The sequence below is a fragment of the Alphaproteobacteria bacterium genome (assembly GCA_002869105.1).
GTDB lineage: Bacteria > Pseudomonadota > Alphaproteobacteria > UBA7879 > UBA7879 > UBA7879.
Map to the genome: position 1 here is coordinate 171,888 of PKTP01000010.1, position 52,823 is coordinate 224,710.

53 protein-coding genes (1 of these 53 only partly in view) are annotated in these 52,823 nt (G+C 40.3%); 26 read left to right on the plus strand and 27 right to left on the minus strand.

Features of this window, described 5'->3' with window-relative positions:
• The 5 genes in view from C0582_05705 to C0582_05725 are tightly spaced (at most 47 nt apart) and all read left to right on the plus strand, a layout consistent with a single transcriptional unit that may run on beyond the window.
• Positions 1–780, plus strand: partial view of a hypothetical protein gene (locus C0582_05705; protein ID PLX29371.1) — the end only. Its footprint begins 822 nt before the window's first position; only the last 780 of its 1,602 coding nucleotides appear in the window; its start codon lies beyond the left edge, outside the window; the stop codon is at positions 778–780.
• A complete protein-coding gene (locus tag C0582_05710) occupies positions 777–1,328 on the plus strand; it encodes a hypothetical protein (GenBank protein ID PLX29372.1) in 552 nt (183 codons plus the stop codon). Before C0582_05705 ends, C0582_05710 begins: the two co-directional genes overlap by 4 nt.
• Positions 1,325–2,047 (plus strand): hypothetical protein, encoded by a 723-nt coding sequence (locus C0582_05715; protein PLX29373.1) that lies wholly within the window; start codon positions 1,325–1,327, stop codon positions 2,045–2,047. The genes C0582_05710 and C0582_05715 overlap by 4 nt, the downstream gene beginning before the upstream one ends.
• Positions 2,019–2,252: a hypothetical protein gene (locus tag C0582_05720; GenBank protein ID PLX29374.1), complete on the plus strand. Its 234-nt coding sequence runs from the start codon at positions 2,019–2,021 to the stop codon at positions 2,250–2,252. Before C0582_05715 ends, C0582_05720 begins: the two co-directional genes overlap by 29 nt.
• Before the next feature lie 47 nt (positions 2,253–2,299).
• Positions 2,300–2,782: an AraC family transcriptional regulator gene (locus C0582_05725; GenBank protein PLX29375.1), complete on the plus strand. Its 483-nt coding sequence runs from the start codon at positions 2,300–2,302 to the stop codon at positions 2,780–2,782.
• A 7-nt stretch (positions 2,783–2,789) separates the two neighbouring features.
• On the opposite strand, the gene C0582_05730 is transcribed toward C0582_05725, so the two are convergent.
• Both C0582_05730 and C0582_05735 read right to left on the minus strand, forming a co-directional pair.
• The gene (locus C0582_05730; GenBank protein PLX29376.1) at positions 2,790–4,145 is read right to left on the minus strand and encodes a glutamate--tRNA ligase; all 1,356 of its coding nucleotides are present in this window, start codon (positions 4,143–4,145) and stop codon (positions 2,790–2,792) included.
• A 1-nt stretch (position 4,146) separates the two neighbouring features.
• Positions 4,147–4,563, minus strand: coding sequence for an EVE domain-containing protein (locus C0582_05735; GenBank protein ID PLX29377.1), 417 nt, complete (start codon positions 4,561–4,563; stop codon positions 4,147–4,149).
• Positions 4,564–4,678: 115 nt separating this feature from the next.
• Here C0582_05735 and C0582_05740 point away from each other — a divergent pair, with 115 nt between their 5' ends.
• The 3 genes from C0582_05740 to C0582_05750 all read left to right on the plus strand — a co-directional run bounded on the left by C0582_05740 (position 4,679) and on the right by C0582_05750 (position 7,251).
• Positions 4,679–5,284 (plus strand): heme-binding protein, encoded by a 606-nt coding sequence (locus tag C0582_05740; protein PLX29378.1) that lies wholly within the window; start codon positions 4,679–4,681, stop codon positions 5,282–5,284.
• Between the two features lie 62 nt (positions 5,285–5,346).
• Positions 5,347–6,567 carry a 5-aminolevulinate synthase gene (gene hemA / locus C0582_05745; protein PLX29379.1) on the plus strand — a complete coding sequence of 407 codons (1,221 nt, stop codon included), beginning with the start codon at positions 5,347–5,349 and terminating at the stop codon, positions 6,565–6,567.
• A gap of 3 nt (positions 6,568–6,570) precedes the next feature.
• The gene (locus C0582_05750) at positions 6,571–7,251 is read left to right on the plus strand and encodes an rRNA methyltransferase (GenBank protein ID PLX29380.1); all 681 of its coding nucleotides are present in this window, start codon (positions 6,571–6,573) and stop codon (positions 7,249–7,251) included.
• Between the two features lie 15 nt (positions 7,252–7,266).
• Here the strand turns inward: C0582_05750 and C0582_05755 are convergent, their stop codons facing one another.
• Both C0582_05755 and C0582_05760 read right to left on the minus strand, forming a co-directional pair.
• The gene (locus tag C0582_05755) at positions 7,267–8,256 is read right to left on the minus strand and encodes a hypothetical protein (protein ID PLX29381.1); all 990 of its coding nucleotides are present in this window, start codon (positions 8,254–8,256) and stop codon (positions 7,267–7,269) included.
• A 104-nt stretch (positions 8,257–8,360) separates the two neighbouring features.
• A complete protein-coding gene (locus tag C0582_05760) occupies positions 8,361–9,218 on the minus strand; it encodes a hypothetical protein (GenBank protein PLX29382.1) in 858 nt (285 codons plus the stop codon).
• Positions 9,219–9,250: 32 nt separating this feature from the next.
• Between C0582_05760 and C0582_05765 the strand changes: the two genes are divergently transcribed.
• From C0582_05765 to C0582_05780, 4 genes are all read left to right on the plus strand, one after another.
• Entirely contained in the window at positions 9,251–12,076 is a 2,826-nt protein-coding gene (locus tag C0582_05765; GenBank protein PLX29383.1) for an excinuclease ABC subunit A, read from the plus strand.
• A gap of 293 nt (positions 12,077–12,369) precedes the next feature.
• Positions 12,370–13,344 carry a porphobilinogen synthase gene (locus tag C0582_05770; protein ID PLX29384.1) on the plus strand — a complete coding sequence of 325 codons (975 nt, stop codon included), beginning with the start codon at positions 12,370–12,372 and terminating at the stop codon, positions 13,342–13,344.
• Positions 13,341–13,694 carry a hypothetical protein gene (locus C0582_05775; protein ID PLX29385.1) on the plus strand — a complete coding sequence of 118 codons (354 nt, stop codon included), beginning with the start codon at positions 13,341–13,343 and terminating at the stop codon, positions 13,692–13,694. The genes C0582_05770 and C0582_05775 overlap by 4 nt, the downstream gene beginning before the upstream one ends.
• Positions 13,695–13,733: 39 nt before the next feature.
• Positions 13,734–15,500, plus strand: coding sequence for a metal ABC transporter permease (locus tag C0582_05780; protein PLX29386.1), 1,767 nt, complete (start codon positions 13,734–13,736; stop codon positions 15,498–15,500).
• A gap of 6 nt (positions 15,501–15,506) precedes the next feature.
• On the opposite strand, the gene C0582_05785 is transcribed toward C0582_05780, so the two are convergent.
• Positions 15,507–16,355, minus strand: a complete 849-nt coding sequence (locus tag C0582_05785) for a LysR family transcriptional regulator (GenBank protein ID PLX29387.1) — start codon at positions 16,353–16,355, stop codon at positions 15,507–15,509.
• An 87-nt stretch (positions 16,356–16,442) separates the two neighbouring features.
• On the opposite strand from C0582_05785, the gene C0582_05790 reads away from it, so the two are divergent.
• From C0582_05790 to C0582_05800, 3 genes are all read left to right on the plus strand, one after another.
• Positions 16,443–17,774, plus strand: a complete 1,332-nt coding sequence (locus C0582_05790) for a hypothetical protein (protein ID PLX29388.1) — start codon at positions 16,443–16,445, stop codon at positions 17,772–17,774.
• A gap of 60 nt (positions 17,775–17,834) precedes the next feature.
• Positions 17,835–19,958: a DUF2309 domain-containing protein gene (locus tag C0582_05795; protein PLX29389.1), complete on the plus strand. Its 2,124-nt coding sequence runs from the start codon at positions 17,835–17,837 to the stop codon at positions 19,956–19,958.
• Between the two features lie 109 nt (positions 19,959–20,067).
• Positions 20,068–20,859, plus strand: a complete 792-nt coding sequence (locus C0582_05800) for a hypothetical protein (GenBank protein ID PLX29390.1) — start codon at positions 20,068–20,070, stop codon at positions 20,857–20,859.
• 64 nt (positions 20,860–20,923) lie between these two features.
• Here the strand turns inward: C0582_05800 and mviN are convergent, their stop codons facing one another.
• The 5 genes from mviN to hflK form a co-directional block, all read right to left on the minus strand.
• Positions 20,924–22,435, minus strand: a complete 1,512-nt coding sequence (gene mviN / locus C0582_05805) for a murein biosynthesis integral membrane protein MurJ (protein ID PLX29391.1) — start codon at positions 22,433–22,435, stop codon at positions 20,924–20,926.
• Positions 22,436–22,506: 71 nt separating this feature from the next.
• Entirely contained in the window at positions 22,507–23,193 is a 687-nt protein-coding gene (locus C0582_05810) for a toluene tolerance protein (GenBank protein PLX29392.1), read from the minus strand.
• 2 nt (positions 23,194–23,195) lie between these two features.
• Positions 23,196–24,053, minus strand: coding sequence for an ABC transporter (locus tag C0582_05815; GenBank protein PLX29393.1), 858 nt, complete (start codon positions 24,051–24,053; stop codon positions 23,196–23,198).
• Positions 24,054–24,117: 64 nt separating this feature from the next.
• Positions 24,118–24,987, minus strand: a complete 870-nt coding sequence (locus C0582_05820; GenBank protein PLX29394.1) for a protease modulator HflC — start codon at positions 24,985–24,987, stop codon at positions 24,118–24,120.
• 11 nt (positions 24,988–24,998) lie between these two features.
• A complete protein-coding gene (gene hflK, locus C0582_05825; GenBank protein ID PLX29395.1) occupies positions 24,999–26,012 on the minus strand; it encodes an FtsH protease activity modulator HflK in 1,014 nt (337 codons plus the stop codon).
• Between hflK and C0582_05830 the strand changes: the two genes are divergently transcribed.
• Entirely contained in the window at positions 25,998–27,125 is a 1,128-nt protein-coding gene (locus C0582_05830) for an iron-sulfur cluster carrier protein ApbC (GenBank protein PLX29396.1), read from the plus strand. The two genes, hflK and C0582_05830, sit on opposite strands and share 15 nt — an antisense overlap.
• Here the strand turns inward: C0582_05830 and C0582_05835 are convergent.
• The 6 genes from C0582_05835 to C0582_05860 form a co-directional block, all read right to left on the minus strand.
• On the minus strand, positions 27,122–27,712 hold the full coding sequence (locus tag C0582_05835) for a TIGR00730 family Rossman fold protein (protein PLX29397.1): 591 nt from the start codon (positions 27,710–27,712) through the stop codon (positions 27,122–27,124). The two genes, C0582_05830 and C0582_05835, sit on opposite strands and share 4 nt — an antisense overlap.
• A gap of 153 nt (positions 27,713–27,865) precedes the next feature.
• Positions 27,866–28,270: a 16S rRNA (guanine(966)-N(2))-methyltransferase RsmD gene (gene rsmD, locus C0582_05840; GenBank protein PLX29398.1), complete on the minus strand. Its 405-nt coding sequence runs from the start codon at positions 28,268–28,270 to the stop codon at positions 27,866–27,868.
• Between the two features lies 1 nt (position 28,271).
• Complete coding sequence (locus C0582_05845; GenBank protein PLX29399.1) at positions 28,272–29,003, minus strand: rRNA pseudouridine synthase; 732 nt, start codon at positions 29,001–29,003, stop codon at positions 28,272–28,274.
• A 44-nt stretch (positions 29,004–29,047) separates the two neighbouring features.
• Positions 29,048–31,024: a hypothetical protein gene (locus tag C0582_05850; GenBank protein ID PLX29400.1), complete on the minus strand. Its 1,977-nt coding sequence runs from the start codon at positions 31,022–31,024 to the stop codon at positions 29,048–29,050.
• Between the two features lie 30 nt (positions 31,025–31,054).
• A complete protein-coding gene (locus C0582_05855) occupies positions 31,055–32,818 on the minus strand; it encodes a hypothetical protein (protein ID PLX29401.1) in 1,764 nt (587 codons plus the stop codon).
• A 6-nt stretch (positions 32,819–32,824) separates the two neighbouring features.
• Positions 32,825–33,280, minus strand: coding sequence for a protein-export chaperone SecB (locus tag C0582_05860; protein ID PLX29402.1), 456 nt, complete (start codon positions 33,278–33,280; stop codon positions 32,825–32,827).
• A 154-nt stretch (positions 33,281–33,434) separates the two neighbouring features.
• Between C0582_05860 and C0582_05865 the strand changes: the two genes are divergently transcribed.
• The 7 genes from C0582_05865 (at position 33,435) to C0582_05895 (ending at position 38,722) form a co-directional block, all read left to right on the plus strand.
• A complete protein-coding gene (locus C0582_05865; protein PLX29403.1) occupies positions 33,435–34,085 on the plus strand; it encodes a hypothetical protein in 651 nt (216 codons plus the stop codon).
• Between the two features lie 12 nt (positions 34,086–34,097).
• On the plus strand, positions 34,098–34,415 hold the full coding sequence (gene trxA, locus C0582_05870; GenBank protein PLX29404.1) for a thioredoxin: 318 nt from the start codon (positions 34,098–34,100) through the stop codon (positions 34,413–34,415).
• A 190-nt stretch (positions 34,416–34,605) separates the two neighbouring features.
• Positions 34,606–34,833 carry a hypothetical protein gene (locus tag C0582_05875; GenBank protein ID PLX29405.1) on the plus strand — a complete coding sequence of 76 codons (228 nt, stop codon included), beginning with the start codon at positions 34,606–34,608 and terminating at the stop codon, positions 34,831–34,833.
• A gap of 77 nt (positions 34,834–34,910) precedes the next feature.
• Positions 34,911–35,342, plus strand: coding sequence for a hypothetical protein (locus C0582_05880; protein PLX29406.1), 432 nt, complete (start codon positions 34,911–34,913; stop codon positions 35,340–35,342).
• Between the two features lie 41 nt (positions 35,343–35,383).
• Entirely contained in the window at positions 35,384–35,905 is a 522-nt protein-coding gene (locus tag C0582_05885; protein PLX29407.1) for a hypothetical protein, read from the plus strand.
• Between the two features lie 315 nt (positions 35,906–36,220).
• Positions 36,221–38,071 (plus strand): hypothetical protein, encoded by a 1,851-nt coding sequence (locus tag C0582_05890; protein PLX29408.1) that lies wholly within the window; start codon positions 36,221–36,223, stop codon positions 38,069–38,071.
• A gap of 78 nt (positions 38,072–38,149) precedes the next feature.
• Entirely contained in the window at positions 38,150–38,722 is a 573-nt protein-coding gene (locus C0582_05895) for a hypothetical protein (protein PLX29409.1), read from the plus strand.
• 51 nt (positions 38,723–38,773) lie between these two features.
• On the opposite strand, the gene C0582_05900 is transcribed toward C0582_05895, so the two are convergent.
• The 11 genes from C0582_05900 to C0582_05950 all read right to left on the minus strand — a co-directional run bounded on the left by C0582_05900 (position 38,774) and on the right by C0582_05950 (position 49,499).
• Complete coding sequence (locus C0582_05900; GenBank protein PLX29410.1) at positions 38,774–40,213, minus strand: hypothetical protein; 1,440 nt, start codon at positions 40,211–40,213, stop codon at positions 38,774–38,776.
• A complete protein-coding gene (locus tag C0582_05905; protein PLX29411.1) occupies positions 40,191–41,288 on the minus strand; it encodes a glycosyl transferase in 1,098 nt (365 codons plus the stop codon). The genes C0582_05900 and C0582_05905 overlap by 23 nt, the downstream gene beginning before the upstream one ends.
• Positions 41,245–42,435: a hypothetical protein gene (locus C0582_05910; protein ID PLX29412.1), complete on the minus strand. Its 1,191-nt coding sequence runs from the start codon at positions 42,433–42,435 to the stop codon at positions 41,245–41,247. The genes C0582_05905 and C0582_05910 overlap by 44 nt, the downstream gene beginning before the upstream one ends.
• A gap of 215 nt (positions 42,436–42,650) precedes the next feature.
• Positions 42,651–43,049 carry a hypothetical protein gene (locus C0582_05915; protein ID PLX29413.1) on the minus strand — a complete coding sequence of 133 codons (399 nt, stop codon included), beginning with the start codon at positions 43,047–43,049 and terminating at the stop codon, positions 42,651–42,653.
• Complete coding sequence (locus C0582_05920; protein PLX29414.1) at positions 43,046–43,561, minus strand: hypothetical protein; 516 nt, start codon at positions 43,559–43,561, stop codon at positions 43,046–43,048. Before C0582_05920 ends, C0582_05915 begins: the two co-directional genes overlap by 4 nt.
• A 74-nt stretch (positions 43,562–43,635) precedes the next feature.
• Positions 43,636–44,967, minus strand: a complete 1,332-nt coding sequence (locus C0582_05925; GenBank protein ID PLX29415.1) for a hypothetical protein — start codon at positions 44,965–44,967, stop codon at positions 43,636–43,638.
• Positions 44,861–45,640 (minus strand): hypothetical protein, encoded by a 780-nt coding sequence (locus C0582_05930; protein ID PLX29416.1) that lies wholly within the window; start codon positions 45,638–45,640, stop codon positions 44,861–44,863. The genes C0582_05925 and C0582_05930 overlap by 107 nt, the downstream gene beginning before the upstream one ends.
• Positions 45,637–46,365, minus strand: coding sequence for a sugar transferase (locus C0582_05935; protein ID PLX29426.1), 729 nt, complete (start codon positions 46,363–46,365; stop codon positions 45,637–45,639). Before C0582_05935 ends, C0582_05930 begins: the two co-directional genes overlap by 4 nt.
• The gene (locus C0582_05940; GenBank protein ID PLX29417.1) at positions 46,365–47,348 is read right to left on the minus strand and encodes an alpha-ketoacid dehydrogenase subunit beta; all 984 of its coding nucleotides are present in this window, start codon (positions 47,346–47,348) and stop codon (positions 46,365–46,367) included. The genes C0582_05935 and C0582_05940 overlap by 1 nt, the downstream gene beginning before the upstream one ends.
• A complete protein-coding gene (locus C0582_05945) occupies positions 47,341–48,396 on the minus strand; it encodes a dehydrogenase (GenBank protein PLX29418.1) in 1,056 nt (351 codons plus the stop codon). The genes C0582_05940 and C0582_05945 overlap by 8 nt, the downstream gene beginning before the upstream one ends.
• Positions 48,397–48,398: 2 nt before the next feature.
• Complete coding sequence (locus tag C0582_05950) at positions 48,399–49,499, minus strand: DegT/DnrJ/EryC1/StrS family aminotransferase (protein PLX29419.1); 1,101 nt, start codon at positions 49,497–49,499, stop codon at positions 48,399–48,401.
• 553 nt (positions 49,500–50,052) lie between these two features.
• Between C0582_05950 and C0582_05955 the strand changes: the two genes are divergently transcribed.
• From C0582_05955 to C0582_05965, 3 genes are all read left to right on the plus strand, one after another.
• Entirely contained in the window at positions 50,053–51,021 is a 969-nt protein-coding gene (locus C0582_05955; GenBank protein ID PLX29420.1) for a hypothetical protein, read from the plus strand.
• Complete coding sequence (locus tag C0582_05960; protein ID PLX29421.1) at positions 51,018–51,557, plus strand: nucleoside triphosphate hydrolase; 540 nt, start codon at positions 51,018–51,020, stop codon at positions 51,555–51,557. Before C0582_05955 ends, C0582_05960 begins: the two co-directional genes overlap by 4 nt.
• Positions 51,558–51,829: 272 nt before the next feature.
• Positions 51,830–52,420 (plus strand): hypothetical protein, encoded by a 591-nt coding sequence (locus C0582_05965; protein ID PLX29422.1) that lies wholly within the window; start codon positions 51,830–51,832, stop codon positions 52,418–52,420.
• Positions 52,421–52,823 lie beyond the last annotated feature (403 nt).

Consider the following 52,823-nt stretch of genomic DNA (forward strand, 5'->3'; position numbering starts at 1 on the left):
GGTAATATGGGCTCTTTAGCGAAGAAGAATGGGTTGGTGAACCAATCTCCAACAGGTGATTACTATCAGTTCCAATTCAAGGATCGAAAAAAATTTAATAGCGTCCTAACTTTTATGGAAACATTTGGAACTGTGCGAACGCTGTCTTCGCCACGATTGACTGTTTTAAACAATCAAACTGCTTTGCTAAAAGTGGCCGATAATCTTCCCTTCTTTCGTGTTAAAACCAATGTTCAGACAAATTTTAATGCCACCGGTCGACAGAATTTTCAAGAGAACATCATTTCATCAAGTGAGATGAGAACGGTCCCTGTTGGATTTATCATGACGGTTCAACCTTCTATTGACCCAAGCACACGTGAAATTGTTCTCTACCTGAAACCAACCATTACAAGCGTTAAACAGCTGCGTAATGATCCAGCAGTGGAAATTACTGCTAAAAGATACAAACTTGAGGATGTGAAGTCTGAAATCCCGGTGATCTCTGTCCGGGAGATTGATTCTATTTTAAGAATGGAATCTGGGTCAATTGTTGTTCTTGGCGGGTTGATGCAGGAAAGTGCCAACCACACCTCGGCGGGCTTACCTGGACTTGGAGAAACGCCTTTAAGCTTTCTCACCCATGGAAAATCAGATGATCACGTCATCACTGAATTGGTTATTTTTATCAAAGCCAGCATTGTTTCTAAGCGAAAAAAACATGGATATGATAAGCACCTCTATCAGAAATTTTTTACAGATCCTCGCCCTCTTGAACATAACAAACGAGTAAAATCATGAAATATTTTCCCAAAAAATTATCCGCTTTTTCCTTAATTGAAGTCTCCATTGCGCTGGTTGTCATGGGCCTGATTATGGGAGGCGCTTTGAAAGGCAAGCAGCTGTTGCGGACGGCGCGTTTGAATCATACCGTTCAACAGATGCAGCACTTGCAATCCGTCATTGCTGAATATCACGACGCTTATCAAGACTATCCCGGTGGTCAGCCGCTGGATCAAAAGAAAGTATGGGAAGATATTTATCAATACGAAGGCCGGGAAGTCCTTAAAACCGATGCCCCAAGCGCAAAAGTTGGCGGTAAAATTGAACTTGTGCATGATCAAGAAGCTTTACCTGGATATTGGTTAAAGTTGACACGTGAGGGCGATCAAGGAGCGTTAACCCCCTCAGAAGCCCGGATTTTTCTTAGTAAAAATGAAGAGCATTCACATGATTCTGGCCACGTACGTGTGTTGAATGATGGCAATAATCAATGCCTAAATGGAAATGAACTTGATTTCAAACAAAAAGATCGAGTTTGTATTGTGGCGGTTGAGGTGCTGGTGTGAAAAAGGGGTGGCAGTTGCCAGCTTATTCCTTGTTAGAGGCTAGTATTGGGCTGATCATTATGGGATTGGTGGTTGCAACCTTAGTGCCTGCCATTCAAAAATACCGGCACTACTATAAGCATAAACTCACTCAAGAGAGAGCGGCCAGCATCAGTAAGCGCGTTCAATCGTGGTTTAGCAGGCGGGATAATTATAAGCGATCCCTTTGCCCGGCTGCGCCTGAGACGTATGGATCACCACAACAAGGGAAATCCTTGCCATATTGTGAGCTGCCCACTCAGCGGATTGGGGTGGTGCCATATCAAGAGTTAGAATTACTGCCCAAAGACACAGTTGATGGCTATGGCCACCGATTCACTTTTGTGATGGTGGGCCAAAAAAATGTGGTGGAGGATTTGTCAGTGCAATCTGGATTACCCACCGACAAAGTAGAAGAATGTGAGAATAGCTTTCAAGAATTGGGTGTATCGGTTCAACTGGAAAATGTTGAGGACACACAAGAGTTTAAGCATGAAATTTTAGGGCTGTTGATTACGCATGGAGCAAAAGGGATGGGCGCCTTTGAAAAAAAGGCAGGTCAGCGGGTTCGGCGCGCCATTACGCTTGAGAAACCGACTTCAAAACAAAAAAACGCTAGAGATGACTTGACGTTTAGCCAAGATTTCAGGGGCGTACCCGCACGGGAAAGAGATGAAATTTTTATCATTTATAAAACCTAACCCCGATTCAAGCTATCGCTTCTTGCTTTCCCATCCGCTCCAGTTCTGGGTTTATGGCGCAGTCTCTATTTTCTTTTTCTGTTTAACGCTGCTTGTTTTGATGGTTGATTTTGAGGGGGAAAAAGTACCTGATCCCATTATCAATCATCCGAAACCTGCGCCCGTGGTTTTTAAGATTCAAGTCCATCAAGAAACAGTGGTTTAAGACGACCTTGATATGTATAGTTGGTTTAACCATTGAGCTGCAAAATAATGAATCAATCCCTAGTACACGAAAATGCTATTAGTTTAGTTGGCGTTTCTGTTCGAACAACCAACGCGAGAGAGAAATCAGGAGAAGGACGCATTCAGTCCACGCTTGCAAAATTTTTTAATGAGCGGCTTTTTGAAAAAATTCCTAAAAGAGCAGCCCCTGGATTGACATACTGTGTTTACACTCAGTATGAATTTGATGAAAATGGCGAGTACACTTACTTTGTTGGAGAGTGGGTTGAGCCAATAGCATCCGATGATGGATCTTTAGAAACGTTAATAATCCCAGCACAAAAATATATTAAGTTTGATATTGGTCCAGGGATTATGCCCAACGTTTGTATTCAAGCGTGGGAAAAAATTTGGAAAATGTCCCCCGAAGAGCTAGGTGGCATTCGAAAATATGCTGCTGATTTTGAGGTTTATGGGCCTGATATGAATCCGCTTGAGGCTACTTTCCCCATTTATATTGGTGTGGAATAGTCTACGCTTAGATTGAAATTGAGTGATCAACACGTTTTTTAATTTTCTCATATCCCAGTAACTTGACCAGTTTTCCCAGCTCGGGGCCATGATCGAGACCTGTGAGTGCTAACCGTAGGGGCTTCAGCAATTTGCCACCTTTGCGATTGGTTTTTTCTTTGAGCGTGTTTTGCCATTGGGTCCAAGGATCTTCACTCCAGCAGTTGGATGGGGGCAAAAGATCAAGGGCTGTTTTTAAGTAGATTTGATCCTCTTCAGAAAAAGAAACAGAAAAATCACCTGCTAAAATTTGTTGCCAAGCGGGCAGATCCTGCAGACTGTTTAAATTCTTCTGAAGTGTTTTCCACGTTGATGCATCAAGGTTCATGCTTTCTGGCAGATAGGGTTTGATTTGGTCAAGCGGGGCTTCGTGCAAAAGTTTGGCATTAATTACTTGAACCGTTTCAAAGCTGAACTTGGGCGTAGATCGAGCAAATAAATCAAAGCTGAAGCTTTTGATCAAGGGATCAAGGGAGTCAAACGCTTCAATCGGCTGAGAGGTGCCTAAGCGCGCCAGAACGTTGGAGAGAGCCATGGGTAAAAGCCCCTCTTCTTTGAGCGTGCGAATGCCGGCGCTTCCCAAACGTTTAGAAAGCCCCTCACCCTTATCATCAGAGATGAGCGGCATATGAGCAAAATGGAATTTTTGGGGATCATGCCCCAGGGCTTGGATCAGTTGGATTTGAATCGCTGTATTAGCGACGTGGTCTTCACCCCGGATAATGTGGGTAACGGCCATTTCACAATCATCAACAACCGAAGCCAAGGTGTAAATGGGCTGGCCGTCTTCGCGAATCAAAACAGGATCCGAAAGGTGAGCGCCTTCAAAGTGAACAGGGCCTCGGACTAAATCATGCCAATCAATGGCTTCATCGGCTATTTTAAACCGCCAATGGGGTTTGCGTCCCTGTTGTTCATAAGCGTGTTTTTGATCGTCAGTTAGGTGCAGACCCGCACGAGCATATTGAGGAGGGCGGCCTTGGGCAAGTTGCATTTTTCGTTTGAAAGCCAGCTCTTCTTGGGTTTCATAACAGGGATAAAGACGGCCCGCGGATTTCAGGTGGTCCGTTGCTTTTTGATAACGTTCAAAGCGGGTTGATTGACGGGCTGTTTCATCATGACTGATGCCAAGCCAGGCGAGATCTTGATAAATCGCCTCTTCATATTCGGGTTTGCTACGCTCTTGATCGGTATCGTCAATGCGAAGCAGGAAAACCCCCTTGTGCTGACGGCAGAATAAATAGTTAAGCAGCGCAGTGCGCACATTACCAACGTGAAGGTAACCGGTGGGACTGGGAGCAAAACGGACACGCATGGTATTCATATTAAATTAATATTTTTGTTTGTCCCATTTCGCAGCATATCAAGTTCCAGGAAGCCTTGTCAAGCGGCATGACGCTGAGACGTGATTGACGCACCAGGGGAATGTTTTGAAGTTCGGGATGATTTTTGATTTGCTGAAGAGTCACTGGTTGAACCATATTAGCCTGGTAAGCAACATCAACTTGACCAAAACGCGGCTCTTTTGGATCGGGGTAAAATTCCCGCACCACCTGGACAATGCCGACGATGCGTTTTTCTTGAACGGAATGATAAAAGAAGCAGAGATCTCCTTTTTTCATGGCTTTAAGGTTGCCCTGTGCCTGGTGATTGCGCACACCATCCCAGGGTTCTACCTTAACGCGTTTTTGATCATCCCAAGACCACGTGCTAGGTTCTGTTTTGACCAGCCAGTAGGGCATTATTTCACTCTGTATTTAATATAATTTATATTGTATCACACTCTTCAAAATAAGGCTTTATTGATTCTTTTGACGATCAGGTATAAAATGTTAACGACTATTAAAGGAGACGGTGATGGCAAAAAAATGGATGAAGATTGGCTTTCTTTTCCTAGTTGTAGCAATCGCCTCCTTTGCCGTGTGGAGTTATGTTGTGACAAATGTAGAGCAACCAAGCTATCAAAAACTCTCTTCAGAAGATTCTGTAGAAATGAGAACGTATCCCGATTTAGTGGTGGCTGAAGTATCCGTTAAAGGAAAGCGCACCGACGCCATTAAAAAAGGATTCCGTCTTCTGGCTGATTATATTTTTGGGAATAATAAAGCAAACGTAAAAATAGCGATGACAGCACCTGTGATTCAAGAGGGGTGCGAGAGCTCTCTTGACGAATGGATGGTACGATTTGTGATGCCATCAAACTATCGCCTTGAGGATTTACCTGAAGTTAATAATGAGAAGGTTCGCTTAAAAATCATGCCCGGCAAGACCTATGCTGCGATCACTTTTTCTGGCAGGGGCAGCGATGAAAATTTACGAAAGCATCATCAGAAGTTGACAGAATTTATGAGGACGCAAAACTTGCCCCTGGAGTCCAAAATTATTTATGCTTTCTATAACCCACCATGGACCCTGCCTTTCCTCCGTCGCAATGAAATATGGATGGAAGTTGATAAACGTTAATTTTGTCTGGATAGTTCTTTTTTGCTTCTAGGAGTTTATGCTATGGTTAGGCAGGAGAAATCATGCATTATCAAGACTATTTCCGTGCTGCATTAAATGACATCCATCAAGAGGGGCGTTATCGTTATTTTGCGCCACTTGAACGAATTGCTGGTGATTATCCAATGGCCTATCTTACATCAGAAGAGCAGCGTAAGAAAGTCGCCATCTGGTGCAGCAATGATTACTTGGGGCTAGGTCAGAATCCCAAAGTCATCGAACACATGAAAAAGGCCCTTAATCTTTACGGTGCCCGTGCCGGTGGTACGCGTAACATTAGTGGCACCAGCACTTTACACCGAGAGCTTGAGCACCAATTAGCCCAAGCGCATGATCGTGACGCTGCCTTGTTGTTTACTTCCGGGTATGCAGCTAATGAAGCAACCCTCTCAACACTGTTACGCTATATGCCGGGCGTTGTGGTGTTTTCAGATGAATGCAACCATGCCTCAATTATCCATGGTATTCGCATCAGCGGCGTTCAAAAAGAGGTTTTTAAGCATAATAATGTCTATGATTTAGAGCAAAAACTGGCTAAATATGATCAAAATACCCCTAAAATAATTGTTTTTGAGTCACTTTATTCCATGGATGGAGATTTTGCTCCGGTGTCTAAGATTTGCGATTTAGCAGAAAAATATAATTGCCTCACATACGTTGACGAAGTACATGCCGTTGGTATTTATGGTCATTCGGGTATGGGTTATGTTGAAAAAATCAAGAAAAACCATCGGATAGATATTTTACAAGCCAACTTTGGTAAAGCGTTTGGCATCATCGGTGGTTATATTACCGCAAACAGCACGTTGATTGATTTCATTCGATCCTGCGCGCCGCCGTTTATTTTTACCACAGCCTTACCTCCTGCGATTGTTAGTGGCATCCAGAAGAGTCTTGAATTAATTCAAAACAACACGATGATGCGTAATGATTTATGGTCTGTTGTGAACTATACAAAAAGCTGTCTTCAAAAAGCAGGATTTATCTTTTTAGATAGCAACAGCCACATTATTCCCTTGATTGTTGGCGATGCACGTTTGTGTAAAAAAGTGACCGATCGGTTGCTTGAAAAGCATAATATCTATGTTCAGCCAATTAATTATCCCACTGTTCCAAGGGGAACAGAGCGGCTTCGTCTTACACCCAATCCCACGCATACACCTGAAATGGTTCATGCATTGGTTGAGGCATGCCTAGAAACGTGGCAATTTTTCACGCTGCCTTTGCAGAAAAAGTCGGCTTAGATTATGTCTAACAAAACCCCTAAAGATCTGAGCGGCCATCGTAAACAGTCAATTAAGCTGCGAACGGCCAGAGGTCGCACAAACTCATCGCAGCGTTGGTTGCAGCGCCAACTTAACGACCCTTATGTCCAAAAAGCCAAGGCTGAGGGGTACCGTTCCCGTGCGGCTTACAAGCTTATTGAAATCAATGATAAGTATAAGTTGATCCAGCCCGGTACAACTGTGGTTGATTTGGGGGCGGCGCCAGGAGGATGGAGTCAGGTATTGTCACGCTATGGGAACAATCAAACTCTTATAGCCCTTGACTTACTTGAGATGGACCCGTTGGAAGATGTGACCTTTATCCAAGGTGATTTTACCGATGAGGATATTTATCAAAAGCTCCTCTCTCATACAAAAAACGGAATCGATACTGTTTTAAGCGATATGGCCCCTGTGACAACAGGACATAAAAAAACCGATCATATTCGTATTATGGATTTGGTTGAGCAGGCTTGTTATTTTGCCATCGAAGTGTTGAAACCGGACGGATCCTTTGTTGCCAAAACCTTACAAGGTGGGGGGCAAGATGATGTGATGCTTTTGCTTAAGAAAAACTTTCGCAAAGTCTCTCACTTTAAACCGCCTTCCAGCCGAAAAGAGTCATCAGAAATGTATGTCATTGCTCAGGAATTTAAGGGATGATATGGAGTGTTTGAGCTATATGCTAATCCACGACTGTGTTTTGGCCGATTCCTCTGCGGCTTGAATAATTGTCAATATAACCTGAGCTTGTTTACCGTTACTCTTGTTTCTTGAGGGGTGTTCAAAAGAGTCGATAAATGCTTGTAGCTCAATCTTGAGGGGTTCAGCTGGACTCAGAGATTGTGTTTGACTTGGCTTTGCGTGAATGATCGGGCCAGCTTTATCTAGAGAGACAGAACTGTTATTCAGCGTGACTTTTTGAGGCCAATCTTGGGTATCATCAAAATAAGCAAATCCCTTAGATCCGTGTAAAACGATTTTTTGTTCTTTGACGGGGCTAAAGCGCGAAACATATAAATTTGCTTGTTGACCCTCCCCAAAATCAAGATCAACGGATGCAAAATCACCCACGCCTTTTTCTACACAGGCAACCTGATGACAAAAGACACGTTGCGGGGAACGGTTAAACAAATTCAAAATCATGGCTAAATCATGCGGGGCGAGATCCCATAAGGCACTTTCCCCCGGAAAGAAGCGACCAAGGTTAGTGCGACGCGTGGTGATGTAATGAAGAGATCCAATGTCGGTTGCGGCTATTGTCTCTAACATTTGATAGGCCGGGTGATAGAGCAATATATGGCCAACCATTAAAGTTTTTTGCTGAGAGTTAGCAAGGGAGATCAGCTGGCTGTTTTGGTGATGCTCTCTCACCAATGGCTTTTCAACAAAGACATGTTTATTGGCTTTGAGGGCTGCTTGAGCGAGATTAAAATGCGTTGCTGTCGGTGTTGCAATCACAACGCCTTCACATGTGGAATCATTGAGAATCTCATCAAAAGAGAGGTGGGGGCAGTGAAATTTTTCAGCGAATTCAAGTGCATGAGTATTGTTGGTGCGATCATCGCAGATGGCTGCCAAGCGTCCCATTTCACCTAGGGAGCGAACAATATTTTTGCCCCAGTTTCCACATCCAACAACAGCAATATTTTTTTTTGGGATCGACATATCTATTGTTTACCCCTTTATTGTAATGGGTGCAGCTAAAAATTTATGTCGAGACTTTTCAAAAAAATGTGCTCTGACACCTCCTCTAGGCGGAACAATTTTTATTATTGTTTTGTTAGGCTTGTCCCAGAAGAAGATTTACTTTTCTTGGCACGATTTTCTTGGTTATCTCGACGTGGGACGCGCCGGATTTTTCTTTGACTAAACCCAAGGCGTTTTGAGAATTCAGCAAAGGCTGGTAAATGGAAAATTTTTGGGGCTTCCTTGCCAGCTTTAAGTGCTTTATTGATGCTCTTTTCATGGTTTTCATCATAAACATAAGCTTTGATGGTTTTACCATAAGATTGACCTGCCCTGAGCTCAGCTAAACCAATGTCACCAGCACCATAAGCAACCATGACATCACTGACGGCAACCATCGCTGCGGAGGTTGGGTTCAACTTAATTTGTGAGCTGTTTTGATAACCGCCCCAGGTTTCATCACGGACAAGGTAAGGATGATCAACGTTTTTAACACCATCAAGATAGTCACTGGCTTGAGTTGAGACAATCCCGAATGTTTCAAAGCCCATTTTTTTAGCAAGCGGATAAATAGCACCAATGCCTTCAGGGGTGACACCGATATTAACAACAGCTTCTTGTGGGCTCCGCATTGAGAGAAATATTCTCGCTTGTTTAAGCATTTTTTCAGGATTTTGATATCCACGACCGGAGTAGCCAATAAAGGTAATCACTTCACGTTTACCTACCTGTCTTCTAAAATCTTCAATGACAGCATCAGCATTACCAGTCCTGAAAGGATTGCCATTGACTATTTTTTCACGAAGAGCCTCGAGAGACGGTGAACAGATACATAAGATAAGAGCAAGTTTGAGTGCGTGTTGCATTGAATGATTCCCTGTGTTTAAGTTTATTTTACTTAAAATCATACTAATGACAAGCATTTCTGTTTGCGTTAACATAAAATGAATTCCAGCTTTTAGATTAAAAAAATATGACTTCCTTATTAGAAATTCGTGGTGCCCGCGAGCACAACCTCAAAAATATCTCTGTTCAATTGCCTAAAGATAAGCTTGTGGTGATTACGGGGCTAAGTGGATCTGGCAAATCCTCTTTGGCCTTTGATACCATTTATGCAGAAGGACAGCGCCGCTATGTTGAGAGCTTATCTGCCTATGCGCGCCAATTTTTGCAAATGATGCAAAAGCCCCAGGTTGATTCAATTGAGGGGCTTTCCCCAGCAATTTCCATTGAACAAAAGACCACATCGAAAAACCCCCGTTCAACGGTGGGAACGGTGACGGAAATCTATGATTACATGCGTGTCTTGTTTGCCCGGGTGGGTGTTCCTTATTCTCCAGCAACGGGCAAGCCGATTGAAAGTCAGACAATCAGCCAAATGGTCGATCGTATTATGGCCTTGCCGGAAAAAAGTAAAATTTTGATTCTTGCCCCAATTGTGCGGGGCCGAAAAGGGGAGTATCGAGAAGAAATCCAAGCGCTACGCAAGCAAGGGTTTCAACGTTTAAAAATTGATGGCGTGGTGTATCTGATGGATGATATTCCAGCTTTGGATAAAAACATAAAACACGACATTGCTGTGGTGGTGGACCGGCTGGTTGTCAAGCCAGATTTAGAGGCGCGTCTGGCGCCAACACTTGAGACGTGTGTGAAATTGAGTGATGGCTTGGTGATTGTTGAAAATCTGACTGAGCCGCAAACCCTATTGTTGTCGGAGAAGTTTTCATGTCCCGAGTCGGGCTTTAGTCTGGCTGAAATTGAACCTCGCTTGTTTTCATTTAATAACCCTGCAGGGGCGTGCCCCACTTGTGACGGCTTGGGTGAAAAGATGGCTTTTTCCCAAGACTTGATTGTTCCGGATGGAAAAAAAACCATCTATGAAGGGGCGGTGGCACCATGGTGGGGACCTTTTGGCGACTATTATATCCAAGCCTTACAAGCTGTGATTGCTTATTTAGGCCACGATCCGGATACGCCCTTTGAAAAATTACCGGCCTCTATTCAAAAGATTATTTTTCACGGATCAGGAACAAAAGCCATTCCCATTCAGTACGAGGATGACGGAAGATCTTATCGGGTGAATAAACCTTTTGAGGGGGTGCTCAATAACTTGGAACGTCGGTGGCGTGAGACAGATAGTGATCGCGTGCGAGAAAATTTAGCTCGCTATCAAGTGAGAGAACCGTGCTCGACCTGTGAGGGATATCGTCTGAAAGAAGAAGCAAGGGCGGTCAAAATTGCTGGTATGCACATTGGACAAGTCAGTCAGCTATCCGTTGCAGACTGCTATGCTTGGTTTACAAGTATTTTTGACAAATTGAAACCCCAACAGCAGGAAATTGCGAAACCTATTTTGCGGGAAATTCAAGACCGCTTGTTTTTTCTGAAGAATGTGGGATTAAGTTACCTAACCTTGGCGCGGATGGCGGGGACTCTTTCAGGGGGAGAGAGTCAACGGATTCGTTTGGCATCACAAATTGGATCTGGCTTGACCGGTGTTTTGTATGTCCTCGATGAGCCATCAATTGGTTTGCATCAGCGAGATAATGATCGCTTGCTGGAAACACTGATTCGTTTGCGAGATATTGGTAATACGGTTCTTGTGGTTGAACACGATGAAGAGGCCATCATGGCCGCTGATTACGTGGTTGATATGGGACCAGGCGCCGGGGCGCGTGGAGGTGAAATTGTGGCGCAGGGAACACCACAAGAAATTATTCAAAATCCGAAAAGTCTAACGGGACAATATTTATCAGGTAAAAGAAAAATAGACATTCCTGAGCACAGGCGTTCTTTTGAGCATGTCTTGAAGATTGAAGGTGTCACAACCAATAATCTGAAAAATGTCACCGCTGAATTTCCCTTGGGGACGTTTACGCTTGTGACAGGTGTTTCGGGTGGGGGGAAATCATCTCTGGTTATCAATACTCTTTTCCCAGCGCTGCAGACACATCTGAATAAAACAGGTCAACCCGGCTTACATTACAAAAAATTATCTGGACTTCAGCATATTGATAAAGTGATTGATATTGACCAGTCACCCATTGGTCGGACCCCTAGGTCCAATCCCGTTACATACACCGGTGCTTTTGGCCCTATGCGCGACTGGTTTGCTGCTTTGCCAGAGTCAAAAGCCCGTGGTTATGCCCCTGGCCGCTTTTCTTTCAACGTGAAAGGGGGGCAATGTGAAGCTTGCCAAGGAGATGGGGTTTTAAAGATCGAAATGCACTTTTTGGCCGATGTGTACGTGGAATGTGATCAGTGCAAGGGTAAGCGCTATAATCGGGAAACCCTTGAAGTTAAGTTCAAAAATTATTCCATTGCGGATGTTTTGAATCTGACTGTCGATGAAGCGCATGACTTGTTTGAAAGTGTGCCAGCCATTCGTAAGAAACTGGATATGCTGAAGCGGGTTGGGCTTGGCTATGTGAAGGTTGGGCAGTCGGCGCCGACTCTTTCTGGTGGTGAGGCTCAGCGGATTAAAGTGGCCAAAGAACTTGCCCGCGCGTCAACGGGGAAAACAGTTTATATTTTAGATGAACCTACAACCGGTTTGCATTTTGAAGACATTCGAAAACTTCTGGAAGTATTACAAGCGCTGGTCGATCAAGGGAATACCGTTATTGTCATTGAGCATAATTTAGATGTCATCAAAACAGCTGATTGGGTCATTGATATTGGGCCCGAAGGCGGGATAGGGGGCGGTGAAATTGTTGCCACAGGAACACCAGAACAAATAACAAAGAAGGCTCAAAGTATCACGGGTCAATACCTGGCGCCTTATTTGAATAAAAGGTGATTGAGAAATTTACCTTTCAAATTGACGCTTAATTTCTTCGAGCTTGCCGTATCCAAAAACACAGTCACCCCGCTTCCAGTGTTCGAAATTAGGAAGAGGCTTACCATCTGTACCAAGATCTGCTTTGAACATGCTTTTTAGCGAAAACTTTGGCTCTTTTTAAAAAAATTAGCATTGAACAAAATAAGTTCAACGATAGAGTTATGACTGAGCACAGTATGGCGTGAAGATAAAAGGCTGGCTTTATTCTCATTTGGAGACATGATAAGTTAGAGGATAAATGTGAAACCTATATGATTCGACCTGCCCGCCTTCGCACACGTGATGTTCTTAGAAATGTTCTGACAGATATTCATCTTAGCGCTTCTAAGCTTGTATCCCCCCTTTTTGTTAGGATGGGAACAGGGATTAAAAAAGAAATTCCAACCTTGCCGGGGCATTTTCAATGGAGCCCTGACATGCTTGTGGGTCATGTAGAGACCCTGCTAAACTGTGGTATTCAGCAAGTTCTTTTGTTTGGTATTCCAGAATACAAAGATGAAAAAGGTTCTGCAGCCTATTTGGAGACCGGGGTTATTCAAGAAGCGTTAAAAGCTTTGGAACCCTTAAAGAATGATCTTGTGATCATAACCGATGTTTGTTTTTGCGAATACACGAATCATGGCCACTGTGGACAGCTCTCCCCCTGTGAAAGCCAGGGACGACTAGATATGGAAGCAACATGTGATATGATTGCTTTGCAAGCTTTGTCTCATGCTCAGGCAGGGAGTCAAGTGATTGCGCCCAGCGGTATGGTGGATGGGATGGTTGCAGCGATTCGAACAAAGCTGGATCAGAATGGCTTTGGCCATATTCCGATTTTATCTTATGCTGTTAAATATGCTTCTCAATTTTATGGACCTTTTCGGGCAGCCGCTGAAGGGGCGCCCAAAGAAGGGGATCGGCGCAGTTACCAATGTGATTATCGTCGGATGCATGAGTGGCAACTTGAGACGGATCTGGATGTCAAAGAGGGAGCAGACATGCTGATGGTTAAACCAGCTGGATATTATTTGGATGTGATCCATCAAATAAAATACCGTTATCCAGAAATTCCGCTTTATAGCTATCAAGTGAGTGGTGAGTATGCGATGATTAAAAAGGCAGTGAGTGCGGGACTCGTTCATGAAAAAGCCATTGAAGAGTCTTTAATTGGCATTTTTAGAGCAGGGGCTGACTGTGTCATTACCTATTTTGCCCAGGAAGTTGCAAGGAGATTGAAGCAATGAATCGATGTGGTTTTTTTCTGGCTTTTTTCTTATTCTTTTTCAAGATCCAGGGCGCTGACTGGCCTTTTCAATCCAGTGAAGTGCCACAGCCAGAGGGTCTTATTTTAAATGATGATGGATTAAGCTTTGATGCTCCAGGGGGAAAAATTATTGAAGTCAGTGGTGAAACAGACGCATATCACTTGGAACAGCTTAAAAAGTTCTTTAAAACAAGTTTAGAAGAATTAGGATGGAAAAAAAAATCTTCAAAAGAGATGCACTTTGAGCGTGATCATTATCGCTTAGATATTCAGATTACAAAATGTGAAAACAAGCGTCTGAAAATATCGATTAAATTAACAACAGAATGAGGCTAGATAAAGTTGGTCTCAATTGACACTTGGGAAAAAATGAAAACATTTTCAACATATGATTTGCTTAAAAAAATATTTTTCTATTGCTATCAATCCACACAGAAAAAAATTAAGTATGCGTTTTGGACCACCCTTCTCATTCTTATTTCAGGTAAAGTTTTTTCCAGTGTTGCTCCCTTGGTTTTTAAGGAGGGCTTGAATGCTTTATCAACACCTGAAGGCTCTCTGTTTTATCCTTTCATAATGATCATTCTGTATGGAGTTTGTTATCTCTTAGGAGGTAGCATGATGGCGCTGAAAGATCTGATTTTCATCCCTGTTGATATGAATGCTGTGCGAACCATGGCATTGAGTCTATTCAAAAAAATTCATCAGCTTAGCTATGATTTTCACATACAGAGAAAGACAGGAGCGTTAAACTCTGTTTTTGAAAAAGGGATCACCAGCCTTGAGCTATTCCTTCGCTTTTTCGTGTTTAATACAATTCCCATGATCCTTGAGGTGTTGTTGGTTTTTGGATTTTTGATCGCTTTTTATAAGGCAGTTTATGCTGCGGTCATCTTTTTAACGCTCGTGAGTTATGTTTTTTATACTGTGCGAATAGCGAACAAAAAAACACACCAAGCCCGTGAAATGAATAAACGTCAAAATGAAGCCAACGCTTATGCTATTGATAGTTTGATGAATTATGAAACGATCAAATCTTTTGGCCGAGAAGCTCTTGATCAAAGTAACTATGGTTCTTTGTTTGCTGAGGCGCAAGAAGCCCGTAAGAAAACGTTTGTGAGTTTGAGCATGCTCAATATTGGTCAAGTCGTTATTATGGGTTTAGGGTTAACGTTACTGCTTGTGATGGCGTTTCATGATGTCAAAAAGGGGACCTTTGGCGTTGGTGATATTGTGTTGCTAAACATGTATCTGCTCCAGCTTTTTGGGCCTTTGTCTAATTTAGGATTCAGTTACCGGGAGATGAAAATTGCCTTGACACATATTGAACAAGTTGAAGAAATTATGTCTGAACCTTTGAGCGTCGTCGATCAATTGGAGGCTAAGCCAATAGTGGTTCAGCAGGGAGAAATTGTTTTTAAAAATGTTTCTTTTAAGTACCTAAACCGCTCCGACTTGTTAAAAAATTTAAGCTTAACCATCCCCGCGAAAAAACGCGTTGCGATCGTTGGTGATAGTGGCGCAGGTAAATCCACCATAACACGATTGTTGATGCGCTTTTATGATGTGTCTTCAGGTCAGATTTTAATTGATGGCCAAGATATTCAGTCGGTTACACAAGAGAGCTTAAGAAGCGCATTAGGGATTGTTCCGCAAGATGTGGTTCTGTTTAACACAAGTATCTATGACAATATCTCTTTTGCAAAACCAGGTGCGACTTCGGTGGAAATTGAAAACGCAGCTAAAGTTGCTTTGATTCATGATTTTATTTTAGAGTTGCCGCACGGGTATCAAACAGTGGTTGGAGAGAGGGGGTTAAAACTCTCTGGTGGAGAAAAACAACGTGTTGCAATTGCACGCCTGGCATTGAAGCAACCGAAAATTTATATTTTTGATGAAGCGACTTCTTCCTTGGATATGCATACCGAAAGAGAAATACAGAGTAACCTGAACCGCCTATCAAAAGGGTTTACGACGCTGGTGATTGCTCACCGTTTATCAACCATTGTTGATGCTGATCTGATCTTTTTTATGAAGAATGGTGAAATCATTCAGGGTACGCATCATCAGCTTCTCTCAAAAGGCGGCGCCTATGCAACCTTATGGCATACCCAGAAAAAAGAAGAAAAATCTTAATGCCCGCTATCGTTGGCGAAGGGTTTCATGAATGTAATCGCTGAGCGCTTGGATAGGGCCTTGGTTTGTATTGTTTTGGAGTAATGTTACCTGAATATCATCAAGGGGTGGCAGCGCTTGACTCGACGCAAAACACTGAAGATTTTTGGGTACCAACTTTCTTGGTAAAACGGTAATACCCATCCCTGCTTGGACAGCTGCTATTTTACTGGCGTGACTCATGCTTGAAAATCGAATGCTCCACTTGATATTTTTTTGCGTTAGGGCCCGCAAAGCATGTTCTCTGTAGATGCAAGGTTTTGGGGATAAAATCAAAGGGATATCCCCTGTAAAAGTAAGATTGCGCCGAGACCCTACCCATAAAAGTTGTTCAGACCACATTTCTGTTGCATGCGGCACATCCTCAGGACGGCTCATTTTAACCAAGGCCAAATCAAACTCACCTTTTTTGAAGCGTTTATAAAGGTTTAAAGTTAAGTCACACTCGATATTTAAATGGAGGCGGGGGTGTGTGATGCTGTAGTGCGCTAGTATTTCACTGAGAAACAGACTGGCAAAATCTTCGGGGACACCGAAACGAATATCTCCAGATACGTCGGGCTCTTTAAAATAAGACAAGGCTGAATCATGGAGGTCCAAAATTTGCCTGGCATAACGATAAAAAACGTCACCATCCGGGGTGAGCTGGAAAGGCTTTGTGCGGTTGAGCAGTTTCTTGCCAATGGCGATTTCTAGGCGTGCTATCTGTTGACTAATTGCAGATTGAGTGCGTCCCAGCCTCTCTGCAGCAAGCGTAAAATTTCCCTGATCGACAACCATTAAAAAGCTCTGAAGCTGTGAAATATCAATAGTCATTAATTTTTTTAATCAATTTATGATAATTATTAATTTTACTTATTGCACAATTCGGTTTAGTCATCAATCATAAAAAAATTAAGAAATATGGCTTTGGATTTTCTTTTTCACGTTGATGCTCTTTCAGAAGTTATGATGGCGTTGGTTGGATTTATCACCATCATTATCGGCTTTTTTTCATGGCGGTATATGCGGGGAGACCAGTTTTTTGCTGTTTTTTACTGGCGCCTGCTCCTTCTTTTGATGTGCTTAGTTTCTTTAATTTCAGCAGATCATCTCGCCCTTTTTGTTTTTTCATGGATAGGAGCGAATTATTTTTTAAAGCAGTTGATGATCCACAAACCCAGTTGGGCTGCGGCTGAAAATGCGGGACGGTTGGCCTGGAAATATCTGGGGGTCGGCTCGTTGATTTTAGCTTTTTCTTTTGTGGTTCTCTATGTTGAGATGGGAACGGCGTCGATCAAAGCCATGACTGCGATGACTTATCACTCTGTCATGTTTGAGGTTGCCTTAGCGGGCATTGTGATTTCAGCATTGATTCAGTCAGCACAATGGCCTTTTCACAAATGGCTGTTAAGTTCTCTAAATTCACCAACGCCTGTTTCCGCATTGATGCACGCTGGGCTGGTGAATGGAGGGGGCTTTCTCCTGGTTCGTTTTTCTGGGCTCTTTGCCGACCATTCACATTGGCTTATGGTTTTGTTTATCTTTGGGGCCATTAGCTCTTTGCTCGGCACGTTTTGGAAACTTCTTCAAAATGATGTGAAACGCATGTTGGCGTGTTCAACGTTAAGTCAAATGGGCTTCATGGTGATTCAGTGTTCCCTAGGGCTTTTTGCGGCAGCGGTTGCCCACTTATGTTGGCACGGCCTGTTCAAAGCGTATTTATTTTTGAGCTCTGGTGGCGTTGCTTCAGAGAAAAGATTTGATAAACCGCTTCAGCTAACCCCCTTTCGGATTTTGATTGCTGTGTGCGCGGGGGCGTTATTTGCCTTTGCTTTTGCCTATGGCAGTGGGCGGTCTTTGACTGCGCTTACGACCAACAGTATCCTTGTTTTCATTGCTTTTATAGCTGGCGTTCAGATGGCATTTACCTTGCTGCAAGAGCCTGTTCGGTATGTTGTGCTTAAAGCCCTTTGCCTGGCCACGATTTTAGGTACTTTTTATGGCTATAATGTCTGGTTGATTGAATCACATTTGCCTGAAACCCTTATGGTTCCGAGGCCGTTGAATTGGGTTTTTATAGCTTATCTTGCTTTTATTTCTGCTGCTTGGGGAGTGATGATCGTTGTGCGTCAGTGGGATCAGAAGGGTAGAGTGCCTGTTTGGTATAAAAAACTATACGTAAAAGGGCTGAATGCGAGCCAACCAGCTCTAAAAACCATGACATTACAGCGCCTTTTTTATCGCTATAAATGATGAAAACAGAGCTGTTTTGAGTCAAAATAGGGCCGTTTTTGATCAAAAACACCCCTTAAAATGGAGATTTTGATGCTTAAGAAAATGATACAATCAAGTTGGAACAAGATGGCTCCCTTTTGGCCGTTACAAAATCTGATTGCAGTCAACCCGCTGCAGGGTTTGGAACATCTGCCGATACACGAATCTCTCAAAGAGGCGATGGCTACGTTTGAACAGGAACAATGGCCCCCTGAGCTGGATGCGCTTAATGCTGCCACCATTAAATGGTGTCAAACCTATTATGATAAAGATCAGGCCACCTTGAAATTGCCAGGGCGCCAACGGGGGTTTTATCAGTCGCTCTGTCAATTGCTTCCCCACGATTGTTATGTTCATCAAAATGATCCCAGCCTCAAAAAATGGCTACAGAAATTACCGTCCAATGCCTTGCAGGCCATTGAGTTGTGCTTGTTACGATTGGAGATACCAGAGGATGATCAAGAGCAATTTCTTTTCTTAATGCTTGTAACTCTTCCAGGGTGGGCCGCTCATGTGAAATACAGAGCGGAGTGGGCGCCAACACCTCGAGAGAGAGAGGCCATTGACTATCTTGCAGCGCGGTTGATTATAACCGTTTGTATGTGGCCTGAGGCGGCAAAGATTTTGCCTTTTTATCAACAACAGGTCACTCAACTCCCAGACGTCAAGGATCGATTATCCTCGATTGAAAAAACCGAAAAAATGTACGTTGATGATTTAAGCGCCAAACTAGAAAAATCAGCTTCCAAAATGACGGCAACAAACTCAGCGCCTGACGCGCAATTGGTGTTTTGTATTGATGTGCGATCAGAGCAAATCCGGCGCGCCATTGAAAAGCAGGGCAACTATCAAACAATCGGCTTTGCTGGCTTTTTTGGGTTGCCGATTTCAATTCGTAACGGTTTAAGCAAGGAGGAACATGCTTCTTGCCCGGTGCTTTTGAAACCAACTGCATGTGTTGAAAAAACACCGAAACGTCTCAAAAAAACCCGGCAATTTTATCGCACAACCCACGCCGTTAAGCGGCTTTATCAAGCTTTGAAATATTCCTTTTTAACCCCTCTTGCTTTGGTTGAAGCAACAGGAAGTTTATTTGGTTTTTGGGCCATGATGCGATCACTCTTCCCAAGGTGGACCTCACAAATTCAAAAAAAATTGTCAAAAGAACTGGGTAAAATTAATTTAAATCGGTTTGATTTGTCAGCTATTCCATTAGAGGATCAGGTGAAGCTTGCCTCTGGGGCGTTGCAGTTAATGGGGTTAACAAAAAATTATGCCACACAGGTGGTTTTTTGTGGCCATGGCAGCACCACCCAAAATAACGCGTTTGCCTCATCTTTAGATTGTGGGGCGTGTGGTGGCCATGAAGGATTAGACAATGCGCGTGTTTTGGCCCAAATTTTAAATCAGCAGGCTGTTCGAAAAGGTCTGCAAGAAAGAGGGCTCATTATTCCAGATCAAACGGTTTTTTATGGCGCGCGTCATGATACAACGACAGATCAGATTGATATTTATACATCTGATATTTCTGAAAAGGGGAGACAGCTCCAGCTTAGCCTGGGAAAGGCACGCCAAGAAAACATAAAAAATAGATTGAAAAAACTGCCCGTCACACAGTCAACCATCGACGCTGCCAAAACATTGAGCAGTGATTGGGCACAAGTGCGCCCTGAATGGGGATTGGCACGCAATGCCAGTTTAATTGTTGGCCCCAGATCATGGACACAGGAGATTAACCTTGAAGGCCGGTCATTTCTTCATGAGTATGAGTGGCAAACAGATACAGATAGTACCCATCTCACAACCATTATGACAGCTCCGATGGTTGTGGCCCATTGGATTAATATGCAGTACTTTTTTTCAACGTTGAACCCCGTTGCTTATGGTGCTGGCAGTAAGATCACCCAAAACATTACGGGGAAGATTGGGGTGATGCAGGGGAATGCGAGTGATTTGATGCATGGGCTGGCGCTTCAATCCGTTTATGAGAACGATACAACGCCCTATCATCAACCACTGCGTCTACAGGTGTTTATTTATGCGCCTTTGGAGCGGGTGCAGGAGATTGTCAACGCCCAGCCTAAGATTGCAGCATTGATTAAGAACAAGTGGATTTTTATCAATTGTTTTGATCCTGATCAAAAAGCAATGATTGCAGTATAAAGGGAGGATCCCTTTCCATTAACTTTCTCTCCAACGCCTTCTTTATCAGGACTTTCTTGTTTTTTTATGTGTTTTGGATATAACATCATAAAAAAAACAGGGTTTTAAAATGGCTTTTAAGAAAAAATTAGCTGCCGTCTCTCTTGTGTTTGCTCTTAATAGTACTCACGGTATTTATGAGCCGACATATTATACATCTTATCTTCCCCTTACAGTCAGGCCGTCAATTTGTAAGGATTACAAAAGCTCAAGTGCTAATGCTGTATGGTATATGTATCGCATCCTAACCGATCCAGAATCTATTTGGTATAAGGATGGTATAACAGGAAGCAGTGTGGTTTATGGGTATAAAGAATGCCTTAAAAGTTTAGCCAGTGTAGCACGAACATTTGACGTCACAAAAGGCGATAGAACAGGGGCTGAGAAATATCTTTTTGATATTAACAAAGGGCTTTTAAGTCCTGATAAAAACTCTGGTATTGGTCAAATTATTGCGGCGGTTGCTGCCTATATCCAAGCTGATATGCCGGCAGATATTAATCGTTTTCCTCAGATTAAACTGAATAATGGAAAAACCATGAATATAGCCCAGGCCGTTTCTTTCTTTGTGAAGCTGTTTAGAGAAGATGGAGCTCTAAAAACCAGCTTAGAATTACAGAAAATTTATACAGATGCATTTGGTGGTGGAAGGCTGGCGGCCGCAGCTGCTTCAGCATCTCGTGCCATGCAAAATGTATGGAAAGAGGGGGACCCCTACCATCCCCCATCAATCAAGAAAGCGATGGAAGCCGAGCAGCGTGCCATGGAGAGGGGACCTCGGTCACCTAGTCCTACCCGTCAAAGGGCGGCAGCTGCTAGAGCAAAAAATCGGGATGACATCAGAAAAAAATATAATCTCTAAAAGAAAATAGCTCTGTCCTCCTATTTTTTTGTCCTAAGCCGGCTATCATTTGGCCGGCTTTTTTTTATGCAGGAGTTCGAAGATTTTTGATGGTTAGGCCTAAAAGTTGGGTGATGAGTAGGTAAAGAGCAGCACCCATTCCAATAAGCCCAGCGACTTTGAGTTGACGGATATATAGAAAGTCTATGAGGTGAGAGTTTTTAAGAAGATGTAAGCCAAAGACCATGAGAATGGCAGCAACAAGGCAGATCCCTATTTTTTTCTGTAAAGCCCTAGAAGGTCTAAACCAGGTGTTCCGATGAAGCAAAACAATCAAGATCGTGAGTTGAATCCAATAAGCAATGCTGGTGCCAACGGCAATACCTACGTAACTATAAAATTGAGAGAGAATGATATTGATAACGATATTAGTGACCAGAATGAAGCTGGTTAAAATCACCGGGGTCCGGGTATCGCCCCGGGCAAAATAGGCGTTGGTGAGCACCTTGACCAACACAAAGGCAGGTAAGCCTACAATAAAGGCACGCAAACATTGTGAAGTTGCGTCAACGTCTTTCAGGGAAAAATGACCATAATGATAGAGAGACTGAACAATATCTGGCGCTAAAGTGAAGATGCCAAGCGCACAAGGAAATGCAAGATACAGAGACCCTAAAATACCTTTGTTCATTGTTTTAAGAGCTTCATTCGGGTGGTTCTGACCAATCTGCCGAGAGAGTTGCGGTAAAACAACCAGTCCCATGGATGCGCCAATGAGCCCTAGTGGAAATTGATTAATCCGATCAGCAAACGATAGATAGGAAATACCAGACGGAATGAAGGAGGCAATGATATCGGATGAGAGAAGATTGATTTGATAAATACCTGCCCCGTAAATACCAGGCAAAATCTTGTTGAAGAGCTGCTTCATAGATTTTGTCCATCGAGGCTTGATCACCCGAATGTTTAAATTTTTTTGTGCAACATACCAAACAAGACCCAGTTGCAAGGCGCCTGAGACCGGTATAGACCAACTCAGTGCAAAAGCTGTTTGAAGAGGTGAGGAAGAAAAGAGGGATATAAATAAAATGGCATTTATATTGAGTAAAATGGAGGAGGCTGAAGCAATGGCGAATTTGTTAAGACTATTGAGGATTGACATAAACAGAGAAGCAAGAGAAATAAAAATAATATAGGGAAACATGATTCGGCCGAGGTAAACCACAAGCTCAAAGGTTTGATTTTTCTCAAACCCCATGGCAATCAGGCCCATAACTTGTGGCATGAAGATTTCAAATACAGCCGTGAGCCCTATTAACATCAGGCACAGAAAGGCCAGTGTGTTGCTGACAAAGAGGCTTGCCGCTTTGGGGTGACGGTGCCAAATCTTGGTAAAAATCGGAATAAAGGCGGCATTAAAAGCCCCTTCGGCAAAGAGCCTGCGAAAGGTGTTGGGCAAACGAAAGCCAAGGAAGAAAGCATCTGTGATGGGTCCAGGGCCAATATAGGATGCAATGAGCATGTCCCGAACGTATCCAAGAGCCCGGCTGACCAGGATAAGACCACTTACTGTTGAAAAGGATTTAAGCAAAGCCAATGCTGATCCATGATTTTAGAGGGCGTGTCGAGGTCGTGATGCGTGTGCGAAGGACACAAGCTGAGGTCATGTTACTCGGCAAGGCGTTGTTTGAGAACCTTATTGAGACCACTGAGAGAACCCCCATGATTTTCAATAATTGAGCTATACTCGGAGCGCTGAGTCGTGCTCATACTCAAGCCTTCGACGATAACATCTGTAATACGATATTCACCATCACTATCTTTGAATACTTTCCACTCAACTTCAATGGGGGAAGCGTTGGGCTTTTTGATATCACTATAGACACGAATGAGGTTTGATTTACCCCCAGCAGGGCGAGCATGATTGACCACAAAGGATTCATCTTGATAATTTTTGAACCGTTCCGTATAGACATCTGCAATGGATTGTTTGAAGAGCTCAAAAAACTCCTTTTTCTCTTCCGTCGTGGCCGTGCGACGATAGCGACCCAGGACAAAAGTTGCGATGCTTTTTACAGCAAAATGATTGATGAAAATTTCTTCAAATTCTTTTTTCTGTTGAGCGGGATTATCTTTTTTAGCTGTTAAAACATGAATGGCTTTTGACCCCAAGTCTTTGATAAATGCTTCAGCTTCTTTGAGGTTTGCGTCCTCTGTTTTGGCATTTTGATCTTTCTCGGATGACTCAGCAGAAACACTCTCTTGTTCAGAGGCGTCTTCGGCTGCATCACTGACCGCCATGAACCATGGATTGAATAGGATCAGAAGAGAAAGGATGAAATATTTTTTTAACATTATTATTCAAATGCCTCATCATAAGTTAATGGTAAAGGTCCTTCAGAACTGGAAGGCTTACCATCACGGTTAAGGTGCGCACGGCGCTGCGCATAAAGTGAGCGAACGGTTGCATAAAAGTCTATGGACGTTTCTTTCAGTGAGTCAATTTCATCACTGTAATAAGCCCGTCTGGATAAAACTTCAGCTGACCAGCGAATGTAGATATACTCCTTTTTATCATTGGCGCGAAGAACCAGGTTTACTGGATCGCCGAAAGTATCAACACCTTGTCCCAGTGCATCGCGAAGTGAGCTTGGACCTAGAAGAGGAAGGACAAGATAGGGACCACTTTCAAACCCCCAACTTTCCAGGGTTTGTCCAAAATCTTCTTCATGTTTTTCGAGGCCAATCTCTGAGGCAACATCAAAAAGACCCACTATACCCAATGTTGAGTTAACAATAAAACGCCCTAGGGTTTCAAAGGCATCATCGATCTTCCCCTGGAGAGCAGAGTTCACAAAGCGAACAGGTTCCATAAGATTGCTCAGGGTGTTTCGAACACCCGTTTGAACAAAATCAGGCAGAAATGTTTTATAGATCATTGCCAAGGGATTGATGACAATTATATCGGCAAAGTCGTTGATCATGAACATGAGGCGATTAAAAGGTTCTAATGGATCGTCAATCTCACCTTCATTATAATTTTCAAGAACGTCCTCAGCGGTGATGGAATGATTGTCAGTGGATGTAGCCGGAGGTTTGGTTTGGATGTTTGGCTGTGGAAGGTATATGGTTGTTGCCAGTGGACCTTGAAAACAAAGCACCCAAGTGAAAGCAGTTATCGTTATGCATTTTACAAGCTTCATAATTCCCACCATGAGTTTTAAGAGTAGCCTAACTTTTTACAAAACACAAGTTACACGCAGTTGCTTTGTATTTTGTTTATTGGCTGAGTTGATCGAAAAACTTAAACTTTTTAGGATTAATAATGAAAGTTGGTTTTTCATCTGTCTCAGCAAGAGCTTTCTCGTATGCTTGAAGGTGTCGATAGAAGGCGTAGAATTTCTGATTTTGGCTGTATGTTTTTTCATAAATATCAGCAGCTTTAGCATCCCCTTCTCCACGCATCTTTTCAGCATCTCGATTGGCCTCTGCAATAATGACGGTTGATTGACGATTGGCCTCGGCTTTGATGGCTTGGGCACGTTCATCTCCAATGGCGCGGAATTGTTTTGCGATCCGATCCCGTTCACTGATCATACGGTCATAGATTGCGCGGCTGATTTGTGTTGGGACATCGGCGCGGCGAATCCGAATATCAACAATTTCAACACCCATATAACCCGCTGAATCTTTCATTTCAGAGACGATTTCTGCCATAACCTCGGATCGGCGATCAGAGAGCATCACATCAAAATTAACCTTGGCAATGGTTTTGTTTAAGTCTGCCACCAATTGTTGCTGTAACAACATCATTGCTCTGCTGAGCGTTCGAGCACGTTGATAAAACTTCAAAGGATCGGCAATGCGAAAAAGGGAAAAGGTATCCACCACAACCCTGCTTTTATCCGACATGATGATTTCTTTGGCAGGAATATCAAGAGGGAGAGATTTCTTGCTATACTTCACCAACTCTTCGATGAAGGGAATTTTGAAATGGAGCCCAGGCTCTTGGATGATGCGTTGCGGATCCCCGAATTTGATGACAATCACTTGTTCATCGGGTTTAACGATGAATGTGCTTGAGATGGCAACAACAAGGAGGATGATTGCCAAAGATACCAGGAATTTAGCTTTTGTTGTAAGTGTCATTAACTTTACCGTTAGTTTGCGTTGGGAAGTTTCATGTGAGGTAGGATGCTACTGCTTGCTTGATCACCAACGATCACTTTTTTAGCATCTTTAAATACCTTTTCATATGTCTCTAATTTTAGTCTTGTTTCCATCAATCCTGGGTTTTTGCGATGTTCTTTGGCAAGCTGTCCAAAGTAGGCAACATCACCCGTTGCTTTTGCAATGGCTGCATCACGATACCCAATGGCTTCTTCGGTTATTTTTGCAGCTTCACCACGTGCTTGCGGGACAATGGTATTACGATAGGATTCTGCTTTGTTGATCACCTGCTTTTGATAGGCCTCAGCTGCTTCAACTTCACGGAAAGACCCAATCACTTCATCGGGAGGACTCACTTTGTCTAAGTTGATTTCTGCGATGTGGACACCCGATTGATACTTATCGAGGATTCTCTGAACCATCTCTTTTGTTTTGCTCTGAATTTCAGCACGGCCAGAAGTAAAGGTAGTATCGACAGGGGTTTTACCAACAACTTCACGAAGAGCGCTTTCTGTTGCGGCCTTAATCGCCATACGGGGTTGATTGACGTTGAAAACAAATTTTTCAGCATCTTTAATATTCCATTGGACAATGACGTTGACATCGACGATATTGCGATCACCCGTTAACATGTGTGATTCGTTGTGATTATTAAAGCCAATTTCCATTTTATGGGTGGAGGTGACATCAACCACAACTACTTCCTCAATAGGAGTGGGCAAGCGATAGTGAATGCCTTGATCAGACGTCCGGACCCATTTTCCAAACCTGAGAACAAGTCCCTGCTCATAAGGTTCAATTTGATAAAATCCACTGATGAGCCAAAGAAAAAGAGCCGCAAAAATCACCCAAAAAGGTGAAATATTTTTGGGAAAGGTGAAAGGGGGCTTCACCCCTATTTTTTTAGTGCGGCGGGAAATAAAATCTTCAACGTTTGATTTTTTCTTTTCAGCAGAGCCGCTGTTGCCCCAGGGATTATCTTGTTTTGAATGGTATGCGTCCATGAAACTCTCGAATTTATCTTTGAACTTTTAATCTATTTGTTTAAGTTTAATACCATGGCCGCCATCAATAAACAAGCACTGCAGACCCATTTAGATGCATTCAAGCTCCCGGATAGTGGCGTTCTTCTTTCCACGCTCCCTATCCAAACCCATTTTCAGTGGGAGGCAGATCCTGTTCGTCTTATTTTTTTTGGCGATGGACCCACAATCCGTATGCTTTCACACCATCAACAAGCATTGAAAAACCATGTGTTGCAAGTGGTCCGAGATAGGGATGTACAACTGATTTTTTCAAGCCAAGCCCCGCCTCAACAGGAATCGAACCAGAAAAAAAAGGTAGAAAAAATCCAACTCCCCTATATCAAAAATGTGGTTGCTGTTGCCTCAGGAAAAGGAGGGGTTGGCAAGTCAACAGTTGCCGTTAACCTTGCCTGTGCCCTTCAAAAAGCGGGTCATCGCGTCGGCCTTCTGGATCTGGATATTTATGGCCCGTCCCTTCCGACCATGCTGGGGCTGAACCAAGAACCTAAAAGAGAGGGTGGGAAAGCCATTCCTGTGGATTATCATGGGTTGGCTACCCTTTCAGTGGGATACCTGATACCAGCTGATAAGGCAGTTATTTGGCGGGGGCCCCTTGTTCAAAAAATGATTCAACAGTTTTTAACGGAAACCGCTTGGCCAGAATTAGACTATCTTATTCTAGATACCCCTCCAGGTACAGGAGATGTGCATTTATCCCTGGCTCAAATGGTACCTTTATCTGGTGTTTTGGTTGTCACAACACCGCAAAAACTATCTCTGATTGATGCTGAAAAAAGTGTTGAGATGTACGAAACGCTTAACATTCCTGTTTTTGGATTGATTGAAAATATGGCGGATGTTGAGTGCCCCTCTTGTCATCATTCTTTTCAAATATTTGACCAAGGCGGCGGAGAGTTTTTGAGTCAAAAAAAGCAAGTGCCTTTGCTGGCAAGTTTGTCCATGAGCAAGTCTATTCGAGAGAGTGCAGATCGCGGGAAACCTCTCTATGAACAGAGTGAACAAACACCTTTTCATGAAGGTATTGATAAAATTGTCACCTATTTAGAAAATATTTTGTCACAGAATGTTTAAGAGATTCTTTTTAGGTGACTCTTTTTTTCAGAGTTGGCGATCAGCTCTTTCTTGGCTTCGTCAAGGGAGTCAATGAACTGATAATTTAAGCGAGTCACATCTTGCAAAAACTTTTCTTTAGTTAAGTGGGTTATTAAATGTTCAAGAGGTTGCCAAAACCCTTTGTGATTTAGGATGATGATTGGCGCTTTGAGAACACCAACATATTGTAGAGTGAGAGCTTCGAATGCCTCGTCAAGGGTACCTAACCCCCCCGGTAAAATAACAATTGCATCCGCGCTTTCATGAAGAATTTCTTTTCTAAGGTGAATGTTTTTTGCCATATGATGACTGGTTAGATTTTCATTCTTTGGTTCACGTGAGCTCAGAAATTCATTTTCAAAGCTGATGCCGTGAACTTCGCCACCAGCTTCAAAACAAGCTGCTGCAACAGCACACATCAGACCAGCTTTTGAGCCCCCGTAATAGAGCGCCCAGTTGTTTTCTCCAATAAATATTCCAAGTTCGTGTGCAATATTAAGGTGGGGTGGCTGTACATCTGAGCTGGCGCCGCAATAGACAGTGATTGAAAATTTAGAGTTCTTCATGGGTATCCTTTCGTTTTAAGATGATGATTTTTACAATGCCATAGACACGATTATAGAGCTCTTCGAATCCAGGATATTTTAGAGGCGTTGTTTTAGAGGTTTCAATGATGATCAAGCTGCGGTCATGAATCCAGTCACCGGTTTTAAGTTTACTTAGAAGGTAGGGCCAATAGGTATTCGATATGGAGGGTCTAAGAAAATGAGATCATAGGGAGCTTCAGGATTTCCTCGTTCTAAATAGGTTTGGGCTTTTAAACCAATAACCTGGCATTGCGATTGAATGTCTAAGGATTTGATATTGTCCCATAGGATTTTACGCACTTTATAATTTGTTTCGATCAAGGTTGCTGAGCTGGCCCCGCGTGACATGGCTTCTAACACCAATGATCCGGTTCCAGCGAACAGGTCAATCACGTGTGCATCGTTGATGTCAAATCTTAGGCTGTTTTCAAGAACATTAAAAAGAGCTTCTCTGACATTATCTTTTGTGGGTCGCGTTGTGCTTTCATTAGTCCACTTAAGAGCTTTACCGCGAAATTTTCCACCGACAATACGCATATTAATTCTCTCCTGTTTTGAGGAGAGTTTTTATTTCAAGAGAGCTTAGTTCTTTGAGGGCGCCTTTTTCAAGAGAGCCTAGTTTAATCGGACCGTAAGCAACCCTTTTTAGGAGCGCCAGTGGTATATGGAAATATTCTAAAATTTTTCTAATTTCTCGATTTTTCCCTTCGGTTAATTTAAGCCGATACCAGTTTTTTGATCCGACTTGTTCTAAAGGATGTACCTTGATTGCTTTATAGTGAATGTCATCAATGGTTATACCGTTAGATAAGGCAGAAATCATAGAGGGCGTAAATTCTTTTGCTACTTTAATATCATAGGCGCGGATCATAGACTCACTGGGTTTTTCAAGGAGATGGGCATAGGATCCTTTGTTTGTTAATAATAGCAATCCCTCTGACATATAATCCAACCGTCCCACAGATATCAGATGAGAAAGAGAGGCATATTTATTTTTTAAGTAAGCATAGATGGTTTGTCTGTTTTCCGGATCTTCATGACTGCAAATAAGATTCGCCGGGTTATGAAAAGCCCAAATACGTCCTTTCATCTCTTTTTCTAAAGGTTTGCTATCAATCAAAATCTCACAATCTAAGGAAACTTTTTCTCCCAGATCAGTATGTATTTGACCCTCTACTTGAACGCGGCCTTTTAGGATAAAATCCTCGGCTTTTCTGCGTGAGCAGTAACCACGTTCGGCAATGAGTTTAGCAAGCCTGATATCAGACATAAATTGTTTTTTACTTTCTTGGCTATTAACGCAAAGATAAAAATCTAGCTACTTGAAGGGCCATGAACCAAAGTATATTGAATTTTTTTCTTTTTTAAAATCTGGCCCAATCTTTTTTCAAAGAGCGCTTGAGCTCCCCATATTTTAATAGGCTTTCCTTTTATGAGATAGGAAATCTCAATTTGATCGTCGTCATTTTTAAAAATATTGAAGATACTAATGGTTTCAATTTTATCGTCCTGCTCTTTGTTGAATCGATTTTTTTCTTCTATGAAAAGGTTATTGAGAGCATTGATATCAACATCTCCAGGAAACTGAAGAATGAAGCTGCTATATATTTCATTATGAAATGTGATGGTTTTAATCACAGAATAATTCAATGTATGGAGCTGACCTTCACGATCTCGGAGGTAGAAGTTTTGTAAAAATATTTCTTCAACAGCCCCGAAAATATTATCATTACTTCCCATATTGACGGTGATTTTCCCCCCGCGCACGATAATCCCCTGAAGAATGTAACTGAGACCTCTGAAGAAATCATCAATACTACTCTTTCCGCCAAGAAGAGCACCCGCTACGATAATTCCGTAGAAAGAGCTTAAGTATACCTGATTCAACCCAAGTTCGATTAATACAAGGTAAGAATATAGAGGCCAGAAAATAATCGTGCCTAAATCACCTACGGCATTTATTATGGCAAGAAACTTCGAGTTTGGAACAACAAGATATAGATTTCCTTCTAATCGTTTTTCTTGATTTAAGGATATTTTTTTTGCTGCATACAAAACCTTGTAATAAAAAAGAAGAGCAGCCGCTGTGATAAAAGATATTGTAACAAAACGTGTATAAAGATTATCAGAGAGCTCCTTAAACCAAAGAGTATCTGGCCCAAACGTATTGATAATAACAATGATTCGAAATCCTAAGATAACGTTGGTAACAACGAGCGCAATGCGTAGAAGGCGTCTTAAAATTTGATCTGCGCCAATGAAAGTTGGCCCATCAGGTGTTTTGATGAAGTTCGAGATCAGGCTATTGATTGTCAGGGTGTTTAACCAAAATCCGTGCGTATTAAAAATTTCTGAGAATCCTAAAGTGAGTATAATAATGATCAGGGTAGTGGAGATGGGATGGGATGTAACTTTTTTTCTGAACTTAGGAAAATAGGTTGCGTAAATCGAGAGATAAAAGAGCATGCCATACCCACTGATGAGTGCGCGGACCATATGCAAAATAATTTTTTGTATGGTGTTGTCACAGCGCTCAACCCAATGAAAACAGTATTGAATGAAATCGGCTGCTTGCAAGGCCACAACGAGAACGGGCAAAACAAAAATAATAATTTTTTCGAACGAATGTAACAAGCCTACAAAATAGACTTTCCTTGCCGTATTTGCTTGTGGATGAGGGGAGAAAAAATGAAAGGTCGATCCAACAATGAAGCTAATGGCGATCTTTCCTATGGCAACAAAAGAGTAAAGAAAGACAAAGTACTTCATAGAAAATTCTAATTCGTTATCTCTAATTTTTTCTTCAGCGAGGCCATAAAAAATGGTGTTAACTAAAAGAAGAAGAAGCGCCATGCTGGCGCAGAGGCTAAAAGATGGCGATCTGTGATTCGCTTTGGAATATTGCTCACTAAGGCGGACAACTGTGAAAAAAGAAAGGGTGTAGAGGATAAAGAGCAATAGAACTGTGAAAAAAGAAAGGGTGTAGAGGATAAAGAGCAATAGAAATGTAATATCGAACCCTGCAACTAAGTTATTGAGGTAGTCTATACCTCTTGAGATCACGCGTTTAATGGATGCATGAGACTGGTCAATTGTTTTAAAAAAACCTGGAACTGTTTTAAAGTTGAAAAGAGGCCCTTTCGCTGCCTCTTGTTTTTCTGTTGAGTTAGGTGGTGTTACTGAAACGCCAATAGGGTTTTGAAAATCAGACACGGCTGATGACAGACTAAGATCTGTGGCTGCCTGTGGCTTAAGACATAAGACCAATGCGAGGATGAAATATTTAAACATCTGAGACCTTTACCCTATTTTATAACGATCTTAGAATAGGTGTGACTTAGAATCAATTTCTATTTCATAAAGAGCCTGGTATAGGCCTTGCTTTCCTCCTAGACTTTTGGGTGTTCCGGATTGTATGCATTCACCCTGGTGAATCACATGAATCCAATCGGACTGGACAATAAGGGGGAAATGATGGGTTGCGACGATCAGTGTTTTGCCTTCAGCCTTGAGTTTTTGAAAGGTCTTAGAAAGGTGGGTTTCACTCTCTTTGTCTAAATGATTTGTGGGCTCATCAAAAAGATAAACGTCAGCTTCTTTAAGAATGGTTCGGGCAAGCGCCAATCGCTGTTTTTGTCCACTGGATAGTGTGACGTTATCGGAATTGATCTTCGTTTGAAGGCCCTCTTCAAAATTTTGAATAACGCGGTTTAAATGGCATAATTTAAGAACTTTTTGGATTCTTTGTTCGGTCGCATTGGGATCCACCAGTAAAAGATTTGATAGGATTGTTCCAGAAAAGAAAAAGGTGTTTTGAGGTGCATAACTCATCATTGAGTTGAGGTCCTTCGGAGGGATGGTATTCAGGTCGTGGTCATCAACGGTGATCGATCCTTCATTAATGGGATATAAGCCCAATAGAAGCTTGAGAAGCGTTGATTTTCCTGAGCCGTTCAAGCCCACAATGCAGTTGATCTCTCCTTTTTTTAAATCTAAATTTAAGTTTTTAAAGATAGGCACGTGGGGCGCACTCGGATAAGAAAAAGAAAGGTCTTTGACCTGAATATGATGATGGAATGTATAGCCTTCAGTGCTGGGGACTATAACGGGATTTGGAAGATTTAAAACATCTTGAATGGTTTTCCAGGATAGTTGAGCTTGAATGTATTTGGTGGTGGACTCGCTGAGGGAATTTAAGCTTAAGGTAGCCAGAAGGGCAAAGAAGATAAACGAGGTGAGTTCTCCAGATGAGAGTTGGCCAGATTCAACGAGTCGACTGCCGATAAAAATTAAAAAAATGACAAAAGTAAAGCAGACAGCCATGACAATCAAAACCTTTATTGCTCTGGACTTTGTTTGCAGAAGGCTGGCTTGCTCTTCGCTTTTTTGAAGCTCTTTTAAATTCTTTAACGTGTTTGTTTCTTGATTGTTTGATTTAATCTCAACAAAGCCCCTCAAGCAGTCTTGAATGAAATTTAGAGTATGTCTTTCGCTTTGAGAATAAGCTTTTGTATGTGTTCTCGCATATTTGCTGGCTGTGTATATGATGAGACCAACAAGTGCTGAAAATCCCAGAGCACATACAGCAAAATGCCAACTAATGATGAAGACTGAGACAAGTGAGGCGCCCGCAATCAGTGCGTTTCTGAACCCGGATGGAATGGTATCTACAACCAAGGTCTGAATGCGAGAAATATCCGCATGGATATGACGCATGGTATCTTGCAGATGATGTTTTTCAAAGGATGAATAGGGCTGTGCCATGACTTTTTGGCATAAAAGATTTTGAAGATCTTGAGCCATTTTTTTGCCCAGTTTGTTAACCGCTAAGAGCCTCAAGAAGCTTGCAAAACTTAGCAAAAGCGCCAAAAGGAAAAGCTTAACGAGAGCATTGAGAGGGTGTGCGTAATTCAAGCCATTATCAATGACATCTCTCAGAACAGATCCAAATGCAACTAAGGAAAAAGTTGCAAGCAAAATAGCAAAAATTGCTTGTAACAGAAGAGGGCTCCTAAAAGAAAGGACGTGATGGCGCCAGACCTCTTTTGGAAGAGGGGAGTCATGAGCTGAGGATGAACAGCCCATGATGAATTAATTCATTGTTGGTTGAGAGGCAGTGCTGTCTTGCTGTTGGTAAAGGTCTGAAAAATTGACAGGATTCAGCATAAGGGGCAGGTATCCGCCATCACTGGTTGCATTGGCAACGATGCTGCGCGCAAACGGGAAAAGCATTCGTGGGCATTCGATCAGCAGAAATGGCTTTATATCTTCGCTGTTTTCCGTTCCAATCTTGAAAAGGCCGGCATAGCGCAAATCAACAATGAAAAGCGTTTCTTGCTTGGATTTTGCGGTTGCTTGTACATGAAGCTCAACTTCGTAAACTTCTTCGTTAGCTTGTTGTGCTTGGACTTGAATATCGACACTGATTTCTGGTTTTTCTGGATTTGAAAAATGCGTGAGAATGCAGGGATTTTCAAATGAAAAGTCTTTGGTATATTGTCCAATAACATTGACATCAAATTTAGGCTGAATGGTATTTTGCGACATCGATATTCTCTTTATTATGTTTTGTAGACTTAGCACATTTTTAACACCAGTCAAACCACTAACCACGGTTTTTACTGGAAATAGCAGATGATATTTTAATTGTGATTTGAATACAAAATTGATAATATCTTAAAGTGATATTTTAGGAGCCATCGTGAAATCTGTTTTACCTATTTTTATTGTTGCTATTCTTTTGATGCCCGGCTGTGCGCGTCGAATTTCACAAAATTATTACTCTTCGGCCTCCGTTGGTGAAGCTGCACACACATACAAAGGCACAATCATTAGTGCCCGTAAAATTGAGGTTGGTGAAGCAGAGCGTCTTCAGGACAACACAACCGGTATGGCTGTGGGTGGCATTGCGGGGGGTGTTGCAGGCTCACAAATTGGTAAAGGATCTGGGAGTGTCTTAGCTGCCGCCGGTGGTGCGCTTTTAGGTGGACTTGCTGGCTCTTATGCACAAGATGAGCTCTCAAGACAATCAGGTGTGGAATATTCTGTTCAGCTGACCAATGGTCAAATCATGACAGTTGTTCAAGGGGATGAAGAGGTTTATCAACCGGGTCAAGCTGTGCTGGTGATTGTATCCAAAAAAGGTCGATCACGAATTGTGCCGGATCAAACAGCGGGCCGAGGTGACTATCACAAAATAATCAATATGCAGGCGTTCCCGTTGCAACAACGCAGCGCTCTCCTACTAAACGCGTTCAACAACCGTCTAAAAAAGCAGGGGGCAAGAATAAAGACATTCTATGTGCCCCAAGAAGGCGTCAAGTATGTTAACGTAACAGTTGATGAAGAATAGGAAGGAAAAATTATGTCTCTTGAAAAAGTAACAGATACCACTTTTGACGAAATCGTTCTAAAAAGTTCAACGCCTACTGTTGTGGACTTTTGGGCAGAATGGTGTGGACCTTGCCGCGCTTTAATGCCGGTTCTTGAAGAGGCATCTGCTGAACTGGGTTCGGATGCTCAGATTGTTAAATTAAACATTGATGAAAACCCTGAGAAAGCCGGTCAATACGGTGTGCGGGGTATTCCTACATTGATGTTGTTCAAAAACGGTGAGCTTGTCCAAACGCATGTGGGCAGTATGCCTAAATCAAAAATTATCGAGTGGGTTAAATCTTCTTGAAGAAATAAATCTCTCAGTGCTTGAAAGAGGTCATTGCTCTTTTGACCATTTCAGCACTCTCATCTCTGACATCAACTTTATTATTAAGGGATGAAGCTTGAAGATGCTTGATTCTTCTTTATTTAATCACTATATTATAAACGTTAACGTTTGTTGACTATGACGATAAACGGCTTGTGAAATAAGCGATATGGACCCGGGGGCGGTACCCGGCATCTCCACCAAAAATGAGGGGGATGAAACAGGATCGACATGCGTGGTAAAGATAAGTTTTTCGTTCGGCAAGTACCACCGTTATCGGACTATTGTTATAAGTGCTAACAAAAACAATGGTCGCCGTGGACCCGCTAACGCGAATGTCAATGTTGCTAACTGCAACAGACAAGGTGCACGTAGGCAAGCACGTAACGCTGCTTAAAGAAAACAAGTAAGCGCGGTTTGAAGGGCACCGGGCAACAGAAGCCCTTCATTCTTTAATGAAGGTTGGGGCAAATTATGTATTTAGAATACGAAAAACTGTGTGAAAAAGGCCTTTTGCACACCGTTCAGCTGATAATGGAGCAAGTTCAAAAGCAAGGGCTTAAAGAACCCCCCCATTTTTATATCACTTTTGCAACAACCCATCCGACTGTTCAGATGCCCCCTTACCTGATGGATGAATATCCTGAAGAGATGACGATTGTTTTACAGCACCAATTTTCCAATCTTAAGGTTTATGACCATCTTTTTAGTGTTGATCTAAGCTTCAATGAGCAAGAAGAAAATATCGTTATTCCCTTTTCAAGCCTGATCAGTTTTTCGGATCCATCAGAAAATTTTGTTTTAGAATTCACCCCGGAATTAAAGACGTCTTCTGACCCCAAAAGTGAAACGTCTGAAAGCCAAAAAGAGAAAGTTATCTCTTTGGATCATTTCCGTAAGAAGTAATTTAGCACCCCTTTTTTTCCAATATCTGAGGTCAAGAAAAAATGGCAATCGTTGTTTTTGACAGTAGTCGACCCAAAGGAAATACGAGGGCTCTTGTTGATCGGGTTTTCTCAAAAACTCCCATTGAGGTGATTGACCTCACCCAATGCCATATTCATGATTTTGACTATCAAAATCGTCATGAGAATGATGACTTTATTCCTGTGATGAAAAAGGTCATTCAACATCAGGATATTATATTGGCCACGCCTATTTATTGGTATGGCCCAAGTGCATCAATGAAGAGGTTCATTGATCGGTTCAGTGATTTACTCTCAACAAAAAAAGAGATGGGAAGAACCCTTATGGGAAAAACCCTACACGTTTTATCAACGTACCTTGAACCGCAGCGTGGAAAGGAAGGGTTTGAGGAGTATTTCGAGAAGATTGCCTGGTATCTTGGAATGAATTATGGCCATAGACTGATCTATCGAATGGAAGCTGATGGAAAAGAAAAGGATGAACAGGAGGATGCGGTTGAGGCCTTTAAGGAAACTTGGAAGAACGAGTCTTCGCAGGACTGATGATAATTATCCCCTCATTCATGCAACAAGGTCAGTGGATTTTGATACTAAATCGATAGTGCGCTTTGATCTTGAATATTTTGAGCGTTTGTTAGAATGATTCAACACATAACTAAATTATTTATAAAATCTATCTAAATTCTATCTCGTAACTTAAATTAGCCAGCTAAGTATCTACAAGAAGCGATGATCAAAAGTTATCATCGACAAAACAAACAAATTTGGGTAAATTCCGAGCATATTAACAAATACACTTCGCAAGAAGTTGGGCTTGATGTGGGTGGTAAAGAAATTATATATCCATATACATAAACAATGAAAAATACACATTACTTTCCTCAAATTGATGGCCTCAGAGCTCTAGCTGTTCTCTCTGTCATTCTCTTTCATATAAATCCACGGTGGCTCCCAGGAGGATTTATTGGTGTCGATATTTTCTTTGTCATTTCTGGGTTTCTCATTACCCGCATTATTTTAACAGAACTTAATGAGGGCTCTTTTAAGTTTAAAATTTTTTATATGCGGAGGATGCGCCGTATTTTGCCAGCCCTCTATACCGTTCTTATTACGACATTGATTGTTGGGTATCTTCTTTTTCTTCCACAAGATATTCGTGCTCTTAACAGATCCGCCCTTAAAACACTTATGTTTTGGGCGAACTATTATTTTGCAGGATATTATGATTACTTTGGACCCGCAGCACATGAGCTTCCTTTGCTTCATATGTGGTCCTTGGCAGTTGAGGAGCAGTTTTACTTTATAGTGCCTCTTGGGCTGTATGCATTGAGTTTTATAAAATGCATGAGGTTAAGAGCTTTAATAATTTTAGGGATCATTTTATCCTTTTTATCAGGGGAGATTTTTCTTCAGTTTAATTACAAAACAACCTGGGTATACTACTCTTTAGCTACTAGAGCTGGTCAGTTGCTAATGGGATCTCTTCTGGCGGATCAATATCTTAAAAAGTCTAGAATAATATATTCTTCATTTTTAAGTGATTGGGGAGGGTATGTTGGATTAGCTATTATTTTTGGGTGTTTTTACTTTTTATCTGAGAATAGTTCATATCCAGGGCTTAGGGCTTTCCTACCAACTGTGGGCGCATATTTAGTTTTGCTCGGCGCTACAGTTGAAAAACCTAAAAATAATTGGCTTTTAGAGAATTCGGTATGTAGGAAAATTGGTCAAATGTCTTACTCTCTTTATCTTTGGCATTGGCCCATTTTGGCCTATATGCGATATGTATATGGAGAGAAAAACCTCCCTTTTAAGTGGATTGTGATTGCCTTTTTTTTAACCTTTTCTTTTGCTCTTCTTTCTTGGCGATTTGTTGAAAAACCTTTTCGATATAAAAAATGGTCCTTTAAGAGCTCGCTCTTATTATTTTTCATTCTCCCTTCAATGTTTATTTTCACAGTAACGCTCATTTCAAAATACATAGGTTTGACAAAAAACAATCTTTCGCTTGAACTTACAAGTTATGGAGGGCCTGAATTGTGTCATGGGGTGATCCATAAAAGTTGCACTCGGGGGGATCTTACAAAGAAGCCCAAAGCTCTTTTGATTGGAGATTCTCACGCAGCTCATCTCAATTATTTTTTCGATGAACTGGGAAAGAGGTGCGGCTTTAGTATCGATGTGGTGACAGGCAGTAGTTGTTCACCTATCTTTGGCTATGATGAAAATGTTCTCCATGAATCTGCACGAGAGTCATGTCGAATTGTAAAAAAGTACATTGAGGAGAATTATAAAAGATATGATGTGATTTTGATTGGGTCAAATTGGACATATCATCTTGGTTTGAGCGGCCTAGATGAAGTGGACCTAAATTATCTTACAAAATTAAAAAAAATGTTAAAAAGGCTTATCAGAGAGAGAAAAAGTGTAATGTTGATTGCACAAGCTCCGTTGCTTAAAACCCATATATTCAGGGGAATGAAATTTAAAAAACTTGGATTGCCAGTAAGAGTTGGAGAAAATTTGAGCTATGAAAAAGCCAATGAAAAAATAAAGAACTTATCTAGAGAGTTTGAGAATATTCAATGGATGGATATTTCGAAGCCAGTAAAAGATAATTTCTTTTTTGGGGAGAATCCCATATATATGGATAATCAACATCTAAACAAATTTGGCTCCGCACAACTTGGAAAAAAAATCCTTCTTTGATCGGCGTCGCTGTTTTCATTGACTTATTTTTAAATTTTATTAAGATTTTTAATGCACAAATAAAACAAAAAGCGACAAATGATTCCGCAACATAATCTAAAAAAAAATTCTCAAAATCTCTTTTGGACAACACATTCATTATTTGAACCGTTGTATGGGTCAACAGCAGATACCAATACCCGAGCCACTGAAAGAGAGATAGAAAAATCTGGTATTTTTCCGGGATATCTTAAAGAAGCTCAAGTGACAGATTACTTGGGACGTCTTGCAAAAAAACTGGTTTTATTTTCTGTTGTTAATAAACAAAAAGTTAAAAGACATTTGGTCTTATTTGCACAATTAAAAAAAATTGACAACAAACAATCAATTCTGCTTCTTCATGATGGGCGATTAAGGCGGCGATGGGCATTTTTAGAAAATGATAGCCTTATAGATGACCTTAAAAAGTGCCTCCAAATCCTTGTAGCTCAAGAGCAAAGGAATATCACTTTAATTCCTTCAGGTGAAGTTGTTAAATGGTTGTGTGAAATATCTAAGGATGCCGGGAGTTCAATTCTAGAAAGTTTTGATGAATTCAAATTGGATGCCCCTTTTGAAATTTATCAGTCTTTTATTGATGATATTAGTCGCTCAACCCTTTATTCACTCTAGCTTTATAAACCTTTTTTTGAGCTTATGCTAGTCTAGACCCATCTATTATAACTAACATTTTTTTCTTCTTAAGCTTTGATTAAGGAAGCACACATATAAAATAGAAACTAAAGCCAATTTTTCTATAAAACTAGAAAAAAAACAATAAGTAAAACAAACAAGGATAGCTAAGAATAATATTAGAACAGCAGAGGGTTTTATTTTTTTGAAAAAAAGTTTCAAAGATACATCACTAATTTTGAAAGCATTATATACATATGTAATATGATAAGCTGAATTTAGCAGCATTAAGCAGTAAATAATAACACTGTTATTAAACTTAAATTTTACCAAATAAAAAATAAATATAACAGTAACTGTGTCAAAAAAAATCTGAATTAAGAATGAAATTTTTTGTTTTTTTGCCACATCAAATATTCTTCCGGTCCAACTGGAAAATAAAAAAAGAAAAAGTGCCGGAGATAATATTGAAGCATAATGCCCAGCTTGAGACCACTTTTCTCCTAAAAAAAACTTGAACAACTCCTCTCCTTCAAGAAATAAAAACAGAACTGGAATCCAAGCTAGTTTAAAAATAAAAACAGAGGTATTTATTATTTTTTCTGAAAAACAAGGGCTCCCAAGGTGTTCTGCGGATTCTTTATGTATAACTGAGCTTAACGAAGACGATATGAAATAGATGGGAGCATTAAAAACTGTCTTTATAAGAGCTAAATAACCTGACGTTTGAAAATCTCCAAAATAGGCAAACAAAAGAATGGCTGAATCCCTAGAGAAAAGGCCAATTAAACTATATGGGGTATTAAAAAAAATATATCTCCAATTTTCTCGTAGAAGTCTTTTAAATAATGAGAAGTATCTAAAAAGGAACTTTGTTTTTATTTTGGATAATTCTTTTATGTTTAACTTCCAGTGTTTTTGAATCAAAAAGATGACGAGGGTAGCAGAAAAATAACCAAAAAACCTGGAAAAATAAAGAGAGGAAGAACAATGAGTTAAGTAGCTTAGTGTGAGCATGCTCCCTAAAAAAAAGCTAGACTTTAATATAAGAAGCAGCCCAGAATAGAAAAATTTTTTTTGCCTTACTAAATAAGCAGTCAACACATGAGAAAATGAAATAATCACCCCAGCTGTGGGTAAGAGCACATACTCTATTTTTTCCTTAAATGAAAAAACGTAAAGAAAAGCAGAAAATGTGCTTAAAACCCACAAAGCGGCCACTTGAAAAATGAGACCTAAAATAAGGATGCGTGCTTTCTTATTAGATTTATTTGATACATAGGCTAAATCAAGTCGTAGAGTAAATAATACAGAGACTATGCTTGAAAGACTTACAACTAATGTAAAAATGCCATAGTCCTTGGGAAGGTAGTGTTTGATGATGTAAAAGTGAGCGCCATAAAGAAAAGCTTGATATAGAACATTAGAGAAAAACAGCTTCCCAATATTTTGGCTGAACTCAGATTTTTTATTTAGAAAGGATTGAATCATAGAGATCTAATAGCTTTTTGAGCTCATTGTTCCAATTTAATTCTTTTTCTACGGCATGCCTTCCTTTCATTCCCATTTCTGAAAGTTTTTTGGGATCAGATAGCATTTCTTTAAGTTTCTTATTAACTTCCTTTGAGGATGTAGGGTCTACAAATTCTATGCCGCCATAAGGACCATAAAACTCTTTCCAATAAGAAAAATCTGAAGCTAAAACGGGTAGTCCTCTCTCCCAGTATTCAAGTATTTTATTTGGTAGCGCCCTGGTATGATTTGGTAAATCGTGGAGCAAGCAAAGGCCTAGACTTGATTTATGGAAATATGCATATTTTTTATCGTTATAAAGAGATGGTAAATATTCTACATTTTTCCAATTTTTTTCTTTTTCTAAAACTTTTAGAAGAGATTCAGGATAGGCTGGTCCAATTAAAATAAGCTGCATGACTTCTGCATCAATGGATTGTACCATTTCAAGGGCCCCGCGATCTTTTGTAATTCCACCTATATACAAAATATGATTTTTCTCTTTGTATGGTTTTTCTAGTTTTCTTACTATAGGGTAGTTATTAATACATATTTTTTTGGTTTTAGGAGAAATTTTGAAAAACCTTGCTAAAATATAAGGAGTAGCTGTCACTATACCATCAAAAAATTCAGATGAAAATTTTTCAAATCTATCAAAAATAGAAGATAATGGCCTTCTTATAATTTTTGGCAACCACTGTTTGTGAAGCATTTGACTTGATACGTCTTCATGAACGTCGTATATAACTTTTTTTCTAAATAATTTTAGCATCAATCCCATTGCTATAAGCTCAGGGTCATGAAAATGATAAATGTCAGATTTTATGTGAATCGCTTTAAAAAAAGCAAGACAGGGCTTGAAAATGATCCTTAAAAATCTATTTTTTATTTCAGGTAACGGAATAATATTTACCCCATCAATTTGAGTTGCTATATTATGGGTTACAATTAAATTTACCTTGTAACCCGAATCAATCAATGAACCACACATCTTTTTAAAGATGCGTGTGTCATAAATGGGGTGAACGGTGGTTATATGAGTTATGGTTCTCATTTTCTTCAATATGATTTGCAATTAAGCACAGTAGTATAATTGGAATAATTCCACCAGAGAAAAATGTGGTGTAATAGTTTGCAGATATTAACTTTAATAGCATCACAGATGTACATGTAAATAAAACGATTATGTATTTATCATTTAATTTTTTATAAATAATCAATATATAGTTAGAAAGGTATATCAAGAATATTGATATAGGAATAGAGATCAGACCAAGACACTTGTAACCATAAAATATAAAACTTGAATTAGCATGTACAGAGTCTAAAGTTTTTTTTCCAGCATAGAAATATCCATATTTTTTTCCAATATAGTTTTCATAATAGTATAGTTTAGCAAAAAGGTTAACTAGGGATCCAGGAATTATAGCTTTGAAATCAAATCCGTTAATTTGGGTATCATGAATATACCAAGTTCCAACTTTTAAAGGAATAATAAAAACCCTGTTTAGCTTAGCCATTATATGGCAGCATATATCAGCTATATCTACACGAACCCAAAATATTATTGGCAAAAAAAGTGCTATAGCTATAAGAATAATAATCAGCCAAATATTATTTTTTTTAAAAAGAAATAGATATATTGATAAAATCAAAGAATAGTTAATAATGAATGACTTTTCGCCATTAAGGTTTGAAAAAAATATTATAAATAATATGAGTAGAGCTCCGCCCATTCTTTTTTTAGTGAAAAATTTTAGAATAAGTAGGGATACTAAAAAAGGACCAAGAGTGTTTTTAATAAAGCTATAAAGATATTTAATCATAGTAGGCTGAAGTTTTAATGAGTTTTCTCTCATAATATTTTGATCTTTATTAAGTGAGATCATTCCATATAGTCCTGTGGAGAAAAAATCTACGAAAGAAAGGTAAATCAGGACAATAGAAGAAAAAACTAAAATAACACACAATAGGAATTTATTATTAAAAGTAACTTTATTTTTGTTAAAATTGGTCAACTTTAAGTAAAGATCTTCTGACTCTTTGTTGAAGTAAAAATAATTAAGCACCAAAGATAAAATAATTATTGAGTGAATTAATAATGGGAGGTGCCACGATGTGGGCAAAAAACAACTGTAGTTAATAAACTTATTCATTACATTCTCATTCATTACATTCTCATTCATTGCATACTCTTTCATAGAACGATTCAATATGCTTGTTTGAAGGACAAGTTATACCTTTGCTAATGGACTTTGTATTTGCCACGTAGGATAGGTAGTCAAAGAAAAATAAAGGCCACTGTAGAAAAATATGGATATACAGTATTATTATGATGCTTGGTTTAACAAAAAGATTTCTTCTTTTAATAAAAAAAAATAAATAAGCTAGTGAAACGCAGAGATTTATTATTAGATTAATAATCATAATTTTCTATAGTTTGAATTAAATTTTCTAGATCTAATTTTGGCCTTTGAATGGTATTATTTATATTTCGTTTATTATCTTTCCACAATTGATTCCATCCACTTTCAATTGTTTCCACCCACTCTGTTTCATCACGCAATGTAATGCAGGGGACCTGTAAGAAGAAGGCCTCCTTCTGAAGCCCCCCTGAGTCTGTATAAACGTAGTTAGAGTGACTCACAAGCTTCATCATGTCAAAATATCCAAGTGGGTCAACAGTATGAATATTTTTACATATACTTAAACCATAGTCATCTATTTTTTTTCGAGTTCCAGGATGAAGGGGGAAAATTATAAGATTTTCTTCTGATTTTTCCTTAAGGTAATGCAATATTTCTTTTAGTTTTATCGGATCATTAGTGTTTTCAGCAGGCGAGAAAGAATGTCAGATTTCTTTTCTGCCACATCTCTAGCTTTCAGGCAAGATTCGTACATGACATCCCCTACTAGATGGACTCCCTGAGTAATATTTTCTTTTCTTAAATTCTCTACGGAGGTTTCTGTGGGGCAAAATAATAAGTCGCTGACATGATCTGTTAAAATTCGATTAACTTCTTCAGGCATTCTTTTGTTAAAAGATCGCAGACCTGCTTCAATATTAAATACAGGAATATGCATTTTTGATCCAACTAGGGCACCCGCTAAAGTTGAATTCGTATCCCCGTAAACCAAAATACCATCGGGTTTTTCTTTTTTAAAAATTTCTTCAAGTTTTTCCATCATTTTTCCTGTCATGGATCCATGGTGTTTTTCTTTTACTTCAAGGTTATATTTGGGAGATGGGATGTCCAGGTCTTTTAAAAAAGATGCGGACATATTTTCATCATAATGTTGACCTGTATGAACTATAATTTCATTAATCTCAGAAGACTCTTTGAGCTTTTAAGATAATACCGATGCTTTAATGAATTGAGGTCTAGCACCTAAAATAGTGATTATTTTTTTAATAAGTTTAGCTTTTCAATAAAGTTGGTATAATCTGAATATATTTTTTTAGAGCTTAGCTTCTCTTTATATAGATTAGCTGCATTTTTACCTATTGTTGTTCTAAAATCATCTACTAACGTCATATCAATTAATTTGTTTAACTTTGATATGCTTTTTGGGGGGTAATATAAACCAGCATTTTCTGACTCTAAAATTTTTTTAGCTTCGCCAAATAGTGTAAATAAGACTGGCTTTCCATGCAAAAGTCCCTCGAATAGTTTGTTTGGCATTGCGCAGTTGATAGCAGGAACTAAAAAAACATCACATTTCTTCATCCAATAGTGACTTTCTTTTCTATCAAGCCAGCCTAAAAATAATATGTTTTTACTTCCTTTTGAAAGTTTTATTAACTTTTCTTTTTTGGGCCCCTCTCCAGCTATAATAAAAAGACTTTTTTTATCACCAAGTTCATATCGTTTTCTCGCAACCTCAATAATAGTTTCTAAGTCGTAGGATGAACCCAATACCCCCAAATATAAATATACAATTTTATCTTTAATGAAGTCTAAAGTTTCTTTTATTTTTTTCTCTTTAGGATTAGGCTGAGATTCATCTGCCCCGAGATAGAATATGGCACAACTTTTGTTGTTATTGAATGTCTTTTTTTTGGCCCATTCTAGTAGATTAGGGCTCATAGAGACTAAAGAGTTTGAGTAATTAAAGGAGAACTCAGCTTTTTTCTTCATAAAATGAAAAATAAAATCTATCCAACATGAAAAAATCTTTGGAAAATAATCTTTAAACATATCAGGCCACATGTCACGAACATCGACGATGACAGGTACATCAAATTCTTTGCCATACTTTGTGCCTTCATAAGAGCTTTCTATGGAAGGGTGAGAAGCCACAATACGATCGGGCTTTGGCATTCTTCTCATAGCTTTATGAAGTTTTTTACCAAAGAGACGATGATGTAAAATGCGAGCAATTGAGAGGTTTTTCTTATAGGAACCGCAATCAAGAAGCTTTATAGTAAAATTTTCTTTAATTTTATAATCCAAATCGCCTTCACACACTTTTTTCTTAAGCATGTGATGAAAATTGCTGCTCCACCAAATCACCTCGTGTCCTCGGCGCGCGAGCTCTTCTCCAAGGCGCCAGGTTCGCATAGGCTTAGCACCTTCAGTAAGGGGAAGTTGCTCACCATCTTGAATCAGCCAAATTGTTAGTTTTTCATTTTTTTGTGGCACAGCAATACAAAACCTTATGAGTGGTATTTGGAGTTTCCATTGAATCTGGCTCAACATCAATGCGAGGGAATAAATAATCTTGTAGTTCATTTGGCATTTGAATCATTTTCCCAAAAACCAATCTTTTCAAAAGCCTTTTTCCTTTCATAGATTGGGGCATCATGCCAAGAGAAACAACGAGTTTTTTAATTGGCCGTAAGATTTTTTGTCTAAAGTTTGCTTTATGAAGAGGGTGGCTTGCAAAGCCTCTAACCAAAAATCCTTTTTTCTCAAAGAGGCCTCTTAGTTCAAAAAGATTATAATACTGATGAGCGTAAGGACTTGGATTAAAATCGTAGAGATCTTTGTTTGCCGTGCAAATAAGAACTTTTCCTTCTTTTTTAAGGACCCTCTGACATTCATCAATGAATGTATTGACATCCTTAAGGTAATAAATGGCTTCGAAGAGAATAATAATATCCTGAGAATGATCCGCCGCGGGTAATTTTTCGGCAGAAAAAACACTCAAATTAATCCTATTTTTATAATGGTTTTTAGCTTTTTGTAGGATTTCTGGATCAATGTCACCCGCAGTAACAGATTTTGCAACAGATTCAAGTAAGCCAAGACCTTGGCCAGCACCACAAGCAACCTCTACAATATCTTTGTTTTCACAAAAAGATTGAGCCCATTTATAACGTGTGTAAAAACGATTAAGCTGTTCTTCTGAGATCTCTTCACCAGAAAGCTCGGTGACTGAGGAGTAAGAAGTACTTGTCATCATGATCTATTTCTCACAATTTCAGTTGCCCCAGGAGGGGCGGTTGGCACAAGCTTTTCTTTCCTTAAAACGACTTGGTATAATTCTTGATCAGCGCAATTTCTTCTTAAATATTCATAAATTTTATTTAAAGACGATTGCCTGTTAAAAAAATTCAATACCGTTAGCCAAATAATATAAAAATCCAAAAAGACCGAGCGATGATTAATATAAAAAATTCCTAACCGACTTTTCCAGGGGCGAATGAGCTGATTATACGCCAGGTCGGGATCTTTTTCATCTGCTAAAATATTCCCCTCATCTGAGAAAACAATTGAAGAAAGATCTGTTATCCCTGGCTTAACAGTTAAAATTTCTTTTTCTTCTTTCGTGTATAAATCTGTTTCTCTTTTAACATTAGGACGCGGCCCTACTAAAGACATCGTTCCAATAAAAACATTAATCAACTGAGAAAGTTCATCAATTTTATATCGCCTGATAAAGTGTCCAATGGGGGTAATGCGAGTATCATTAGCTGATGTTGAGTCTACCCCTGTTTTGTCTGCCCCTTTACGCATGGATCGAAACTTGATCATTGGAAAAAGCTTGCCATTTAAACCAACGCGATTAGCGACATAAAAGGGCGAATGAAAATCGGTTAGATATATAACAATAGCTATTGTAAAAAGTAGGGGAGATAGAATAGTAAGCGCTAAAAAGGAAAAGATTCTATCAAACATATTTTTGATCATTGGGTATCCTTTATTATCGCATTTTTTATTTCTTCAACATCATGATAATACGCTTCTTCCAATGGCTTGCTTGAAGGGGCTGGGGCAAATGGAAGTGTGAACCGTTTTGGTATTGACTTCAAGGTATTAGGAGACAAGGTTTCGCAAACTTGCGCGATAATTTCGCCAGCCAATCCGCACGGCGACCAACCACCATCTAATACCATTAAATGCCCCGTTTTCTTAACAGACTCAAAAATAGCATCAAGTTTTAGGGGGTTTAGAATGCGAATATCAACAACCTCAGCAGATAAATTATTATGGGCTAGTTTTTTAGAGAGGTCTAAACATAATTTAGTTGTATACCCACTTCCCACCAATGTTATATCGGTTCCAGATTGAATTATTTTTGCAGCTTCTTTATGAAGAGGTTTTACAATTGCCGCTTGATAGTTTTCTTCTGTTTCATAGAGCCACCGATCATCAATATAAACCACAGGATCATCACTCAAAACACTTGAAATTAATAAGTCACGAGCATCGAGGGGGGTAGATGGCATAACGACACGCAAACCAGGAACATGGGCAAACCAAGAATGCAAAGCCTGCGAGTGCTGAGCTCCTTGCTCGCCCCCACGGTTGATGATTGTTCTAAAAGTCACATTGGGACGTCCCTGTCCTCCAAGCATAGAAGACCATTTAGCGGCTTGGTTGACTATGGCATCCATCCCATACAGAAGAAAATCCATCCGAGGATGAACAATGATGGGGCGCTCTCCATAAAGGCTCGCGCCCACCCCCATTCCATTACAAGCACTTTCTGAAACAGGTGTATCAATCACCCGCGCTTTCCCAAACTTTTTTTCAAGTCCCTTCATCGTGCTACCGACATACCAGGGGCTCCAAACGCCTTGCCCCATCACAAAAACCTCTGGATATTTTTCTAATAGATATTCAAACCCTTCAAGGATGCCCTGAGCGTACGTTATTTTTTTAACCATAATGCCCAGCCTCTGTATAAGTATACGCCTCTATTTCAGAGATACTTGGATAAGGATCACTTTCAGCTTTTTTTGAATCTTGAAGAAGAGATTGGTAAATAGATCTCCCCAATTCTTCGATTTGATTTTTTGTAAGAAAATTATTTTCTATTAACGCAGTTTTTAAACGAGTAATAGGATCAATTTTTTTCCATTTTTCAATGTCTTCTGGTTTTCGAAGGACGCCTACGTCAATATTAGCATCTGGCCCCACATGTCCCAAGTGACGATAGGTAATGCATTCGATAAATCCAGGTTTTTTTTCAGTGCGGATTTGTTTGATCATTTCTTGCGCTGTTTGGGCAACTTCACAAACATCGTTGCCATCGACAACTGCTGATAGCATCTTATTAGCCTCCGCAAAGCGGGAGGTCCTATTAGATGGTTGACGCAAGTGTAAATCAAGATGACTTGAGAAAAGGTTGTTTTCAACTACAAATAAGACAGGAATGTCCATCACAACAGCTGCATTCAAAGACTCGTGAACAACGCCTTCTTCACACGCTCCATCCCCAAAATAGGCAATACCAATCGCATCACTGCCAGACATTTTTGCAGCAAGGCCAGCTCCCACAGCTAAAGGAACTGTCCCAGATACAATGGGCACAGACCCTGCAAAGCCATTTTCAATGGAAGTGATATGCATGGATCCGCCCATACCACCCGAAGCTCCTGTCTTTTTACCCAAGACCTCAGCGAAGAGTTTATAGGGGGATCCTCCAAGTGCTAGATAGTGACCATGCGATCGATGTGCGCCAAACACGCGATCATTTGAGGTGAGAGAATAAGAAATACCGACAGGTGGTGCTTCTTGACCAATACAAAAATGACAGGGGCATCCAACTTTTTTTTCTTGAACAAGTTTAGTAATCATTTCTTCAGAAAAGCGAATGGTTAGGAGTTTCTTGAGAAACCCTATGAGATGCTCTTTTGAAAACCCATCAATATCTATTTGTTTCTTTTCAAAGATAGATAGGATTTTTTCTTGAAGCTCGTTATGAAATAGCATTTTTAATTATAAAAACTTTTGATGGAGTCTATCACATGATTGACATCATCATCTGTTAAAAGTGTGCTCATTGGAATCATAAAACATTTTTCGAAAAATGCATTTGTTTTGGGGTAATCAGCATCAAATCCAAGCGCTTTATGTTGGTGGATAGCCTTCCCACTCCATTGAATTAGTGTGCCAACTCCTTTCTCTTTTAAGTGGTTGGTGAGAGCCTCACGTGAGTAAGATTGTAGCTCATAATTTTGATAGATATCAAAATGAACATTTGCTTCAGGCGCTGGAGGTAAAATCAAATCATCTAAAGTTTTAAAAGCCTCATTATAACGTGAAGCAATTTCTCTTCTACGATTGATTTCCTCTTCATACCCCTGAAGACGAACATTCAAAAAAGACGCTTGTAAATTGTCAAGTCGTGAGTTAGTGCCCCAAATTTCAATTTCTCCAGTCTCAGGACTTCGGCCATGATCACGAAGTATGAGAACTTTTTTGGCTAAGTCATCATCATTGCTTACTAAAAGCCCCCCATCGCCAAAACAGCCGAGAGTTTTGGCGGGATAAAGACTAAATGCTCCAAAGGCACCAAATGTTCCAGCAGGGGTGTCTTTGTATTTTGCTCCCAATGCTTGCGCGGCATCTTCAACCACCATGAGTCCGTGCTCTTTAGCGATAGACATAATAGAATCCATATCACAACACCGCCCATTTACCTGTACCGGCATAATGGCTTTGGTTTTTGAAGTGATTTTTCTTTTAACATCTTCTGGACATAACATCCCATCATCTGCCATGTCCGCTAAGACTGGCGTTGCACCTCTAAGTGCAATGGAAGCTGGAGAAGCAATAAATGTATGAGAAGGAACAATAACTTCATCTCCCTCTTTGAGGCCTAGTGCCATCAATCCGAGAAGCAGCGCATTGGTCCCGTCTGCAACGCCAATGGCATGTTTCACGCCTAAGAATTTTTTAATGTTTTCTTCAAATGCTTTCAGATCTTTCTGGAGAATGTAAGCACCCCGGGACGTTACATCGTCAAAGGCTCTTTGATACTGCTCCTTATGAAGCTCAATCAAACGCGGATAATTAAAAAAAGGAACATTCATGAAAAATCCAAAACATGTTTATGTTTAGCTAATTATCATTTTCAATAAAAAAAGTAAATTCATTCTCTTTAAGGTCAACCATGCATAAGTATTGATTAACAAATTTTGCCTGCAGTTACTTTTAACAAATAGTACGACAGATCAAAAAGAATCAGGGTTCCTGTAAAAAAGGGGGGAAAATTTGAAATCTAAGTCCCATTTCTCTGCTCTTCTTAAGAGAGAGGCACTTGAAAGTAGGACAAAAAATAAAAGCTTAAAAAATAAACTGCTCTTTTTTTAAGCATTCTAAAACAGCCCCATTAAATCCCTGCATTTTTTGAATGTTATACACAGACCTATCCCGTGATTTTGTGGATGAAATTCAAATATTTTTTCAAAGTCTCTTAAACACGGGGTTTTAGAGATGTGGTACCTACAGGAGAAAAGTTTATCGCTCTTTTATAAAAATGATCTCTTTATCTTGGTAATTAAAAAAAAGTAACATTATTCCACATTTTTATAAGTTCTAAGATTAAGAACATCTTTGCCAATTCTCTAGCTGAGTTTATGAAAAATGAAACGCCTTAAAATTGCGCCTTATGACCCCAGTTGGCCCGATCTGTTTCAAGAGGAATCAGAAAAGATAAAAGCTGTTTTAAAAGATAGGCTCTTAGAGATTCATCACATCGGCTCAACAGCGGTTACTGGTCTGGCAGCTAAACCCATTATTGATATGATTGTTGTAGTGCCCTCTTTTTCAGAATTAAGCGAACAATTAGTGAAAATTGGCTATTGCTATAAGGGAGAATATAATCTGCCGATACGACAGCTGTATGAGAAAGAAGCGTCTCCTAAAATATATGTTCATGCTCACCTAGAAGGGAGCGCAGAAATTGAGTTGAATCTTGTCTTCCGAGAGGCCTTACGTGCAAGTAAACTTCTTTGTGAGGAATATGCCCGATTAAAGCTTAAAGCCGCCCAAAATCCGACAGCTGGGCAAAAAAGAACTCAAACGGGGATATCTCTTTATAATCTGCAGAAAAATGGATTTATCACACAGGTGTTAACGGATTCTGGTTTTAACGGGCTATGTATGCGTCTTTGCACCCAAACAGAAGAATGGGACGCGTATCATCGATTACGCAAAGATCTTTTGTTTGAGCCAGCTGGAATCGTTTATGATGAAAATCATCCCTCTCTTACAGATCCAGCTTTAAAACATTTGGTGTTTATAAAAGGCACGCAAATTATAGCGGCGGGAAGCCTGGAGTGGAGGAATGATAAAATCATCATCGTGAGGTCTCTAGCCGTGGATAGAAGATTCCAACGTCAAGGAATGGGCAGTCTTTTCTTAGAACGCCTTGAAAAATGGGCTGTGTTTCAGGGCGCGCAGCAAGCATATGTAAATGCGAATAGACAGGCCGTTCCTTTTTACCAAAAACATGGGTACGAAAAACACTCTTTTGACGATGACTCCCTCATGCTCAACATCCTTCAGATGGGGAAAAAACTCAAACTTTCGAGGAGCGAAAAATTAATATGAGAGAACAAACTTGCCAACTTCTTGCAGCCTATACGTCTTCTTACCCTGAAGAACTCGTTTACAAAGAAAAAATGCTTCAATTTCTTGATACGTGCCCGGACTGTTTTTTGCGAAGTTGTCGGGCGGGGCATTTCACAGCTTCTGCGTTTCTCCTAAACCCAGAAAAAACCCACGTACTTCTCTTGCTTCATGCCAAGCTCGATAAATGGATGCAGCTCGGGGGCCATTGTGATGGGGACCCAGATGCACTTGGGGTTGCAATAAAAGAAGCGCAAGAGGAATCTGGTATTCAAAAAATTCGGGCCATCCGTCCTACTGTTTTTGACATCGGTATTCATCTTATCCCTCCTTATAAAGAGGAAGAGGCACATTACCATTTTGATATTAGATTTCTATTACACGCTTATGAAACAGATCAAGTCATCCAAAATCATGAATCTAAAGCTCTTCAATGGCTTAAGATAACAGGTGAAAATTTACCTAAAAATCGTGCTTCTGTGGATCGCATGTTTGAAAAAATCAAAAAAGAACAGTGAGAAAGGCCCATGAAAATTAGCTATGACCGGATATTGACCCATGAATAAAATTTAGATTTACAGCAAGATGCTTTACACAACTTTTGTTGCGAAAATATTTTTGCGGGTCTAGCTTAGTTTGAACGCTATGTCATTGTGAAACACTCCAAGGCTGGCGTGCTCACTGCTTGGGTTAGTGCAATTTTTTTTATAAAGAATTCCTAGATACTTAATTAGCTGGCGTTTTTTCTTATTAAGTTAGATAATTCTATTTAACTTTTGCAAGTGGCTTTATGATAATGTGGAATGAACTTTTGACTGGGCTGGGGACAGCTCTTTCTGTTGTCGCACTTCTTTATTACCTTTGGGCAACAATCCAGAAAAAGATTTTTCTGCATGCGTTTTCGTGGCTGATTTGGGGAACCACTGTTATGGTCTCATACCTGGCTCAGCTCACGGAAAATACAGGAATTGGATCTCTTGTTACCCTTGCCGTTTCGATTCAATGCTTTTTAATAGGCATTTTTTCCTTTTTTTATAGCAAATCAAACACTTTTAGCCGAGGCGATTGGATTACTCTATTGGCAAGCATCATTGCGATCATCTTCTGGATTTTTACTTCAAATCCTTTATATGCCGTCATTATTATCACGATTGCAGATACTTTTGGGTATTACCCTACCTTACGTAAGAGCTTCCTCTTCCCAAAGGAGGATATGCCTGGGATTTTTTTAATAGGTTCGATAAAGTTTGGACTTTCCATATTCACGTTTAATGAGCATACTTTAGTCAATACGCTCTTTCCTGCAGCAGCTACAATCGTAGATGCAAGTGTATTTTTTATGATTGTTATTCGTCGCTATCAACTCCAAAAAAAGATGTAATTGGCAGCTTTCTTACTTGCTGATCCTTGCCTGCAACCAAGGATCCTTGGCGGACTATAAGAATGTTTCAAGAAGACTGCTTTGGATTTAAAGGGGGCTGAGTTCCAAGAATTATCAGGCCATCCCTGGCGCGGCCTCTGCCATAACCACCCGGGATTTAATCGGCCTGGTTCAAAAGAACATCTATCTTGAAGAAAAAAGGGACTCTGAAACACACCCGCTATTGGTTGAATTTAAAAGGCTCTTTAGGCAACCAGTTGTCAGGCGACCCTAAACCATGATAAATAAACAAAAAAACATTTTGTACTGATGACCTCTCTTTCTTCTAACTACACACTTTCAGTAATTGGCCTGGGCTATGTGGGGCTGCCGGTGGCGGTTTCTTTTGGCAAGGCTGGATATA

What these genes read in the sequence shown, in the direction of transcription:
- C0582_05950 (PLX29419.1), bottom strand. Translation starts at nt 49,499, where the DNA reads ATGAATGTTCCTTTTTTTAATTATCCGCGTTTGATTGAGCTTCATAAG.
- C0582_05905 (PLX29411.1), bottom strand. Translation starts at nt 41,288, where the DNA reads ATGAGAACCATAACTCATATAACCACCGTTCACCCCATTTATGACACA.
- C0582_05710 (PLX29372.1), top strand. Translation starts at nt 777, where the DNA reads ATGAAATATTTTCCCAAAAAATTATCCGCTTTTTCCTTAATTGAAGTC.
- C0582_05785 (PLX29387.1), bottom strand. Translation starts at nt 16,355, where the DNA reads ATGACTATTGATATTTCACAGCTTCAGAGCTTTTTAATGGTTGTCGAT.
- C0582_05810 (PLX29392.1), bottom strand. Translation starts at nt 23,193, where the DNA reads ATGTTAAAAAAATATTTCATCCTTTCTCTTCTGATCCTATTCAATCCA.
- C0582_05720 (PLX29374.1), top strand. Translation starts at nt 2,019, where the DNA reads ATGAAATTTTTATCATTTATAAAACCTAACCCCGATTCAAGCTATCGC.
- C0582_05765 (PLX29383.1), top strand. Translation starts at nt 9,251, where the DNA reads ATGACTTCCTTATTAGAAATTCGTGGTGCCCGCGAGCACAACCTCAAA.
- C0582_05940 (PLX29417.1), bottom strand. Translation starts at nt 47,348, where the DNA reads ATGGTTAAAAAAATAACGTACGCTCAGGGCATCCTTGAAGGGTTTGAA.
- C0582_05725 (PLX29375.1), top strand. Translation starts at nt 2,300, where the DNA reads ATGAATCAATCCCTAGTACACGAAAATGCTATTAGTTTAGTTGGCGTT.
- C0582_05730 (PLX29376.1), bottom strand. Translation starts at nt 4,145, where the DNA reads ATGAATACCATGCGTGTCCGTTTTGCTCCCAGTCCCACCGGTTACCTT.
- C0582_05735 (PLX29377.1), bottom strand. Translation starts at nt 4,563, where the DNA reads ATGCCCTACTGGCTGGTCAAAACAGAACCTAGCACGTGGTCTTGGGAT.
- C0582_05900 (PLX29410.1), bottom strand. Translation starts at nt 40,213, where the DNA reads ATGATTCAATCCTTTCTAAATAAAAAATCTGAGTTCAGCCAAAATATT.
- C0582_05875 (PLX29405.1), top strand. Translation starts at nt 34,606, where the DNA reads ATGGACCCGGGGGCGGTACCCGGCATCTCCACCAAAAATGAGGGGGAT.
- C0582_05755 (PLX29381.1), bottom strand. Translation starts at nt 8,256, where the DNA reads ATGTCGATCCCAAAAAAAAATATTGCTGTTGTTGGATGTGGAAACTGG.
- C0582_05955 (PLX29420.1), top strand. Translation starts at nt 50,053, where the DNA reads ATGAAACGCCTTAAAATTGCGCCTTATGACCCCAGTTGGCCCGATCTG.
- C0582_05820 (PLX29394.1), bottom strand. Translation starts at nt 24,987, where the DNA reads ATGACACTTACAACAAAAGCTAAATTCCTGGTATCTTTGGCAATCATC.
- C0582_05760 (PLX29382.1), bottom strand. Translation starts at nt 9,218, where the DNA reads ATGTTAACGCAAACAGAAATGCTTGTCATTAGTATGATTTTAAGTAAA.
- C0582_05860 (PLX29402.1), bottom strand. Translation starts at nt 33,280, where the DNA reads ATGTCGCAAAATACCATTCAGCCTAAATTTGATGTCAATGTTATTGGA.
- C0582_05960 (PLX29421.1), top strand. Translation starts at nt 51,018, where the DNA reads ATGAGAGAACAAACTTGCCAACTTCTTGCAGCCTATACGTCTTCTTAC.
- trxA (PLX29404.1), top strand. Translation starts at nt 34,098, where the DNA reads ATGTCTCTTGAAAAAGTAACAGATACCACTTTTGACGAAATCGTTCTA.
- rsmD (PLX29398.1), bottom strand. Translation starts at nt 28,270, where the DNA reads ATGCGTATTGTCGGTGGAAAATTTCGCGGTAAAGCTCTTAAGTGGACT.
- C0582_05965 (PLX29422.1), top strand. Translation starts at nt 51,830, where the DNA reads ATGATAATGTGGAATGAACTTTTGACTGGGCTGGGGACAGCTCTTTCT.
- C0582_05790 (PLX29388.1), top strand. Translation starts at nt 16,443, where the DNA reads ATGGCTTTGGATTTTCTTTTTCACGTTGATGCTCTTTCAGAAGTTATG.
- C0582_05880 (PLX29406.1), top strand. Translation starts at nt 34,911, where the DNA reads ATGTATTTAGAATACGAAAAACTGTGTGAAAAAGGCCTTTTGCACACC.
- C0582_05740 (PLX29378.1), top strand. Translation starts at nt 4,679, where the DNA reads ATGGCAAAAAAATGGATGAAGATTGGCTTTCTTTTCCTAGTTGTAGCA.
- hflK (PLX29395.1), bottom strand. Translation starts at nt 26,012, where the DNA reads ATGGACGCATACCATTCAAAACAAGATAATCCCTGGGGCAACAGCGGC.
- hemA (PLX29379.1), top strand. Translation starts at nt 5,347, where the DNA reads ATGCATTATCAAGACTATTTCCGTGCTGCATTAAATGACATCCATCAA.
- C0582_05910 (PLX29412.1), bottom strand. Translation starts at nt 42,435, where the DNA reads ATGAAAGAGTATGCAATGAATGAGAATGTAATGAATGAGAATGTAATG.
- C0582_05845 (PLX29399.1), bottom strand. Translation starts at nt 29,003, where the DNA reads ATGTCTGATATCAGGCTTGCTAAACTCATTGCCGAACGTGGTTACTGC.
- C0582_05930 (PLX29416.1), bottom strand. Translation starts at nt 45,640, where the DNA reads ATGATGACAAGTACTTCTTACTCCTCAGTCACCGAGCTTTCTGGTGAA.
- C0582_05925 (PLX29415.1), bottom strand. Translation starts at nt 44,967, where the DNA reads ATGAACTACAAGATTATTTATTCCCTCGCATTGATGTTGAGCCAGATT.
- C0582_05795 (PLX29389.1), top strand. Translation starts at nt 17,835, where the DNA reads ATGGAGATTTTGATGCTTAAGAAAATGATACAATCAAGTTGGAACAAG.
- C0582_05835 (PLX29397.1), bottom strand. Translation starts at nt 27,712, where the DNA reads ATGAAGAACTCTAAATTTTCAATCACTGTCTATTGCGGCGCCAGCTCA.
- C0582_05780 (PLX29386.1), top strand. Translation starts at nt 13,734, where the DNA reads ATGAAAACATTTTCAACATATGATTTGCTTAAAAAAATATTTTTCTAT.
- C0582_05750 (PLX29380.1), top strand. Translation starts at nt 6,571, where the DNA reads ATGTCTAACAAAACCCCTAAAGATCTGAGCGGCCATCGTAAACAGTCA.
- C0582_05890 (PLX29408.1), top strand. Translation starts at nt 36,221, where the DNA reads ATGAAAAATACACATTACTTTCCTCAAATTGATGGCCTCAGAGCTCTA.
- C0582_05775 (PLX29385.1), top strand. Translation starts at nt 13,341, where the DNA reads ATGAATCGATGTGGTTTTTTTCTGGCTTTTTTCTTATTCTTTTTCAAG.
- C0582_05895 (PLX29409.1), top strand. Translation starts at nt 38,150, where the DNA reads ATGATTCCGCAACATAATCTAAAAAAAAATTCTCAAAATCTCTTTTGG.
- C0582_05855 (PLX29401.1), bottom strand. Translation starts at nt 32,818, where the DNA reads ATGGGCTGTTCATCCTCAGCTCATGACTCCCCTCTTCCAAAAGAGGTC.
- C0582_05850 (PLX29400.1), bottom strand. Translation starts at nt 31,024, where the DNA reads ATGTTTAAATATTTCATCCTCGCATTGGTCTTATGTCTTAAGCCACAG.
- C0582_05800 (PLX29390.1), top strand. Translation starts at nt 20,068, where the DNA reads ATGGCTTTTAAGAAAAAATTAGCTGCCGTCTCTCTTGTGTTTGCTCTT.
- C0582_05770 (PLX29384.1), top strand. Translation starts at nt 12,370, where the DNA reads ATGATTCGACCTGCCCGCCTTCGCACACGTGATGTTCTTAGAAATGTT.
- C0582_05885 (PLX29407.1), top strand. Translation starts at nt 35,384, where the DNA reads ATGGCAATCGTTGTTTTTGACAGTAGTCGACCCAAAGGAAATACGAGG.
- C0582_05830 (PLX29396.1), top strand. Translation starts at nt 25,998, where the DNA reads ATGGTATGCGTCCATGAAACTCTCGAATTTATCTTTGAACTTTTAATC.
- C0582_05945 (PLX29418.1), bottom strand. Translation starts at nt 48,396, where the DNA reads ATGCTATTTCATAACGAGCTTCAAGAAAAAATCCTATCTATCTTTGAA.
- C0582_05815 (PLX29393.1), bottom strand. Translation starts at nt 24,053, where the DNA reads ATGGTGGGAATTATGAAGCTTGTAAAATGCATAACGATAACTGCTTTC.